Below are 57,671 nucleotides of genomic sequence, written 5' to 3'. Positions count from 1 at the left end.
CCGGATATCATCATTGTAGATTCTATCCAGACCCTGCACTCGGCACATATCGAATCCACGCCCGGCAGCGTCTCGCAAGTCAGGGAATGTACCGCCGAGCTCCTTCGGTTTGCAAAGGAGACAGACACCCCAGTTTTCCTGATTGGCCATATTACAAAGGACGGCGCGATTGCAGGACCGAAAATCCTGGAACATATGGTTGACACTGTACTTCAGTTTGAAGGTGACAGGCATCATGTTTATCGCATACTTCGTTCTGTAAAGAACAGGTTTGGCGCCGCAGCCGAACTCGGTATTTATGCCATGCATAGCGGAGGCCTCAGACAGGTTTCCAATCCTTCAGAGATTTTGTTGTCACAGCGTGATGAAGAGCTGAGCGGGATTGCGATTGCAGCCACATTAGAAGGCGCCAGACCAATGTTAATAGAAACGCAGGCCTTAGTCAGCGTTGCAGCTTATGGAACACCTCAGCGCTCGGCTACGGGCTTCGACACTAAAAGGATGAACATGCTGCTGGCTGTACTGGAAAAACGCTGTGGATTCAGGCTCAGCACACGAGACGTTTTCCTCAATCTCGCGGGGGGTATTAAAGTAGAAGACCCGGCAATTGATCTGGCTATTCTGGCAGCTATCATTTCTTCCCATGAAGATATCTCTATCTCTTCAAAGATCTGCTTCGCAGCTGAAGTTGGCCTTTCAGGAGAAATCAGAGCGGTTAATCGTATTGAACAAAGAATATCGGAAGCGGATAAATTAGGATTTGAGCGAATATTTGTATCAAATTATAACCTCAAAGGATTAGTGCTGGAAAAATACAACATCGAAGTAACCGGCGTCAGCAAAATTGAAGACGTATTCTCTATGCTATTTGGCTAAAAACAAAAAAAGCCTGTAAGCAGAAGCTTACAGGCTAAAATTCATTACGGTATTTTATTTAGACAAGTACATTGATTTGTCTTTGTATAACTTTTTGAAATAAGGGTCTTCCAGGTCTTTGATGAAACGGATCGACTCTCCTGTAGATTTCATCTCCGGACCAAGCTCTTTGGTTACTTCAGGGAATTTATCATAAGAGAACACAGGCTCTTTAATCGCATAACCTTCCAGTTTACGCTCGATAGTGAAGTCTTTTAGTTTATTCACGCCCAGCATGATCTTTGCAGCAATATTGATGTACGGAACATCATAAGCCTTAGCGATAAAAGGAACCGTTCTCGAAGCTCTTGGATTTGCTTCGATTACATATACCTTTTCATCCTTCACAGCAAACTGAATGTTTAGCAATCCCCTTACGTTTAAAGCTCTTGCGATTTTCTTAGAGTAAGTCTCCATATCGTTAATCACCTTCTCTGAAAGGCTGAAAGGAGGCAATACTGCGAATGAATCACCTGAGTGGATACCAGCAGGCTCAATGTGTTCCATCAGACCTACAATATGTACATCATCACCGTCGCTGATCGAGTCAGATTCAGTCTCTTCTGCCCTGTCAAGGAAATGGTCAATCAGCACCCTGTTACCCGGCAAATCGCCCAGCAACTTCACTACTGCTTTCTCCAGGTCTTCATCATTGATTACTATGCTCATACCCTGTCCGCCCAATACATAACTCGGACGAACCAGTACAGGATATCCTACTTCATTTGCAACAACAATTGCTTCTTCAGCATTCTCTGCAACACCATATTTAGGATAAGGAATTTCAAGTTCTTTCAGCAAGTCTGAGAAACGACCGCGATCTTCAGCGATATCCATATCATTGTAAGCAGTACCGATGATCTTAATTCCATTCTGCTCAAGTTTCTCAGCCATTTTCAAGGCGGTTTGTCCACCTAACTGTACGATCACCCCAACAGGGTTTTCCAATTCGATGATTTCACGTACATGCTCCCAGAATACAGGCTCAAAGTATAACTTATCCGCCATGTTAAAGTCGGTAGAAACCGTCTCAGGGTTACAGTTGATCATGATCGACTCAAATCCTGATTCTTTTGCTGCTAACAAACCGTGTACACAAGAATAATCAAATTCTATCCCCTGACCGATACGGTTAGGGCCAGAACCCAGTACAATCACCTTTTTCTTATCTGATGGAATAGATTCATTCTCATCTTCAAAAGTTGAGTAGTAGTACGGTGTTTGTGCAGCAAATTCCGCAGCACAGGTATCTACCATTTTATACACACGTCTGATCCCTAAAGATTTTCTGCGCTCATATACTTCATCCTCAGTTACGTTACCCAAAAGGTAAGAAATCTGAACATCAGAGAATCCTTTCTGTTTCAGGTTGAAGAAAAAGTCTTTTGGTATATTGGTTAATGAATAACGTTTCAGTTCAGTTTCAAGGAAAACAAGTTCCTGGATTTGTGAAAGGAACCATTTATCGATGCGGGTTACCTTACGGATAGACTCCAGTGGAACACCCATGCTCATCGCGTCCTTAATCAGGAACAGGCGGTTCCAGCTGGCGTGCTCCAGGCCATGCATAATTTCTTCAATGCTCCTGTTGTGTCTGCCATCAGCACCTAATCCGGCGCGTCCAACTTCAAGACTCTGACAAGCTTTTTGCAATGCCTCGATGAAAGTACGGCCAATTGCCATTACTTCACCTACAGCTTTCATCTGAAGGCCAAGTTCAGTATTGGCACCTTTGAACTTGTCAAAGTTCCATCTTGGTATTTTTACAATCACATAATCCAGCGTTGGCTCAAAGTAAGCCGAAGTAGTTTTAGTGATCTGATTTTCTATTTCATCCAGGTTATAGCCAATCGCCAGCTTAGCAGCAATTTTAGCAATCGGGTAACCTGTAGCTTTACTCGCAAGTGCTGAAGAGCGTGAAACCCTTGGGTTGATCTCGATAGCGATGATATCATCATTATCAGGATTTACAGAGAACTGTACGTTACACCCTCCGGCAAAATTACCGATGGCACGCATCATTTTGATCGCCTGGTTACGCATCTCCTGGTAACAGCTGTCAGACAATGTCATGGCAGGAGCTACAGTAATCGAATCTCCTGTATGGATACCCATTGGGTCAAAGTTCTCAATAGAACAGATGATGATCACATTATCGTTGCTATCCCTTAAAAGTTCAAGCTCATATTCTTTCCAGCCTAAAACAGCCTGCTCAACCAAAACCTCGTGTGTTGGAGAAGCTTCAAGTCCGCGTTTCAGCGCAGCATCAAATTCTTCTTTTTTATGAACAAAACCACCACCAGAACCTCCTAAAGTGTAAGAAGGACGAATTACCAGGGGATAACCTATTTCCTGGGCAGCCTCTTTTCCTTCCAGGAATGAGTTGGCAATTTTTGAAGGTGCCACACCTACACCAATATCTACCATTAACTGGCGGAAAGCTTCTCTATTCTCTGTTTTCTCGATGGCCGCAACGTCAACACCAATGATCTTCACACCGTACTTTTCCCAGATGCCATTTTCTTCAGCCTCTACACAAAGGTTCAATGCTGTCTGGCCACCCATAGTAGGCAATACTGCATCGATCTTACGTTCCTGCAGGATTTGCTCAATAGAGGCAATCGTTAAAGGTCTGAGATAAACATGGTCTGCAATAACCTTGTCAGTCATGATTGTTGCAGGATTGGAGTTGATAATTGAAACTTCAATTCCTTCTTCTTTTAAGGAGAGAGCGGCTTGAGATCCTGAGTAATCAAACTCACAGGCTTGGCCAATGATAATAGGTCCAGATCCGATGATCAATACTGAACGTATGGAGGTGTCTTTAGGCATAAGGCTTTAAAAAGTCTAAAGTATTGTAAGTAAAAATTGTGGTCTTTTGAGACCATGATAGCCGGCGAGATTGTTGTTGCTATGCTAAAGAATCCCGACTCTTCTGTCGGGATGCAAAGATACAGTTTTAGCTGACAAAAGTTCAGATTTTTTAAAAAATGGATAAATAAGCACTTTGGCTTAGAAAGCTTGTTCAGATCGCCGTCATTATTTTGAAAGTCGATACCCGGATTTGCTTTTATTCGTTAATATTGGGAACTAAAAATTCAAGTTTCATGAACAAAATGTTATTTGCAGCACTAGCTGCTATCATACTATTCGCCGGATGTGGTACCGTTCAGTCCATTATCAAATCCAGTTTCCCTTATACCACTACTCTTGTTGTTCCCGCTTCTTCAAAAAGCGACACTACCTTATCTGCCAGCAGCAATGCAGGAAGTTTTGACGAATCACTGGGTAATGTAAATGGTAATCAGTATATCCAGGATATAAAAATTGCTTCTGCCAGGCTCATCGCTACTAATCCCGGCAACCAGAGTATGGGCATGTTTAAATCGGTTAAGATCTTTATATCCAATGGGAGCAAAGATGAAGTCATGGTAGCGTCAAGAAACGATGTTTCCGAACATATCGGTTCTGACCTTGTACTAGACATCGACAATTCACGTTTTTTTGATAAGTACATCAAAGGTAACAGCCTTAAAATACGCATGGAATATGTGTTGAGGGATAGCCTGAAAACTGATGTAAGCGTGAGGACTTCGCTAAGCTTTAGCGCTTCACCACAACGCAAATAAAAGCATCCTCTGCAATTTATTGCACGAGGGTATTCTTCATAAATAGTTTGTTTGGTTTATTATCCGGTAGAGACGTTCATCTCTACTGGATTTTTTTTGAATAAATATTAATCAAAGGATAATTACATTTGGCACATGGTAGCATTCGCAGAGGCGGTAAAAGACAGCATTGTACAATTTCTAACGCAGACAGGCTGGCTGGAATGGTGCGGTGTCGTTTCAGGAATACTTTGTGTCTGGCTGGCGGCAAAGAACAACATCCTTAACTGGCCAATTGCCATCGTCAGTGTAATCATCTATATCTTCATCTTTTATGATAGCAAGCTCTATGCTGATATGGGCTTGCAGGTCTATTTTCTGCTGATGAATGTCTATGGCTGGTATTTCTGGAATAAAAACCGGAAGAGCACAGCAATACCGACACCTGTAAGCCAGATTACCCGGAAGGAGATACTGTTATCGGCCGCCGGTGTAATCGTTTTCACCTTTGTCCTGGGTTTCATCCTGAGGCAAAATACTGATGCTTCATTTCCCTTTATTGACAGTTTTTGCACCGCCTGCAGCTTGATTGCCCAGATATTCCTGGCCAGGAAAGTACTCCAAAACTGGCTCATATGGATTTTTGTCGATATCATCTATGTCGGTGTTTATGTATCCAAAGACCTTTATGCCACAGCTATCATGTACGCGCTATACATATATATTGCCTGGATGGGCTACAGACAATGGAAACACACTCTTAAAGAAACAGTATGATCAGAAAGATAGCTATTGTAGGTCCTGAAAGCACCGGAAAATCCACCATCACGAAGTTACTGGCAAAACACTATCAAACCCTCTGGGTGGCAGAATTTGCAAGGTATTACTGCGCCGCCCTTACCGGCCCATGTACAATGCAGGACGAAATTAATATGTTCCACGGGCAGGTGGCCCTTGAAGAATCTGTACTGGCTATGACAGAGAACGACTTCATCTTTTGCGATACTACCTTTTTAACCGTAAAAATCTGGAGTGACGAGATGCTGGGCGAAACTCCAGAGATTGTACTCGATGCACTCAGGGAACGAACCTACGATCTGTACCTCCTGCTCGACATCGATCTTCCCTGGGAAGAAGACCCTCTGCGCGATTTCCCACACATGCGTGAGCATTTCATGAATATCTGGTACAAGGAACTTCAGAACCTGGGTGCCAATTACGTATTAATTGGCGGCATCGAAGACCGGCTGCAGAATGCAATCGCCGCTGTTGACGCTTTTCTGGCCCAATAGTGGAATAGCGAAAAAAATTTATACATTTGCCGATATCAAAAGGGGTGCCTTGTTTTGTAAAAAACACAAAGACAGGCTGAGATCAAACCCATTATTTGATCAGATGACCATTCTTCTGCTCAAATATGCACCTGATCCGGGTAATGCCGGCGTAGGGATTGGAGTTATGTTTAATTATGCTGTATTGCCCCTCTGTACAGCAGGTTTTACTAAAATGCAATACATAAATTGAAAAAATTACTGACACTAGCAATAGCCGTATTGCTCATGCCTTTATTTACTAAAGCGCAGTTCACTCTTTCGGGATCAGTTTCTGAAAAAACAAATCAAAAGATTCTGCCTGGAGCAAACATCCTGCTCAAAGGCACCGGTAAAGCTGCAACAACTGATGCAACTGGTAAATATCAGCTTACAAACATCAAAGCAGGAAAATACATGCTTCTTGTTAGCTACATCGGCTATGAAACCCTCCAGAGGCAGATTGAGGTTGGCAGCGACCAGACATTAGATCTGAGTCTGGTACCTTCCGCATTCCTTGCTGATGAGGTCATTGTTATGGCTACGCGTGCAACGGAAAAATCCGGTACTACTTATAAGAACCTCAGTAAATCTGAAGTCACTGCAAATAATTTTGGCCAGGATCTACCATTTATCATTAACAACACTCCCGGAGTGGTAGTAACTTCAGATGCTGGTGCCGGCGTAGGATATACAGGAATCCGTATCCGTGGAAGTGATGCCACAAGGGTAAATGTTACTGTTAATGGCATTCCCATGAACGATTCCGAAAGTCAGGGAACATTTTGGGTAAACATGCCGGATTTTGCTTCCTCGGTAGAGAACATACAGATCCAGCGCGGTGTAGGAACCTCTACCAACGGTGCCGGTGCTTTCGGCGGAAGTTTAAATATCCAGACTTCAGCGCCAGAACTGTTGCCCTATGCAGAAGTAAACTCTACATACGGAACCTTCAATACGCTCAAGAATACTGTAAAACTTGGAACAGGACTGATTGATAATAAATTCAGTTTTGACGGACGCCTTTCACGTATCTCATCTGACGGATTTGTAGACCGCGGCGCCTCCCTTCTGAAATCATATTTCCTGTCGGGTGCCTATCATGGTAAAACTGACCTGCTGCGCATCAACGTGTTTTCAGGAACAGAGAAAACCTATCAGTCCTGGAACGGGGTACCGGAATCCAGACTCAGGGGAGACATACAGGGGATGAACGACTATATTGCCAGAAACGGGCTCAATGCAACCGATGCGGCAAACCTGCTCAACTCTGACAGCAGAAAATATAATTCATTCTTATACAAAGATCAGAACGATAATTATCAGCAGGATCATTACCAGTTGTTATACGCTAACCAACTTAGCGATCGCTTTTCGTTCAACGGTGCTTTACACTATACTCACGGAAAAGGGTACTTTGAGGAGTTTAAAAATGATCAGGAATTTTCGGCGTATGGATTGCCAAACCCTGTGATCAACGGTGCGCCCGTAGAAACTACAGACCTGGTTCGCAGAAGATGGCTGAACAACGATTTTTACGGAGCAACCTATGCGTTCAACTATAAAGCGGCTTCCAATCTGAACTTTACCCTTGGTGGTGCTTATAACGAATACCGTGGGCAGCACTATGGTCAGATCACCTGGTCGCAGGTATCGTCAACACTGAACAATTCCGATCATTATTATGATGGGGACGGTAACAAAAACGACTTTAATATCTTCGGAAAGATAGCCTACAATCCGGTTGAAAAACTGAGCTTATTTGCAGATCTTCAATATAGAAGAGTTAAATATGATATCACAGGGAATGACAATGATCTTTTGCCACTCAATGTTCATGACACACGGAATTTCTTCAACCCTAAAGTAGGAGCAACCTATTTTGTAGATCCCAAAAGCAATATTTATGCTTCCCTGAGCATCGCAAATAAAGAAGGGAACCGCGATGATTATGTAAATGCAAACGTAGGTACATTGCCACAGCCCGAACGTCTGTATGATGTTGAGGCTGGCTACAGGATCAAACACTCCGGTTTCAGTGCCGGGATTAACGTATATGCGATGTTCTACAAAGATCAGCTCGTAGTGACAGGAAAGCTTAGTGACGTGGGTGCCAGCATCCGTCAGAATGTCCCTGAAAGCTCCAGGCTCGGCGTAGAGTTTGATGGCTCTTACACTCTTAGCCGTTTCTTCCAGGTAAATGCCAATGCCGCATTCAGCAGGAACAAGATCAAAAACTTCTCGGAGTACATTTTCAACTATGATACTAATGTAGAGGAAGTAAATAATTACAGTAATCCTGATATTTCCTTCTCTCCTGATGCTGTAGTATTTGGTGAACTGGTATATAAACCGTTCAGTGGCTTCGCCGTAGCACTGCAGAGCAAGTATGTGAGCAAACAGTATATGGATAATACCCAGAATGAAAACAGAAAACTGAATGGTTATTGGGTTAATAATGCACGTTTCGGTTACGATTTCAGCTTTAAGGGAGTTAAGAATATGAACATTGGATTACTCGCAAATAACATCCTGAACAAAAAATTCGAGAGTAATGGTTACACTTATGGCTATTTAAGCGGAGGCAGCAGAACTGATGAAAATTTCTATTTCCCACAGGCAGGAACTAACTTTTTACTTTCCCTCAACGTTAAATTTTAATAAAGGCGTAGATTCGCAGGTATGAAACCTGCATAAGATTACATCTTACGAACAGTAACGAATAATCTTATGCAAGCTTCATAACCATTAAAAACAATTTTATTCTGATGAAAAAATTCATTGAAAAGTTTCAGTTTATCACACATGATATAGATCAGTTGACGCATATCGAGCAGGCGAGGATCGCCTGTGAAGCAGGAGCGAAATGGATCCAGTACCGCTGCCTGAGCAAAGATGATGAGGCACTTCTACAAGATATTCATGTCATTGCAGAAATATGTGATGACTGGGGTGCTACTTTGATTGTAACAAACCATATTCATCTAAACAGAAAAGCAGATATCCAGGGTTTTCATATAGAAGATATGGATGCTGACTTTATAGCCTTGCGTAAACAGCTCGGCGAAGATATCACTATAGGTGGATCTTCGAATACAGCCGAAGGTTTATTCCGACTTGCTGCTGAAGGCGTAGATTATGCTGGCTGTGGCCCTTTCAGCATTACTACTACCAAACCAAATAATTCTCCTTTACTGGGTCTCGAAGGCTACAAAAAAGTAGCAGCCCTGTTGAAGGAAAAAGAAATAGATCTGCCGGTACTGGCAGTGGGAGGTATTACCATCGATGATGTGGATGCCCTCATGGCTACTGGTATTTTTGGCATTGCCGCTTCATCGGCAATCAATCAGTCAGAAGATATGACCCTGGCATACCAGAGTTTTTACGACAAGATCATGTAGCAGTAATATTATACATAAATAGCATGTCTGTATAGCACGTGTTATTTATGTATAACCTACATTTGTCAAAAATTATTTACTCTTGGACAGCCCCAAATTTATTGACAAACAGGACCCTTATGCTGCCCTCAGGTACAGAGAATTCAGATCTTACCTTGGCATGCGTCTCTTCTTCACGTTCGCTTATCAGATGCAGGCCGTTATCATTGGCTTTCATATCTATCATTTGACTAAAGACCCCCTGGCCCTGGGTCTTATCGGGCTATGCGAGGCTATCCCCGCAATTAGTATTGCCCTTTATGGAGGATATGTGGCTGATAAATCTGAAAAACGAGGACTCCTCTTAAAAATCTTCAGCTGTGTTTTCCTCTGCTCTCTCGTCATGCTGGTGGCTACTTCCAGTCAGATGCATGCCTATGTTCCGGTGAGCTATATCGTACCTATCATGTATACGATGGTTTTTGGTATCGGAATGGCGCGCGGTTTCTTTGGTCCCGCTACCTTTTCGCTAATGGCAGAAATCATTCCCAAGGAATTGTATCCCAACTCTACTACCTGGAACAGCTCATCTTACATGTCGGCTTCCATTCTCGGTCCCGCTGCAGGGGGACTGATCTACGGTTTTTTTGGGATCACCACTACTTACCTGATCATTCTGGCATTTATCTTTATCGCCCTGGTTTGTATCTTCTTTCTGAAGTCACATCCCCCAAGGTTTATTCCTAAAGAAAACATCATAACCAGCCTCACAGCAGGTGTAAAGTTTGTATTTAAAAATAAAATGATGCTTGGCGCAATGAGCCTCGATCTGTTTTCCGTATTCTTTGGTGGTGCCGTTGCATTGTTGCCTGTATTTGCTAATGATATTCTGAAAGTTGGATCAGAAGGATTAGGTTTAATGCGTGCCTCAGCCTCGGCTGGAGCTGTGTTAACGATGCTGGCCATGACCAGGATTTCACCGATGAACAGACCCTGGAGAAACCTTCTTATTGCCGTTGTAGGTTTTGGTACAAGTATTATCTGCTACGGACTCTCTAAGAACTTCTATCTTACGCTTATCTTCTTATTCCTCGAAGGATCATTTGATAGTATCAGTGTAATCATCAGATCTACCATTATGCAGTTGCTCACTCCTGACGATATGCGGGGCCGGGTATCGGCTGTTAACAGCATGTTTATAGGTTCTTCCAATGAAATTGGTGCTTTTGAATCCGGGCTCACAGCTAAACTCATGCGCACAGTACCGGCGGTAGTATTTGGTGGATGCATGACCATACTCGTCGCTGGCATTACCTATTCGAAGACTAAAAGCCTGCTGGGCTTAAGCCTGCAGGAGATCAATGATCAGGATACAAAAACACAATAAGCGCTCAGTTACCTGAGCGCTACCCGTACCATATTAAACGAATAAGGCTGCATCACCAGGGAAAGCGTATTATTTTTAATCTTGATTTCCCCTTGCTTCGGACTCAGATTGATGGCATTATCAAAAGAATTAACTGCATTCAGGTTGGTATTCTCCATCACCGTCAGTTTCCCTTTAGCCGCCAGTTTCTTTGCCCCTTCAATCACCACGCTTCTGCTATGCGCGATAGCAGAAGTATTGACCACCTTGATAATCAGCTCCTTTGTTTTACTATCCAGTACCGCGGAGGCATAAATACCCTCCTGCCCGGCTACCACCTGCTGGTCAGCAAGAATACTCACTACGTCCGTACCTTTGTTCAACGAATATAGCTGCTGTACATAATAGTTTGGTGTTCCGTATACACGCAGGTTATCCACCCAGATCATATCCGGAGTCCACTGCCAGCCCTCTGCATGTGCAAATAGCGGGGCATAGGAAGCCATATGTACCACCTCTGCATTGCGCTCCAGGCCGGTCATAAAAGCGGCCTCTGCTATAGCACATTGCCAGTTGTTCTTATTGGTGGCCTTGGCAGTGCCTACACTTTGTGCCGCATATTCCCCGGCAAAAACCTTCGCGCCCTTTCTGTCATAGTTATCGTAACGCGTTGCATTTTTCAGGAACCACTCTGGTGTACGGTAATAGTGCTCGTCAATAACGTCTGCTTTCATCTTCCTGAGCGAAGTATTCAGCAAGTCGAAGCGCTCCCCCTCGGGATCTGTCCCTGAGCTGTTAATCAGTTTTATTTCAGGATGACGGCTTTTCATGGCTTTGGTAAATAGAGCCAGCCGCTCCAGGTATTGCGGACCCCAGTTTTCATTTCCTACACCCATCATCTTCAGATTGAACGGCGCCGGGTGTCCCATGTCTGCGCGCAGCTTGCCCCATTCGGTACTCACATCGCCATTGGCAAACTCAACCAGGTCCAGCGCATCCTGGATATACGGCTCCAGTTCATCCAATGGCACCAGTTCAGCACTATTAAACTGACAGGCCATACCACAGTTGAGGATGGGCAATGGTTCAGCACCAATATCCTCTGCCAGCTGGAAATATTCAAAAAATCCCAATCCGAAAGTTTGATAGTAGTCGGGCGCAGGCCGATGTGCAAATTCAGTATTCCAGCGGTTCACGATCAGCTTCCTGTTCGCGACTGGCCCTACCGTTTTTTTCCATTGGTAGCGTGTAGAAAGATCATATCCTTCAACAATACATCCTCCCGGGAAACGGATAAAACCAGGCTTCATATCCGCCAGCATCCGTACCATGTCACCACGCAGCCCGCCTTTTCTATTTTTCCAGGTATCTCCAGGAAACAGCGAGATGATATCAAGATCGATCTCACCACTGCCTTCAAACCAGAGCGTGAATTTTGCATTTTGCACCGTTTCTGATGCGTTAAACGTAACTGATTGCAGGGCCCATTGATTATCTGACCTCTCCGGATTTAGCAGGGCACTTCCCAGCACTTTGCCAGTGCTGTCAACCAATTCTGCATGTAGCTTCACTCCGGGAGCAGCCTGCCTGTAATACACCGAGAAATCGTACGACAAGCCTTTCTTCACACCGATACCCTTGAAACCTTCATTGGTCATACTCAGGTCGCCCTTCTGGATAGCTCTCGAGGTCACATGCAGATACCGGGGATTGTTGGAATCCTTTTCCTTCCTGTTCAACACCAGCAGGTCGCCCTCTTTTAACTTGTCGCCCTTTGTTTTCCATCCCATCAAGGGTTTATAGAATTCAAAAGAGCGGTTTTTGATCAATTCGGCATATATCCCGCCGTCTGCTCCCATATTGATATCTTCGAAAAACACCCCCCACATCTCCGGCTGTACCTTTGATATTACCTTATCCGGATTCACGGTAATATTTTTCTGTGCCTTTACACCTATGGTACTGAGCGCTAGTAAAGCAGAAATTAAGTATTTGCCCGACATATTATTGTGTTGCTTTTAATCCTTCAGTAGTCATGATAATCCGTTTCATTGTACCGTCAGCATTGTAATACAGCCTGTCTATACAAACCGAACGTCTGAAACTTCCGCCATCATTGGGGATAGAACCATTGTGGTAAATAAAATATGATTTGCCTTTAAAATCAATGATCGCCTGGTGGTTGGTATTTGAATTTCCTGCCACCTCATTCAGAATGCCCTTAAATTCCCAGGGGCCTGTGATTTTGCGGCTCATCGCATAGGCAATCTTTTCCGGAAACTGGTAGGCATACGACAGGTAGTACCAGCCTTTGCGCTTGTGTAACCATGGAGCTTCCGTAAAATTTGGAAGGCTAACCTTTTGGATAGGGCCATCCTGATCAACCATATTTTCTTTCAGCTTAATGTAGTAACATTGCGTATTGCCCCAGAAAAGGTAAGCCTGCCCGTCATCATCAATAAACACTGTAGGATCAATATCATCCCAGCTGATTTTAGTTTCCTCAGTAGTCATGTCGTTTGTAATAATTGCCGAGCCGCGGGCATCTTTAAAAGGCCCCAGCGGATTGTCAGCAACTGCCACACCTATGGCTTTACCTTTAATACTTCCATGTTCCACCGCTACGTACCAGTAAAATTTACCATTCCTCTCGATCGCCTGTGATGCCCAGGCATCCCCTTTTGCCCAGGCGAAGTCTTTAGCTTTTAATGGTGAGGGATGCCCCTTCCAGTCGGTCATGTTGTCCGAAGAATAGACCAGCCACTCGTGCATCATATAACGCTCCTGTTTCGCTGGAGCCTCATCATGACCTGCATATAAGTATACCTTGTCTTTATACACCATGGCTGATGGATCAGCCGTATACTTATCCGTGATAATAGGATTGCCCTGCACGACAGTGGCTTGCTGGGCTCGTACTCCTAAAGTCAAAGAGCTGAGCAATAAAAGTGCATACCCGCGCAGCATCCCAAAGAAAGATTTTGTGTTCATCATTTTAGTTTAATTCTAATACGGCCAGGGAGAATGGCGGAAGTTTAACTTTCAGCTTTCCGTCTTTTAGTGTTGCCCCTTTAAACACAGCGGGCTTGATAAAATCTGGATTTTCAAAAGTATTATGATCGTCTACCTTCGCCGACGCCAGAATTCTCCCTTTAACTAATTTGTAGGCTTTACCAGAAAGTACAATCTCTATCTCCTCAGCTTTATTCCGGTTGATATTCACCAGCGAAATATGCGTCAGTCCCTTCCCATCTTTCGAAGCAGAGACAGATACCGATGGCAGCTTCTCTTGTCCAAAAACATAATCGTCAGATTTCACTTCTACCGGAAGCAGCGTAGCGTCCTGGTGTACCTTATACATCTCCATTACATGGTACGTAGGGGAAAGCAGCATCTTTTCCTTACTGGTCAGGATAACCGCCTGCAATACGTTTACACATTGCGCCAGATTGGCGATCCTCACCCTGTCACTATGGTTATTAAAAATGTTCAGTGTTGCACCCGCAATCATTGCGTCCCGCATCGTGTTTTGCTGGTATAAGAATCCAGGATTTGTGCCCTCTTCCACATTCCACCATCCTCCCCATTCATCCACCACCAGCGCCACCTTTTTCTTAGGATCGTATTTATCCATGATCGCTGTATGTTTAACAATCAGCTCATCCATTCTCAGCGCCGTTTTCATCGTCTCAAAATACTGCTGCTCACTAAATCCCGTTGAGGGACCTTTTTTATCCCAGCTGGGGAATGAATAATGGTGCAGCGCAATGCCGTCCATCATCCTTAATGGTATTCCTTTCATGAGCGTTTCCGTCCAGTGGTAGTCATCAACATTCGCACCCGAAGCAATTTTGAATAAATCTTTTCCTTCCATAAAAGTAGAGTACCTGCGGTATTCGCCCACATAATACTCTGGCGTCATATTTCCTCCGCAACCCCAGGCTTCATTGCCTACGCCCCAGAATTTAACATTCCAGGGTTTGCTCTGTCCGTTTTTAACACGGAGATCAGACATTGGGCTCTTACCCTCAAAATTCACATATTGTACCCAGTCTGCAAGTTCCTGTACTGTTCCGCTACCTGTATTTCCTGCCAGATAGGGTTCTGTCCCTAACAAGTTGCACATATTGAGGAAATCATGCGTTCCGAAGCTATTGTCTTCCGTTACCCCTCCCCACATCGTGTTCACAATTGAAGGACGCTCTGATTTAGGTCCCACTCCGTCTTTCCAATGATACCTGTCGGCAAAACATCCCCCGGGCCATCTCAGATTTGGAATATTCAGATTTTTCAGAGCGGCAACAATATCATTTCTTACACCTGCCGTATTCGGTATGGAAGAACTGTCACCCACATAAAACCCATCATAAATACACCTCCCCAGATGCTCTGCAAAATGCCCATAGATATGTTTACTTATTTTACCTGAAGGTTGATCATCATGTAAAATAACCATGTTCTGCTGAGCAAAAGCACTGCTGAATGCACTGATCATCAATAATGACAAAATCATCAATTGGCGAACAGGTGGAAAATAATGATGGCGATCTTTCATAGCTGGAACTTTATATTTGGTTGTAATGCTAAATCGACAAAATCGATTATAAACCTAATGTAGGAATAATTATTTTAAATGTCATGTTAACATTTAAAATCACAGGGATTTTGATTAATGCTTGTCCTGATGAACAAAACCCCCGGCTTTGGGGATTGGCTGTAGCTGAATGATATCAGACTTTTGCCTTTACTAAATACCTAACCAAATGATAACTGTACCTTTTGTTGTAATCCTGATCGCAAGATTTTATACCGTGATGATTTCCGGAAAGAATGAAAAAGCGTTAAAACAAAAGGGAGGGAAAGAGTTTGGTGGCATCAATACCCTGATATTAATCAGTTGCCACTTTCTCTATTATGGCGCCTGTATCACCGAAGGTCTCAGTAAGGGCAGCTGGGGCAGAGATCTGATTTCATGGGCTGGATTATTAATATATGCCTTTTCAATCCTTGTGATTTACTATCTCATATACAAGCTCAGCTACATCTGGACCATTAAGCTGATTATTGCGCCAAAACATATTCATGTCATCAACAGGAGCTTTCTGTTTAAGTACTTCAGGCACCCGGGATATTATCTGGGCGATATCCTCGAGCTGACGGGTGCAGGCATGATCTTCCATGCCTGGTACGTAATGGCTATCGGTTTGCCCATTTATTTAATTCCACTCATCACCCGTATTATCCAGGAAGAGCGGATCATGAAATTCATCTTTGACGATTACCGGTAAGGAGGATTATCTTTCTCCTACCTGCTGGCGCCACATCGCATAATACAGACCTTTCTCAGCAAGAAGAGCCGCATGTTCACCCTGTTCGATAATTTGTCCTTTCTCCAGCACATAGATCCTGTCTGCGTGGCGGATTGTAGATAGCCTGTGCGCAATGAGAATAGTAATATGGTTCGTTAGTTCAGATACATCCCTGATTGTTGCTGTAATCTCTTCTTCAGTAATGGAGTCCAATGATGAGGTCGCCTCATCAAATACCAGGATATCCGGTCTGCGTAACAAGGCCCTTGCGATAGACAAACGCTGTTTCTCTCCGCCTGATACTTTCACACCACCTTCGCCAATTACTGTATCCAGTCCTTTGTCGGCACGTGCCAGCAGCGACTGACAAGCCGCCTGCTCCATTACCTTCAGGCATTCTTCATCTGTGGCACCGGGACGTACAAACTGCAGGTTTTCCCTGATTGTACCGGAAAACAACTGTGTATCCTGTGTCACAAAGCCGATCTTCTCTCTCAGCAGATCAAGATCTATTTCACGACTGCTGATATCATTATACAATACTTCGCCGATAACGGGCTGATATAAACCTACCAATAACTTTACCAGTGTTGTTTTACCAGATCCTGAAGGTCCTACAAAAGCAATTGTCTCCCCATCCTTTACCTTAAAACTGATCTCGTTCAGGGCATTGCTTTTACCCGTCAGGTGTCTGAAGCTCAAATCAGAAAATTCCAGTGAGGTAATCTTACTAAGCACCTTAGGATTCGCAGGTTTCTGATCAACCGGAGTATTCAGAATATTTTTAAAGTTCCCTAAAGATACTTCTGCCTCACGCCAGGAAAGGATCACATTTCCAAGCTCCTGTAATGGTCCAAACAGGAAAAATGAATAAAAGAGAAATGAAAAGTACTGCCCCGCCGAGATAGTGTTTTCAAAAATCAGGATCAGCAGTACCACTACCATGATGCTTCGCACAAGATTGACAGTTGTACCCTGTACAAAGCTCATGCTCCGTACATATTTTACCTTCTGCAGTTCCAGACCAAGAATTTTATAGGTGGTTTTATTGAGACGTTCAATTTCCTGATTCGCAAGCCCAAGACTCTTTACGAGCTCTATATTTCTCAACGACTCAGTAGTGGACCCTGCCAGAGAAGTCGTTTCCGTCACAATTTTACGTTGTATAGTTTTGATTTTTCTGCTCAGGAACCAGCTAACAAAGCTGATAATGGGAATAGCCGCAAAATAAATAAGGGTCACCTTATAACTCACTGCAACCGAATAAACGATCACAAAAACCATCCCGATCAGACTGACAAACAAAATACTGATGAAAGACGTGATAAACTTCTCACTGTCCAGCCTCACTTTCTGTAAAATCCCCAGCGTTTCACCACTACGCTGATCTTCAAAAACCTGATAAGGTAATTCCAGAGAGTGTTTTAATCCGTCAGCATACATCTGGGCACCTACTTTCTGTACAATGATGCTGGTGAAGTAATCCTGAAAGTTTTTCGCGATCCGGGATACCATTGCGGCACCCACACTCATTCCCACAAGACCTAAAACACCATAGATAAACTCACTGCGGTTCAGGACGTCTTTTTTCTCAATAAAACGGTCAACAATGCGTCCGGTAATATATGGATCAAGTAAGGAGAAGGCAATATTTATGGCTGCAAGTAAAAGTGCAAGACACACAACCCATTTATAATTCTTTAGATATTGTACTAATAAGTTCATGCAAGGATAAGTAGGCCGCAAAAATAAACAAAGGGAATATAGCTTTCGCTACATTCCCTTTTTATTGACTATTGTATTATATTTAATTTCGGTTAAACCGTCATCACATCTTTCTCTTTTGCTTCGGCGTGTTTGTCAACCTTCACGATATAAGCATCAGTAATTTTCTGTACTTCCGCTTCACCAGTTTTGATCTCATCATCAGAAACGCCTTCGCCTTTCAGTCTTTTGATTTTCTCATTGGCATCTTTACGGATATTGCGTACAGTGATACGGCCGCGTTCTGCTTCCTCTTTTACCTTTTTAACCAGGTCTTTTCTACGTTCCTCAGTCAGTGGAGGTACACCCAAACGGATCACCACACCATCATTCTGAGGGTTAATACCGATATTGGCTTCCATGATTGCACGTTCAATCGGCACAAGCATATTTTTTTCCCAGGGCTGTACAAGGATAGTACGCGCATCCGGAGTATTGATACTTGCTACATTAGCCAGAGGAGTAGCACTTCCATAATAGTCAACTGTAATTCCGTCCAGCATACCTGAGGAAGCTTTTCCTGCCCTTATTTTAGTCAATTCAGATTCACAATGCGCAATCGCTTTATCCATTGTTGCCTGAGCATCCTGTAATTGTTTTTTTATGAGGTCGTTCATAATTTACTGTTTATCAAAAATATATTTCTCTTTAATCTAGCCTTTAACCAGGGTACCTATTTCTTCGCCCTGAGCGATTTTCATGAAGTTACCGTGTTTGTTCATATCAAAGACAATGATTGGTAGTTCGTTTTCCTCACAAAGTGTAAAAGCTGTCATATCCATTACGTTCAGGCCTTTGGCATATACTTCTTTAAAAGAGATCTCCGAATAGCGTGTTGCTGTAGGATCTTTCTCCGGATCGGCAGTATAAATACCATCCACACGTGTACCTTTCAGTACAACATCTGCTTTGATTTCAATGGCACGAAGTGCAGCGGCAGAATCCGTAGTGAAGTAAGGGTTTCCTGTACCGGCACCAAAGATCACTACACGTCCTTTTTCAAGGTGGCGTACAGCTCTTCTACGGATAAATGGCTCACAAATCTGCTCCATTTTGATGGCAGTAAGCAACCTGGTTTTCAGGCCAACTTTCTCCAGCGCATCCTGTAAGGCCATACTGTTGATCACTGTGGCCAGCATACCCATATAATCTGCCTGGGCTCTGTCCATCCCCGATTTTTCTGCACTCAGACCCCTGAAAATATTACCGCCGCCAATAACAATTGCGATTTCCAGCCCCTGGGCATGAACAGCTTTGATGTCTTCAGCGTATTGTTTTACGCGTGCATTGTCTATACCGTATTGCTTATCGCCCATCAGCGATTCGCCGCTTAACTTAAGTAGGATCCTTTTGTACTTCATGACTCCAAAAATAACTATTTGTTTTAATTAATACTGATCAAATGTTCAACTCCTGCGACAAATACTTTTTGGAGAACAAATTCGTCCGACAGCAGCAATAAGCTGGCCGTTTTTCCGGTTGTAAGTTCTCCGAAAGAGTCATCTATTCCCAAAACCCTTGCAGGCTGTACCGAAGCCATGTCCAAAGCTGCATGCAATGGTATATGACAGTGATTTACACAGTTACTTACCGCATCGCGCAGCGTAATGTTAGAGCCTGAAATTGTCCCGTCCGGCATCACAAACCTGTCGCCGTTCAGCACATGCTGATAAGGGCCAACGTTGCAGGCCGTCACCGCATCGGTGATCAGGAACAACCTTTCCTTCATCATTTTATAACTCAGCTGTACCATGGCAAAATCCACGTGCGCACCATCAGCAATGATGCTGGCCATTGCAGTGGGATGATTTAATATCGCTGCAGGCAGGTTAGGATTACGGTGGTGGATAGCGGGCATCGCATTAAACAAATGCGTGGAGGTCGTAAACCCATCAGCAAATGCTTTATTTGCCTGTTCGTAATTTGCATCACTATGTCCCACAGAGAGGACTATCCCCTGGTCAAGCAGATAACGGATAACCTCTTCATCCTGAAGCTCAGGCGCCAGTGTCATCATTCTGACCACACCATCTGCATCATCAAGCAAGCTCTTCAGCTCCTCCAGCGTAGCTTTATGGACATACTTTTCAGGATGTGCCCCCAGCCTTTTGGGATTCAGGTATGGCCCCTCCAGATGGAGCCCCAAAAATCCTTTGGCCTCCGGGCGGTAAGCTTTAGCAGCTACAATAGCTGCTGCAAAGACATCCAGCGAGTTGGTAGCCAGGCAGGCCAGAAATCCTGTAGTACCCTTGCTGATGAGATGTTCATCCATCTGCTTTAACGTTTCTACTGTAGGATAGGCAGAAAACAGGTTGCCGCCGGAACCATAAATCTGTAAATCTATAAAACCCGGAGTAACATATGCTCCATGCGCATCTTCGATACGATAACCTTCCGGGATTTCCCCCTCCCTGATCTCTGTAATCAGGCCATCTGCAATTAACACCGCAGCATTGTTAACCAGTCTGCCTTCCTTAAAAAACTTACAATTTGTAATAGCTATCATTCCTGAATGAGTTTCGCTAAATATAAGGCAAAAAAAAAGTCCCTTAAAATAAGGGACTCTTTATAATTATCATTGAAGGAACTATGATCCTAATTGAACACGTTTAAATGCAGTAACAGTTAAACCGTTAGCAGTGTCATTTAAGAATTTACGAACGTCTTTAGAAGAATCCTTAACAAATTCCTGGTTTAATAAAGTACTGTCTTTGTAGAACTTGTTCAGTTTACCAGCAGCAATTTTTTCTACCATTTCTTCAGGTTTACCTTCTGCACGGATTTGCTCTTTAGCAATTTCCATTTCACGCTCAATCGTGTGTGTATCTACGTCAGCTTTATCTAAAGCTACCGGGTTCATTGCAGCAATTTGCATCGCAACGTCTTTACCAGCTTCATCAGCACCTGCAACAGTTTGGTTTAGGGCTACTAAAACGCCTAAACGGTAGTTACCGTGGATGTAAGGGATAACTTTCTCTCCAGAAACAGTTTCGAATTTAGAGATACCGATTTTCTCACCGATTTTACCAGTGTTTTCAACGATGATATCAGAAACTTTCTGACCATCAATTTCAAGAGATAAAAGTTCTTCTAATGTAGCAGGGTTTTTCTCAACTGCTAAATCAGTGAATTTAGTCGCTAAAGCGATGAAGTCAGCATTTTTAGCTACGAAATCAGTTTCGCAGTTTAATTCAACTACAACACCACGTGTTCCGTCAGCTGTAGCTTTTGCGATAACAACACCTTCGTTAGAATCACGATCCTGACGGCTCGCTGCAACTTTAGCACCTTTTTTACGTAAGTAATCAACCGCAGCTTCGAAATCGCCATTGGCCTCTATTAATGCTTTTTTGCAATCCATCATACCGGCACCGGTTTGTTGGCGTAATTTGTTTACATCTGCTGCAGAAATTTGTACTGACATGTTATGTTCTTTTTTAAGTTTTTATCTAAAAAATTATGGGTTGTACATTGTAAGTTGTTAGTAAGAACCTTCAACGCACAACATACAACCCAAAAATATATTATTTATGCTTCGCTTGTACCTTCTTCGGTTTCAGCATTTTCTTTTCTAGCTCTTCTTGCGCCAGGTGCAGCAGTTTCAGGAGCATCAGCAGCAGCTTTAGCAGCTACAGCTTCTTTTTCAGCTTCATCATCTTTCTCACGTTTACGCTCATCTAAACCTTCTTCAATTGCTTTGATGATTACATCAGTAATTAAAGAGATAGATTTAGTTGCATCATCATTCGCCGGGATAGGGAAATCGATGTTTGACGGATCAGAGTTTGTATCAACCATTGCAAATGTTGGAATGTTTAATTTCAACGCTTCGCTAACTGCGATATGCTCTTTTTTAACGTCAATTAAAAAGATTGCTGCTGGTAAACGGTTTAAATCCGCGATACCACCTAATAAGCTTTCCAATTTGATACGCTCACGCTGGATCATTAAACGCTCTTTCTTAGAAAGGATCGAATAAGTACCATCTTTAGTCATTTTATCGATGTTAGACATCTTTTTGATTGACTTGCGTACAGTTTGGAAGTTTGTTAACATACCACCTAACCAACGCTCAGTTACGAAAGGCATGTTTACTTTTTTTGCCTGATCAGCAACGATTTCTTTAGCTTGTTTCTTAGTAGCTACAAATAAGATCTTACGACCTGATTTTACGATTTGTTTGATCGCTGAAGCAGCTTCTTCAGTTTTAGTTAAAGTTTTATTTAAATCTATAATGTGAATCCCATTGCGTTCCATAAAAATATATGGTGCCATTTTCGGATTCCATTTGCGGGTAAGGTGACCAAAGTGTACACCTGCATCCAATAAGTCTTGATATGTTGTTCTTGCCATTGTCTTTGTCCTCCTTGAGATTAACGTTTACTGAATTGGAACTTTTTACGAGCTTTCTTACGTCCTGGTTTCTTACGTTCAACCATACGCATATCACGGGTCATTAACCCTTTAGCACGTAATGCCGGTTTTTTCTCAGCATCTAACTCGACAATAGCTTTAGCGATCGCTAAACGAACAGCTTCGGCCTGGCCTTTAACACCACCGCCTGCTACGTTTACCTGTACATCATACTGTCCAGCAAGTTCAGAAACTTCGAAACTCTGGTTAACAATATATTGTAATGGTAATGTAGGGAAATATACTTTGTAATCTTTACTGTTTACAGTAATAGTACCGTTGCCTTCTTTCATGTAGATTCGCGCAACAGCAGTTTTTCTTCTTCCTGAAGTATTAGTAACTGACATTTCTTTCTTCCTTTAATTAAAGTGTAATGGTTGTTGGTGATTGTGCTGCATGAGGATGCTCAGAACCTGCGTATACAAAAAGATTCGTGTATAATTTTGCACCTAATTTTGTTTTAGGTAACATACCACGAACAGCTTTCTCGATCACACGTGTAGGATGTTTCGCCAATAACTCCTTCGGAGAAATGAAACGCTGACCACCTGGATATCCAGTGTAAGAAGTATAAGTTTTGTCACTTAACTTGTTACCGGTCAACTTAATCTTGTCTGCATTGATAACGATCACATTATCGCCGCAGTCTACGTGTGGGGTATACTCAGGCTTGTTTTTACCACGGATGATCATTGCGATCTTCGATGACAAGCGCCCCAAAATCTCGCCTTGTGCATCAACAACAACCCACTGTTTGTTAACAGTTTTAGCATTGGCAGAGACAGTTTTGTAACTTAACGTATTCACTTGCTTGTATTTAATTTGTTAAACAATTATTTATTCCCCCTAAGATTTAGGGACTGCAAAGATAGATTAAAATATGTAACTATCAAACGGTTACTCATCTTTTTTTACTAATTTTTCTGTCCAGCTCAAAAACAGATGAAAAAGAAGAGCAAGCATCAGCAGCAGTCCCGAGCCAATCAGCAGCATACTGTTCCATGAATAGTACTCATATTCAATCACAATGATTAGCAGCAAAACTGCGCTGTAGCCCATATAAAGCGCAAACACTAGCGATAAAACAGCAAAAAAACCTTCTATTATTCCCCAGGCTCCACGTTCCTGCTCCTGGCTCCGCAGGATCAGCCACTGGTATACAATAGTCGACAACAAGCCCAGAATGATAGTAGGATTGCCGTTTTGCAGATAGACCAGAAAATAGCACACCGTGCCAATCAGATTCAGATAGGATAAAGTTCTCAGCATGTATATGTGGTAAAAACCAGCTTAGGCTTACCTTTTTCAAAGATCATTAAAAACTATTTTATGCGGGCATTGTTATTCGAGTATTATAGCGCAGGCTTTATTACCATTAAAAATAAAACTATATACTCATGAAACCTGCATGAGCTTACAAAGCTTAAAGCAACAAATAAGCTCATGCAAGCTTCATAACCATTAAAAACAAAATTATATACTCATGAAAAAAGAAACGAAAATTGTTGCAGGTATACTTGCAGGAGCTGCTCTTGGTGCCGCAGTAGCGTTAATCTTATCAACTGATAAAAGTGATGATGTAAAAGATAAAGTTTCAGACTGGTTCTGCGACCTGCTGGATGCTTCCAAAGATAAATTAGCTGATGTAGCTGATACTGTGAAAGACAAAATTGCACAGGTAAGACATTAATTAAAAACAGGTGATGCCAGGATCCGGCATCACCTCATTTCATCCCCGGATTATACCCCCCGCTGAGCCGGCAGCGCCATTGCTCCCATTCTAACTACACCCATATGAAAATCGCTTTTCATGGTGCTGCCCGTGCCGTAACTGGCAGCAAACACCTCATTACTCTTAAAGATAACACCCAAATATTACTAGACTGCGGCATGTTCCAGGGAATGGGAGAAGTCACTGATAAACTAAACGGCTATTTCGGCTTCAAACCCTCTGCCGTTACCTACATGATTCTTTCACATGCGCATATTGATCATTGTGGTCTGCTGCCCAGACTGGTAGCTGAAGGCTTTACCGGAACAATCTACAGCACGCCCGCCACGATGGATCTTGCGAGGATCTTAATGATGGACTCTGCAAAAATCCAGACGCAGGATGCAGAATATGCCAACAGGCAACTCTCCCGCGGTGAAGAAACCGAAGAACCACTGTATACAGAAGAAGATGTGATCAAAACACTGGGACAATTCAAAATCGTCAACTATAACGAGGATTTTGAGATCAGTCCCGAACTTAGCCTTCGTTTTACTGATGCCGGACATATCGTAGGCAGCGCGGCCGTACATCTCGCAATCAAAGAAGACGATGAAACAATCAGGCTTACCTTCAGTGGCGACGTAGGCCGTTATGGCGATCTGCTGCTCAAGAGCCCGCAGAAATTCCCGCAGGCAGACTATATCATCATGGAATCCACCTATGGAGATTCTCTGCACAAAGACCTGGAGCCTATAGAAAATATGCTGCTCGAAATCATTACCCAGACCTGCCTGGTAAAAAAGGGCAAACTGGTGATACCAGCCTTCAGCGTTGGCCGCACCCAGGAACTCTTATATGCACTAAACGGTCTCGAACTCAAAAACAAACTTCCTGATGTTCCCTTTTTTGTAGACAGCCCCTTATCTATTCAGGCTACAGAGGTTTTAAAGAACCACCCCGAAGTATATAACAACGGTGTAAAGGAAGTATTGAAAATCGATGAAGACCCTTTCGCTTTTAAAGGACTGAAATTTATAGAAAGCGTCGAAGAATCTAAAGCCCTCAATAACAATCCGCGTCCATGCGTGATTATTTCTGCATCGGGCATGGCCGAAGGAGGACGTGTCAGACACCATATCCGCAACACGGTCAGCAACCAGAAAAATACGATCCTGATGGTCGGCTATTGCTCTCCGGACTCTCTGGCGGGCAGACTGCTGGCAGGCGATAAAAGCATTTATCTTTTCAGGGAAAACCTCAACGTAGCTGCCGATATCAAATCGATCAGGTCAATGAGTGCCCATGGCGACTATGAAGACTTGCTGCATTTCCTGTCGTGTCAGGATCCTGCACTTGTGCAGCAGTTGTTCCTGGTACATGGAGAGTATGATGTACAGCAAAATTTTGCTCAGCGCCTCAAAGATCATGGATTTAAACATATAGCTATTCCTGAATACCGACAGGAATATGAATATAATAAAGAACCCGCATGGAGCTAATAGACGATTTTTTTGGACACCCAATACCTGAATGGATTCAGAATTTTATCCTGGCCGGCTCCGCTATTACCATTGGCCTGATCCTAAAATTCATTATCCTCAAAGCATTCAAATTCTTTTCCAGGTATTGGGCATCCTTTCAAATCAGGTCTATCATACGGCACCTCAGCTATCCTGCAGGCTTTTTTATTCCCCTGCTCCTGCTCAATATCTCCATGGGGTTTATGGTCATGAACACAGGACTAAGGGCCCAGCTGTCGCGGTTGCTTGAAATATCTCTTACCGTCTGCGTTGCAGTGATCCTGATCCGGATCATCAAAGTATTTGAGGATCATTTCTATCACAAGTACGACCTCAGCAAGGAAGACAATCTTAAAGAAAGAAAAATCAGGACACAACTGCAGTTTATCCGCAAGTTTGTGGTCTCCCTGATCGTACTGATTACTATCGCCCTTGTTCTGCTCAGCTTCGAAAGTATGCGCAAAATAGGTACAGGTCTCCTCACCGGGGTCGGCGTGGGTGGTATCATCATTGGTTTTGCCGCTCAGAAATCCTTGGGTAACCTCCTGGCGGGTTTTCAGATTGCCTTTACGCAACCTATCCGTATTGATGATGTGGTCATCGTAGAAGGAGAATGGGGACGTGTAGAAGAAATCACGCTTACCTATGTAGTGGTAAATATCTGGGACCAGCGGCGGCTGATTCTTCCGATTACATATTTTATCGAAAAACCTTTCCAAAACTGGACAAGGGTATCAGCACAACTGCTCGGAACCGTTTTCCTGTACCTTGATTATACTGTTCCCATCCCACCATTGAGGGAGGAATTAACGAGATTACTCACTGCCCATCCACTTTGGGATAAACGGGTAAACGTGGTACAGGTAACCGACAATAAAGAACTGAATATTGAAATTCGTTTCCTGATGAGCGCGAGAAATTCTTCGCAGGCTTTCGATTTGCGTTGCCACGTACGTGAGGAGATGATCGCCTTTATCAAAGCCAATTATCCTGACAGCTTCCCAAAAACAAGGCTGGAATTTAACGGTGAAGGTGCCAGGCAGGATAGTCCTCCTTTTATCCCTGAATAATATTTTCAATACCTTTAGCCCATGGATGTTTTTGGAAACGCTTTACAGGACCACTTTAACAATAACACTGCTGAGACCCTCTGGCTGCACAATTCTTATGATGAACCTGAAGAAATGCCGGTTGATATTTTCTTCCGCACCGAAGAAGAAATGCCTGATATAGAGCTTGAAGCGATGGACCTCTGCGAAGGCAGGGTACTGGATGTTGGTGGTGGTGCAGGTAGTCATGCCCTTATCCTGCAGGAAAGAGGATTCGATGTCGTAGCCATAGATCTTTCTCCATCAGCGGTGGAGATTATGCAGGAACGGGGAGTTCAACAGGCGGTAGTTGGAGATATTTTCAGTTACAGCGGAGAAAAGTTTGACACCTTGCTATTCCTGATGAACGGCATCGGCTTAACAGGAACTGTAGAGGGTTTCAAGACTTTCATCAATCATGCAAAAACGCTGTTGAACGAAGGCGGACAACTGTTATTTGACAGTTCTGACATCACCTATTTGTATGAGGATACTGAAAAGCCCACAGATAAATATTACGGCGAGGTTTCTTATCAGTATGAATATCAAGGCGAAAAAGGGGAGTGGTTTAACTGGATTTACATTGATCCGATACTCCTCAAGCAAATCGCCAGAGAATCCGGCTGGGAATGCCATCTCTTATTCGACGATGGTCAGGATCAGTATCTTGCCGAAATGCGGTTACCCCAATAATCACCCGCTGAGCTTTCTCATAATTGACAACATCATAAATTATTGATCGTTAAATAATTTATTGTTAAAAATTATATGAAAGCAAATAACATTCGTTTAAGCATACTAGAGCAGTCCCCTGTGAAAGTCGGGGGCACATTTACAGAAGCTATCCATGAAACGATAGCACTTGCACAAAAGGCAGATGAGCTGGGATATACCCGTTTCTGGGTGACAGAACATCATAACAGAATCGCCTTTGCCAGCTCAGTGCCCGAGATCCTCACAGCAGAGCTCGCATCAAAAACCAAAAACATACGTATCGGTTCCGGAGGGGTCATGCTGCCCAACCACAGCGCCCTGAAAGTAGCAGAAAACTTCCGTCTGCTCGAAATCCTTTATCCCGGCAGGATAGACCTGGGTGTAGGCCGCGCATCAGGAACAGACCCAAACACAGAGCTCATCCTTAACCCCTCCGGTAAACGCAGCGATGAAGATTTTGCATTGCAGCTGGAAGACCTTAGCCATTACCTTAACGACAAGCCCCTGAAAGGACGGCAGAAAGTAGAAACCTATGCTGTCCCGCAGTCGGATACCACTCCCCCCTTATGGCTGTTAACATCGGGAGGGCAAAGTGCCCTGACCGCCGCAAAGTTGGGTACCGGCCTTTCATTCGCTCATTTCATTCGCCCTGTTGGTGGTCAGGATGTAGTTGAAATCTATCGCAATACCTTCCATCCTTCAGCAGAACTTCCATACCCCGAAGTAAGTGTAGGTGTTTTCGTCTTTTGTTCCGAAGACCGGGAAAAACTATCGCGGTACCAGGCGATAATGGACTACCGTTTTCTGCAGCTGGTGACCGTTGGCGATCTCCCCGCAGTAAGTTACGAGGAGATTAAAGATCTTCAATATACCGCAGAAGAACAGGAAAAGATCATCTTCAACCGTCAGCGAATGATCTCCGGCACACCCGCTGAGATCAAGCCGCGCATTGAGCAGTTCCTCAATAGCTACCAGAGTACAGAACTCATGGTAAGTACGCTTGCCGAAACTTTTGAAGACCGCATGAGATCCTACGAACTCCTTGCAGATCTGTTTTTGAAATAATAGCCTAGCTTTTCTCTTCCCATATCAGCGCCAGGTTGATGATCGTTTCTACCGCCTTCTCCATGTCCTGCACCGAAGCCCATTCCTGCTTGCCATGGAAGGCGTGTTCACCTGCAAAGATATTTGGACAAGGCAAGCCCATCAGAGACAGCCTTGAGCCATCCGTTCCCCCGCGTATACTCTGTTTTTTCACCTGTATACCTGCGCGTTCAATCGCCAGCACACCGTATTCCAGTACCTGCGGATACTGATCCAGTACTTTTTTCATATTGCGGTATTGCTCCTTAATCCTTAGTTCATAGGTAGCATTCGGATAGTTTTCCATCACCTGCTGTACCAGAATCTCCAATGTACGACCATGCTCAGCCAGCAGCTCATCGTCAAAATCGCGTATAATAAAATGCGCTTCTGCCTGCTCCACTGTTCCCTGTACAGACACAGGATGCAAAAATCCTTCCTTCTGTTCCGTAGCTTCAGGGGTAAGCCTGTCCTTAGGTAAGGCACTAAGCACATCCCCCAGTATTTTGATGGCACTCTCCATTTTTCCCTTGGCAAAACCAGGGTGCGAGCTTACGCCATGAATAATCAGCGTGGCACCATCAGCAGAGAAAGTTTCATCTTCAATAGAACCACAGGTTTCGCCATCAACAGTATAGGCAAAATCAGCACCCAGTTTCTTCAGATCCGCTTTATCCACTCCCCTTCCAATTTCTTCATCAGGAGTAAACAGGATCCTGATCGTTCCATGTTTAAGCTCTGGATGTGCTACAAGAAAAGCTGCCGCTTCCATGATCTCTGCCAGTCCCGCTTTATTATCTGCTCCCAGCAGCGTTGTGCCACTCGCAGTAATGATATCATTTCCAATCTGATGCTTCAGATCAGGATGTTCAGCCATCTTCAGGATCACCGAAGGGTCGTCTGGCAATACCAGGTCCTGACCCTGATAGTTTTCATGAATGACCGGCTTCACCTCAAAGCCACTGCAGTCCGGAGAGGTATCCATATGAGAGCAAAAGCAGATCACGGGGACATTTTTATCAGAATTTGAAGGAATTGTAGCGTATACATAGCCATAATCATCCAGATGTGCATCAGCAATGCCCATTTCAAGCAGCTGTGCTACCAATACTTTTCCAAGGTTTTTCTGCTTTTCAGTAGAAGGGATACTGGCCGATGCCGGATCAGACTGAGTATCTATTTTTACATATTCAGTAAATCTATTTTGCAATGAATTACTGCTGTTAAGATATTTTAGCATATTTTTAAAAAAAAGTAAAGGTAATAAAGATCATGCTTTACAATTAAAAATCGGCACAACTTGAAAAGGATAATTATCACCATCTTATTCCTCACAACTGTACTTTCGTCCTTTGCACAGTCGAACTTCTACAAAATATCTGTCGGCGCCGGCTTTGGTGTTACCCAGTCATTCACCGAAGTGCAGAAACACGGTTTTGGCCTGGCGGGATATGGTACACTGGATTACCTTTTCACTCCATTTACTAGCCTTGGCCTTGAAGTTCAAAAAGGAGAGGTTAATGGTGGTGACTTCAGAAATAATCCCCTAAACCGGGAATTTGTCAATTCATACCAGTCTTTCGCTGTAAATGCTAAAGTATCACTCGGGCAAATACTGAACGACAACTACAATGGTGCTTCAGATGTATTCAAGGGCATATATCTCGGCGCCGGGGTCGGAGTTATCAAAAACAGTACGCTTTTTACTACCGGTCTGGATCCTAACGACAATAACTTTGCTACAGTAGATCATTTGGATTCAAAAGATGTCTTTTTCCCACTCAACCTGGGGATCAATGTACATTTCCCTGATCGCGAAGGCTTCTACAGGTATGTCATCAATTTCAATTACCAGGCTAATGTCACACTGGGCGAAGGTCTTGATGGCTATGACGACTCCAGGATAACTTTCCAAAGTGGTACCGTAGATATTTTCACCTTCTTCTCCCTCGGTGTAAAATACAACTTTGGTAAAGTCGGTTTATCCAGAAAGACCTTCAGAAAATATTAAATTTGTTCAATACTATTATACAGAGATACTCCTTTATGAAAGCCGCCATTTCGTTTTTAATACTTTTTCTATCTATGAAGTCATTTGCACAGCAGACGCCATATGAGCTTGGCAATAAAAACCAGACCGCTACCTATGATGAGGCTATCGCTTTCTATCAAAAACTTGCAAAATCCTCAGCGCAGGCAAAACTGCTTACTTATGGCAGCACAGATTTTGGGAAGCCCCTTCACCTCCTGGTATTATCAAAAGATAAAATATTTGATCCTGCAGAGATCCGGAAAAGTAACCGCAGGATTCTGCTCATCAATAATGGTATTCATCCCGGTGAACCTGAAGGTATAGACGCCTCCATGATGCTGGCGAGAGATCTGTTAAAAGATAATCTGCTGCCTGATAATGTGGTGATCTGCATTATCCCGGTGTATAATATCGATGGATCTTTTAACCGGGGCAACAGTTCCAGGGCCAACCAGAATGGTCCCGAGGCATTTGGATTCAGGGGAAACAGCAAAAATTATGACCTCAACAGGGATTTTATTAAAACGGACTCCAAAAATTCTGCTGCCTTCCAGTTGATTTTTAACACCTGGCAGCCGGAGATATTTGTGGACACACATACCAGTAATGGCGCTGATTACCAGTATACGATGACGCTCATACCTACCCAGAAAGATAAACTCAACACTATTCTTGCAGGATACCTGACTCAGACAATGGTGCCTTCGCTGTACACCGAAATGCAGCAAAAGGGTTTTGAACTCATTCCCTATATCAATTCCATAGAAGAAACTCCCGAGGCCGGCATTACCGGTTTTCTGGAAACTCCAAGATATTCTACAGGTTACGCGGCACTGCACAATACGATAGGCTTTATGCCAGAAACACATATGCTCAAGCCCTATGACAAAAGAGTAGAATCTACCTACCTGCTGTTGAAAAGCTATATCGGTATCGTGAAACGCGATGCAAAGCTGATTGGCGAAAATAAGCGCAAAGCCGATGAAGCTGTCTCAAAACAAAAGGATTTCCCGCTAACCTGGAAACTGAATGAAAAAGTATGGGATACGATAACCTTCAAAGGTTTCACTGCTAAACATAAACCCAGTGCGGTGAGCGGGGCTGACAGGCTGTATTACGACCGTAACGAACCTTATACCAAAGAGATCAAATACTGGAATAAGTTTGAGCCCGCTACGGTGGTGCAAAAACCCCTCGCTTATGTCATTCCTAAAGCCTGGGAGAAAGTGATCACGCTGCTGAAATTGAACGGTGTGAAAGTACAACAGCTGACTGCAGATACACAGCTTACGGTAGACTCTTACTACATAACCGATTATAAAACTGCCTCAAGACCTTTTGAAGGGCATTACCTGCATAATAGCGTAGAATTAAGCACCAAACAACAGCAACTCCAGTATTACGCCGGAGATTACCTGGTCTATGTCAACCAGGCACAGAACCGCTATATAGTAGAGACCCTGGAACCTCAGGCTACCGATTCTTTTTTCACGTGGAACTTTTTTGATTCCATCCTGGATCAGAAAGAACATTATTCCGCCTATGTTTTCGAAGACACTGCCACCAGTCTTCTAGAACAAGACCCGGCCTTGCGTAAACTGCTGGAAGAAGAAAAAGCAAAGAACCCTGCACTGTCCAAAAGCCCTGCCGCACAGCTGGACTTTGTCTACAAGTATTCAAAATATTACGAAAACACACATTTACGCTATCCAATCGCTAGATTGCAGCACGATATAAAAATCAATTTGAAATAAAATGATACAGTTTCTTCAGAATACCCCCGTTGCCTCAATTATATTCATATTCACACTGGTGACCAGCATATATGCATTTAACGATAACGGTCTTTATGGCAAGTTTATGCTGCACCCCTATAGTGTATACCGTAAACAAAATGTCTATACCTTAATTACAAGCGGACTGATCCATGGTAGCTGGATGCATTTGATTTTCAACATGTTTACCTTCTATGCTTTTGCCTTTACCCTTGAATCTACCATCGGCAGTCTGCGTTTCGGGGTGCTGTATTTTGTAGGTCTCATCCTGAGTGATATCCCTTCGGTCATCAAACATAAAAACGACTTCCACTACCATAGCCTCGGTGCTTCGGGAGCCATATCAGCAGTGCTGTTTAGTTATATTCTGTTTTATCCTTTGAGCACACTGATGATCTTCCCTCTGCCCATACCGATCTGGGCGGCGCTTTTTGGCATCTTATACCTGGTGTACAGTTATTACATGTCCAAAAGCTCAAGAGATAACATCAACCACGATGCCCATCTCTTTGGTGCGATCACAGGTATCATCATCACGATATTGCTGGTGCCGGGCATAGTGCCGCATTTTATTGCTGCTATTACCGGCCAGGGTTAATCAGTCTCCGGCAAAGAGGGTGGATTGAAGTAACTGGTGGGGTTATTCGGATCTTTTCTGATCTCCATCAGCAGGTTTCCCCAGGGTTTCCAGAAGTTTTCCAGCACCTGCGCATAGGTTTTGTGCTGCCATACATCAAACAGGGGTTTGTTCATGGTGCCTCTCAGAGGCATAGCATCAATATATACCGATCCTTCTACAGGCATAATCGTATATTCCGGTAAACGGTTAAACAGATAGGCCGAATAAAAAAACCTTGCGCTCAGCTCTTCAAACTGCTGCTCCGTCAAACGCTGTGAAGCCACCTGATCAAGAATCTGCTGGTGGTATTTTTTGTTGGTCCCATTGTCCTGCAGGCAGGCGATGATACCAAAATCCTTAAGTTTCAGCGAAAAGGTAAGGGTGTTGATCTCATCCCTGAAGCTGAAAGAAACATCTTCCTTTTCCATTGGAACAATAACGATAGACCATGGTATAAAGTCCTCAAACTCCACATTCTGGTAAATCCCCTGCAACATCGTATGCAGGTTCCCGAATTTGTGCATCAGTCCCTGCGACATGTTCAGTCCATCACTGCTCAGCTGCTGCTGCCCCACGGCGGCATGCATCTCTATATAAATCAGGCTATACAGAAATTTACCCATCCATTTGAACAGGTCGCCCTCCTCCAGCCTGGAAACAGCTTCATACCCAATGGCAAATGCTTCAGCAATTTTTTGTTCCAGAGGCTCAATAAAATGTGCCTGCACTTCTTCATTCACGGGAACCTTCAGGGAGTTGTAGGTTCTGATGGTCTCATCCAGCAACTGTATCTGCTCGTCACCGCTGTAATTAGCCATTTTCAGCAGCCATTCCGGCAGCACATTTGTCTGTATGATAGGCGTGTCGAAAGTATTACCACTTAAAAAGCAGTTGCGGTAATTAAAATCAAAGTTTTTAAACGGTTGATAGAGTGAGCTGACCATATAGCCGCAATATTAGGAATATTATTTATATTGAGCTTGAACCGGAGGAACAGGTGACAGAAAAGGGACAATACAACCTCAGATCATATCAATATGAAGCAGTATTTAAGTTCAGGTATAAGTATACATTACATCGGTCACTATACTGTTATTAATCGTATATTCCTTGCTGTTAACAGAGGCTTCACAGGCTATTGACAGGGTGTTGTCAGGCTCAAAAAGTCCATTTGAGCCTGTCAACACCCTGTCAATACCGGATCTACAGCCTTTTTATAACGAACCAAATACGAGCAGACCACGTATTTAAGCAATTTTAATACACCACAGATACTTAATTAAATATGCAGGCATCCCACATCGCGTATAACCTCGAGCTCAAACACCCTTTTGCCATCTCCCGTTTCTCCAGAACAAGTACGCCACTGCTCTTGCTAAAGCTTACATACGAAAATACGGATGGGTATGGGGAAGCTTCAATGGTGCCTTATCTGGGCGAAAGTTATGCTTCTGCGGAAAGCTTTCTGCAGAGGGTCGACTGGAATCGTTTTTCCTTTCCCTTTGATTTCCAGGAGATCATCAATTACCTGGATAGCCTGGAAAAAGGTCATCCCGCGATAAAAGCAGCAATAGAAATTGCGATCAACGATATCAATGGAAAGATTCTTGGGAAACCCTGCTATGAAATCTACGGCGCCGATCCTGCAAAGATGCCACTTACCTCCTACACGATAGGGATCGATAAACCGGAAATCATTAAAGAAAAGGTGGCCGATGCCGAAGGCTTCAAAGTGCTGAAGATAAAACTTGGTTCTGATGACGACCGGGCGCTGATTCAAACCATCAGGAGCCTGAGCAGCCTGCCGCTCTATGTGGATGCCAATCAGGGCTGGACAGACCGCAGGAAAGCGATTGAGCTGATCTACTGGCTGCACGATCAGGGTGTAGTGCTTATTGAACAGCCGATGGACAAACATGATCTTGAAGGAAATGCCTGGTTAACCGGGCGCAGCCCCATCCCTATCCTTGCAGACGAGGCCGCACAGCGACTGGCGGATATCGACGGACTCAGAGGCGCCTATCACGGGATCAATGTGAAACTGATGAAAAGCGGAGGTATGTTCGAAGCCCATCAGATGATTCTCAAAGCTAAATCTTATGGCATGAAAGTGCTGATAGGATGTATGAGTGAAACCTCTATTGCCACACAGGCAGGAATTGCTCTGGCCCCTTTGTGTAATTGGGCCGACCTCGACGGTCCTTTCCTCACAAAGAACAACCCCTTTGAAACACCAGAGATCGTCAACGGCAGGTATAAACTGGAAGACCTTCCAGGTTTGGGTCTGAAAGGTCTTCCGGCTAATTTGTTTGGTCTTTAGCAGCGTCGTTGATGCTCTTTTCTTTTTCCTGAATGGATGATCTCACATCTTTTACAATCTTGATCTTCAGGTACAGGAAAAATATCGTCGTCGCCACCAGCACACCTACAACAGGAAAATTATGTGCCTGGTATGCCCATTTTAGTGCAATCACAGATACCACAATTCCCAGCGTATAAAATACGTTTAATGCAATGTTCTTCTTCATTTCTAGTAAACAGGCATGCTTGGATCAAATTCCTGTCTCCATGCAAGGATTCCGCCTTTTAAATTATAAACATTATCAAACCCGCGTTGCTCTAACTGCATTACCGCAGCAGCACTGCGCTGTCCGCTTCTGCATTGCATAATTACAGGTTTATCTTTTGAAATTTTGTCGATCTCAATCAGCAGCCCGCCCAGGGGAATGTTTTCTCCCTCAAGGTTCGAAGTTTCATATTCGAAAGTTTCTCTTACATCAATCAGTTGAAAATCTTCCTTGTTGTCTATTTTTTCTTTTAGTTCTTGTACGGTAACTTCTTTCATAATCGTAGCTTTAATGGGTTTGTGTATCCCACGGTTGTCAAATATAAAGTTTATCAATAAATTAAATGACAAGCACAGGTTAAAATTTATTGTTGACCCGCCACCCTGTAACAACTTGGCAGACCGGGCGTTTAATAGTATTCTTTCTTAACTTTGTTTTATTATGGATGCACTCACCCGCTTTTTCTGGTTTTGTTCCGGCGTACATCAGCCTACCTTAGAAAAGCACCCTACCGAACATAACAAGTATGTAGGTATTGGAGCCACAATATTTTTTACCGGCGTCTTTGCCGCCCTTTCCGGAGGATATGCCATGTATTTCGTTTTCAAAGGCGATACCGCAGCCGTTTTATTCTCCATATTCTTCGGCTTGCTGTGGGGTCTCGCCATTTTTAATATGGACAGGTATATCGTGGCCAGTATCAATAAAAACTCGTCCTCAGGAAAACAGATCGCCCAGGCAACACCTCGAATTCTGCTGGCCATCATGATCGGCATGGTCATCTCCCGTCCGCTGGAGCTCAAGATCTTTGATAAAGAAATCAGGGAGCGCCTTAAGGTGAGTTACCTGAACAACCAGCGCTCAAAAATTGATACGCTCAATAAAGCTTTTACCAATAAATATACCATCGAGCTTGCCAAACTTAATGAATCCAAAGCACAGCGCGACTCGCTCGCCAGCGGCATCAAATCAGACCGTCAGAAGCTGAACTTTGAAGTTTTTGGTACCAAAACCGACGAAACATCCGGCGTGATGGGTTACGGCCCTTATGCAAAAAGAAAGGAAGAGGAGCTGAAGCAGAGGGAAAGAAACCTCGACTCGGTCAATGCTGATGTCAGTCGCATGGAAAACTTTGTTGCCGGCAGGAAACAGTTTGATGGCTTGCTTTCGGAAAGATTGTATACCGGAAAAGAGCTGGACAGCCTGGCAAACATCGCAGGTTTTGCCGACCGCAACTGGGCGCTGGGACAACTCAGCTTCAATACCAATGGCACACGCGACAATACCACAGCGCTGGCTGTTACTTTCATCGGCCTCCTGTTCATTTTCTTTGAGTGCCTGCCGGTATTTGTAAAGATGATGAGCTCCAGGGGCCCTTATGACAGGTCGGTAGAAAACCTGGAAAACAGCCAGAACCATACCTCAGTGAAAGACAGGGATTATGAAATTGAGGTAACTGACGGGGTTCACGACACGCGCGTGTCTGCAGAAACTGACAGGCAGAAAAGAAATTTGACTAACTAAAAACTATAGAATGAAACGGTTTTATTACCCATTGATCCTGCTCTTCATCGCAGGAACGGCAAATGCCCAGAACATCGACAAAATTATTACCAAAGACTACGTAGACAACCTGATCAAAACTCTCAGTAGTGACGATATGCAGGGCCGCGGAACATTTACTCCGGGAATTGACAAGGCAGCCACATTTATATCCTCAGAATTTAAAAAAATTGGTCTGCAACCACTTACAGGTGCAACGTCATACCGGCAAACGTTTTATAAATATCAGCTGAGTCCAAAAAACACTGATATCTCCATAGACGGAAAAGCTGTTGAGCCAGCAAACGTGCTTGTACTCGGAAATACCTCAGAAAGTATCGCCTTTAACCAGTCGAACAGTGATGGATGGGTTAAAATGGATACCAGCAAACTTTTTAAAGCACAGCTGCGTGCGATATTGAACAGCAAAAAACGTCAACTGGTACTGGTAGACCAAAAGTTTGCGGCCGACTTTAACCTGATGAAATCTTATTTTGCCAAAGGTGCTGCGCTGGATGAAAAAGACTTGAAGCAAGCCAACCCATCTGCCTCAGTGTTAGTACTGGCACCAGAAACAGCAATTAAAGAGTTTAATGTTTCACTCCTATACAACGTTGAAAAACTCCCGCTATTTAATGTGGCAGGAATGATCCCAGGCAAGTCAAAGAGCAAGGAATATGTGATTTTCTCTGGCCACTATGACCACCTGGGGATCATCAAGGCAGTAGATCAGGACAGTATTGCCAATGGTGCCGATGATGATGCTTCCGGTACTACAGCGATGATCGCTTTGGCCAAATATTACAAAAAGCAAAATAACAATGAACGTACACTGATCTTTGTAGCTTTTACAGCTGAAGAAATTGGCGGTTATGGTGCAAAATATTTCTCTGAACAGCTAAACCCTGATGAGGTGGTAGCCATGTTTAACATTGAGATGATCGGAAAAGAAAGCAAGTTTGGTAAAAATGCGGCCTTCATTACAGGTTATGAGAAGTCTGATTTCGGGAAGATCCTGCAAAAGAACCTTGCAGGAACATCATTTACTTTTCATCCGGACCCTTACACCGAGCAGAATCTGTTTTACAGAAGCGACAATGCCACACTGGCAGCATTAGGTGTTCCGGCCCATACGATCAGTACTGATCAGATAGACACTGACAAATTATACCATAGCGTGAAAGACGAATACAGTTCTCTGGATACAGAAAACATCTTATCTACAATACGAGCGATCGCACTGAGCGCAAGAAGCATTGTCAAAGGAACAGATACCCCGGTAAGGATTCCAAAACTGGTGAAGTAAGCCGCAGCTTACAGCGCTAACTCCAGAATATAATCATTCATAAAGAAACCGTTGCCAATCTCTATGTCAACGGTTTCTTTGATTTTAAACCCTGCCCGCTGATAAAACTCCAGGGCTTTGTTATATCGGTTTACATTTAAGATCAGCGATTTTGCTCCCAGGTCAAGTGCTTTATCCCTCACTTCGTTGATCAGCAACTTGCCAAGTCCTTTACCATGGGCTTCGGGCAGCACATACAACTTATGCAGCTTCACCGCCAGATGGCCATCCTCATCAACGCGCGACCAGGATGCAAAAGCCAGGTCCTTTCCGGCAGTTTCAGCGATGATGAAGTTATGCCCTTCTATCAGCTGCTGCCTCAATGCGGCAATCGAATAAAACTTGCCCAGCATATAATCCAGCTGCTCCTGCCCCAATAACTCCAGATAGGTAGGCCCATAGGTGATTGTTCCAATAGACTGGATAATATGCAGGTCGGCCTCTTTTGCTTTTCTCAGACTGATCATAACTGTTCGCTTAAAAACACATATTCCGTGGTGGTAAAAGTAAACTCGACAAAGCCGTCTTTCACCACCTCAAATTCGCGCTCGTCCTTTTGCATCAGGTTCGTGGCTTCAAAGTAGGATACTACATCAATCAGAAATAGGCTTCCTGCAGGTTTCCATATCTTAAACCCGGTTTTGATGGCATAAGACTTTTCAGTAGCACTGAACAGAACAATATTGATCTTCGGCAGATAATAATCCAGTGATGAGATCTTCTTTTCTACGTCAATGATGTTTACGGCAGAATACTTTTCTGAGATCAGGTAATTCAGCACAGTATTGTATTCGTCGCCGGGGCCCAGAATAGATTTCGTATTCTCCTGGCTTGTATAATCCTCAGGAGCATTTACAACCACGTCTACCTTCAGGCCAAGGCTGATCACTTTTTCATAAATGGCCCCATTCACAACTAGTGTAGGGCTCCATTCCAGGATCTGTCCCAGATACTCTTCATCAAAATTACCCAGGTTGTGAATATACAAAGCCGGTTCCTGTTTTTCTTTTACTATATGGTGCGATGACATGCCGCTAATATATCAATGATTGTCGGATTTGCTCTATTAGTATTTTGTTTTCATTGTATATCTCTCCATGGCCTCTACATAGTAATAATCTGCGTAGCTCAGCGGCACATCCACTTCAGATTTCTGCGGGAGGTGCCCTACACTATGCTGCAGCAGGAAACCTGCATTGGTCCCCGGCAAAGACTGGTATGGTGCTGCGGAAAGGCTTTTCAGCATTTGCTCAGCAGCACTGAAATATACTTTCGCCTCTTTTGCAGAAGCATACTGCGCCAGTTCAAAAAGCGCGGATGATATGATCGCTCCTGCAGAAGCATCCCGCAGCGCATCAGGAATATTCGGTGCATTGAAATCCCAATACGGAATCTTATCCGCCGGCAGATTAGGGTGATTCAGGATAAAGGAGGCGATATGACTGGCCTGGTCAAGATACTTCTGATCGCGGGTTTCGCGGTACATCAGGGTATATCCATACAGTCCCCAGGCCTGGCCCCTTGCCCATGCAGATTCATCGGCATAACCCTGCGCAGTCTGTTTCTTCTGTACTTTTCCCGTTTCGGGATTATAGTTGATCACATGGTAAGAGCTGTAATCGGTTCTGAAATGGTTTTTCATCGTCGTGTTCGCATGCGTTACCGCGATTTTGTAATAACTGGAATCACCCGTAGCCCGGGTTGCCCAGAACAGCAGCTCAAGGTTCATCATATTATCAATGATCACCAGAAATTCATTCTTCTGGCCGTTCCATGATTTGATACAGCCCACCTTTGGATCAAAACGTGTACATAAAGATTTGGCACTGTTGATCAGAATTTCCTGATAAGCTGGCTTGGGATCAAGTTTCAGGGCCGTACCAAAGCTGCAGTACATCATAAATCCCAGGTCATGTGTAGTTTTGTTATACTGCTCCTTTTCTAAAAGTGTCAGCATCCTATCGGCTTCTTTCAGTAATGCAGTATCTTTAGTTTTTGCATACAGCTCCAGTAATGTCCCCGGATAAAAACCGCTGCACCACCAGCCCGAATCACTCGTCACCAGCTTATTATTTTTTGCATCAAACGTTTTAGGAAAACGGCCCGGCTCAAGAGATTTCATCATTAGCTCATACTGTGAGGAACCCTTTTTGAAATTAGCTTCTATAGTTTTTAGCAATTGTGCGTTGGGCTTAAACTGCTGTCCCCGCGCAGCTATACTCAAGATGATCAGGACAATAACAGGGATAAACTTCATTTTTAGCATGTTGGTTATATTTGGTTTACGGAGCCGGAATGCCCGTTCTGCTCTATCAAGTATAAGAATATCTTATCATAATATGACAATTGTTTATAAAATAAATAATAACAGACTATCGTTATAGCTGAAATAACGCCTTAGACTTATTCTGACAGAAACAGCATTCAACTCATACACACTAGAAATCTGCTTATATGAAAAAACTATCCTTTTATATACTGGCTCTGCTTGTCGCTACATTCGTTATTGGCCAGTCGTTCAATTACAAAGTCAGCCCTGAAAAAACTTCCCGAACAACAACATCTTTCAGGTCTTTTCCATTAGGAGTATCCATGTGTGGCACATCGGTTTATCTCGACAAAGACTCTGCACTCAACATTCCTGCACTAAAGGGCTGGGGACATTACAAATGGGAGATCAGTTCTGTTTCTGACAGTGCCCGTTATTATTTTAACCAGGGTATAAGTTTGTATTATGCTTTCCATAACCTGGAAGCCATTGCATCATTTAGTAAAGCTACAAAACTAGACCCGGATTGTGCCATGGCCTGGTATGGTAAGGCACTGGCGATGGGCCCCACCATCAATTATGATCAGGATTATCTTGCCCCTTCAGCAGCATTGGAAGCCGCCAATAAAAGTCAGGAGCTTTCTGCCGGCTGCAATGCTTTAGAAAAAGACCTGATCGAAGCCATACAGCACCGTTATAGTGCAGATACCAGCATGAATGTTAAGCAGTTGCGGATCAACTATGCCGCTGCAATGGAAAAGGTCTATGAGAAGCATAAAAATGATGCAGACGCCATTACACTTTATGCCGATGCCGAACTGCTTTTACACCCATGGGATATGTATAACCACGATTTCAGTCCTAAGCCCTGGACACCTAAAATACAGTCACTCCTCGAACAGGCCATGAAGCTTTCTCCAGAACACCCGGGAGCAAACCACTTTTATATCCACACCATGGAAGGTTCTGCACACCCTGAAACTGCAATTAAGAGTGCCCACCTGCTGGACACCCTGATGCCTCAGGTAGCCCACATCACGCATATGCCTTCTCACATCTATATCCGTACTGGTGATTATTCCCGCGGAATCAAGGTCAATGACGATGCAGCTGCAGGATATAGCCTTTACAAGAAAGAATTTGCCCCCGTAACCAACAGTGAGTTTCTCTATGAGACCCACACCCTTCATTTAAAAAGCAGCTGTGCACAAATGGCAGGAAATTATGAAACCGCAATGGATGCAGCAGTAAAAGTAAGCAGGGAAGCGGCCGATAGTGGAGCTCCGGCACTTAAAACAGCACTTGGTAATTATATGCAGTATGTGTATTCAGCCCCTTTGTTAACCAATGTACGCTTTGGAAAATGGGATGAAATCATCAGCACCTCAAAACCAGAGTCCTTGTTGTTCGCAGATATACTGCAGCATTTTGCCAAAGGTATGGCCTACAGCCGCAAGCATCAGACCATCATGGCTAAAAATGAACTAAAGGCAGTAAGAGAAAAAATGAGCGCCAGAATACTCAAAGAGGATGCTGTTACCTATAGCACTGCATATGACATCTGCCGCGTTGCAGACCTGATTCTTGCCGGAGTGATTGATGAAGATCAAAAAGATTATACCGGGGCAATAGGAAAATTCCAGCAGGCAGTAATTGCCGAAGATCACTTGATCTACAGCGAGCCGAGAGCATGGACCCTTCCTGCAAGACAATTCCTGGGAGAGGTCTACATCAAAGCCAGACAGCATGGAAAAGCTATTAATATTTTCAATCAGGACCTGCAGATCAACCCGGATAATGGTTGGTCGCTTACCGGGCTAAGCATTGCTTATCAGTCACTACATAATATTCAGGCTTTAGCGCAAACAAAAATCAGATTGAAAACTGCCTGGAAAATCAGTGACACAGAAATCAATTCTGCAGTATTTTAATAAAACACACAACAATTTTATAATGGAATATTCAAAAAATTACACAGTAAAAGAAGAACATATCGATGTTCAGGGCATCATGGATGGCTTATACTATCCGTTTTATATGGAACATTGCAGACATGACTTCATCCGCGAACAGCTTGGGTTCGATTTTGAAGAACAGGCAAAAAACGGCGTATATATGGTTTTATCGCAATATAAAATCAACTTCCTGCGGTCTCTGAAAAAAGGCGATGAGTTCTCTGTCACCTGCAGTGTATTTACCGACAAAGACAACCTGCCACGGCTGCACTTTAAACAATCGATCATCCTCAACGGAAAGGTGATGACGAAAGCGATTTTTACAGGAACCTGCGTCCCTGCCAGTGGCGGACGCCCTTATCTGCCGGCAGACTTGCAGGATAAGTTTGCAGATGCACCAAAGCTGGATGTAGAAGTATAGTTTATTTGGTTCCGGCCTCGGCAAATACCCTCTGCTGGGCCATCAGGAAATTCTGTAACTCTTCCAGTTTGTCAGTATTGATGAGATCAACCCCACAGGCCAGCAGTTCGGCCCAAACGAGTTCGTTCTCGGGAGAGCCCCACAGCCTCACCTTCTTACCATATTGATGGGCGGCTGCTACATATGATGTCAGCCGCTCTTTTTCATGCCGGGGAATCTCCCCTGCACCTGCCCAACTGAGCATACGTGAATATTTACAGCTTGCCGTCTGGTATACGCCTTCTGAACTGATGTCATCTTCAACCTTCATCAGGTCTTCATCGATAAAAGCAATCCTGTTTGCCTGTGCCTTGATCAACGCATAAGGCTTATGCCCGGTAATCACCACTGTCACCTGGCGGCGGATCAGTTTACCATTTTCATAGCTCGAAAGGATGGATTTGTATTTCTGCAGCAGAGGTTCAAGTTCAGCATAGGTTTTATCTGCATCAGACTTGATGTCGATCATTAGTGTCAGTGGGGCTAAAACCCCGTGGATCTGCTTGTTTGTTCCTTTTACACCCTCCAGCAAGGGTTTCAGGTAGAGTTGTTCCAGCGTCTTTTTCTTTTTGAACACCGGCATCAGGTGAGCCACGATCAACTGACCCTTGCGCAGGTAGATATCGGCCTCAATATTCACATATCCTTTATCCAGCGCATCATACAGGGGCCGTCTATGCCAATAATCATTGTGGGCAAAACCATGCGCCAGTAAACTGTTTTGAGCCTGACAGGTACTCCCGGCAAAAACCAGTAAAACAAGTAGGAGTCTGAGGTAATAATTACAGGTCAGCAGGTGCATCGTAAATATAATTTACATGCGCAAGGTACAACTGCAATATTTACACAGCATTAACAGTCCGTAAAGGAATAACAGAGGGCTGCAGATAATTTAATGATATATTGATCTTATGGTAACCCCTTTGCAGAATTGGAAAATATTTCTTATTATATTTACCACATACGGATATTGAATGTACTGGTACGAAGATGAAGTGAAGCGGCTTGAAAAAGAGCGCTCAAAAAGAGGATACGATCCGGAGATCATATTTTATGGCAGCTCCACCATGCGGATGTGGGATAGCCTGCCTGCCGACTTTCCCAACACCAGGATTGCAAATCTTGGCTTTGGAGGTTCTACGCTCGCAGCTTGCGTGTGGTTTTTTAGTCGCGTGATGGTAGACTACCAACCGGATGCCTTGTTTATATATGCAGGGGATAATGATCTTGGCGATGGCAGACACCCTGAAGAGATACTCATATTTTTTCAGCAGCTGGTCGCACAGGTGGCCGCCCGTTTTGGCGATCTGCCTTGTTACTTTATCTCCCTCAAGCCAAGTCCCGCCCGCTGGCATATCGCAGAGCAGTTTAAGTATACCAACAATCTGATCGAAAGCGAGATTATCAAAACGAGTCAGAACTGGACCTTTATAGACATTTTTAAAAAGATGCTGGATAAATCCGGGCAGCCCATACCAGAGCTGTACATGGATGACGGACTGCACCTGAGTGCAAAAGGTTACGCTTTATGGAAGGAAATTGTTAATCCATTTTTAATTCCAGCGTAATATGTAAGCGTGATATTTCCCCATACAATTAAGCTTTCGAAATGAACAGAGAATATCACAAGTGGTTTAGCCCTGCGCTGCAGCGGGATATGGAGCTTTTAATTTTCGGCCACAGCGGCCGGGCAGTTCTGTTTTTCCCCACGCGTACAGCGAGGTTCTATGATTACGAAAACTGGGGTATTATCGCAGCAATGCAGCATCAGATTGACAATGGAGAAGTACAGCTTTTCTGTGTGGACAGCATTGATGCAGAAAGCTTCTACAACGCTCATATTCATCCGCACGACCGCATCTCCAGGCACCTGCAATATGAACAGTACCTGCTCACAGAGGTGATTCCAATGATGTACAGGAAAAACAACGGGGGTTATCTTGAGACTGCGGGCTGTAGCATGGGCGCTTACCATGCGATCAACCTCGCCTTAAAATACCCATCGCTCTTCAAAAAAGCTGTGGGCATCAGCGGCAGGTATGACCTCACCGAAAACCCGGGCGACTTTAAAGACCTGCTGGATGGTTTCCGTGATGAATCTGTATATTTCAATATGCCGGTGCAGTATCTTGCCAACCTGAATGATGAGGACTTGCTCACAGCGATCCGACAGCTGGAGATTGTACTGGCTATCGGCGAGATCGATCCATTCCTATACAGCAACAGGGACCTCAGTCAGCTGCTGTGGAATAAAAATATCCCCAACCAGCTGTATATATGGACAAGCAATGCTCACCGCCCCCACTACTGGAGAAAGATGGTGCCCCTTTACGTTTAATCTTACTCCCCCGAATCTGAGAAAGCAATCAGGACCGCACCGGCGATCATCACAGTCCCCCCAACAACAATCTGCCAGGTAACTTTTTCCTTCAGGAAGATGATGGATAATATAATTGCGATGACCAGCGACGACCTTTCCAGTGTTGCAACATAGGATGCTGGCCCCATGGAAAGTGCCTTGTAAGAAAACAATGTAGAGAGTGAAGTAAAGATTCCGGCCAGGATCAGTAATATCCAGGCTTTCGTATCAATCTGTTTCCAGTCGGCAAAGTTTCCCTGGTAGGCTACAACCGACCAGGTGATGGCCAGGATCAGGATAGCCTGTATTGCAAATGCCAGACTTGAGTCTACATTTTTCAGTCCTGCTTTAGTCAGTACAATCACGAGAGCCGCCGATACAGCAGCAAGAATAGCCCAAAATGCCCACATAGTTTCCTTATTTTTATAGGTAACACAGGAAACCCGAAATGGATTGTAACAATTAAAGCTTGGGAGCGCTATCCTTTTTGTTAAACACAGAGCCAATGATCACATCCCAAAGCGGTGAGCTTACTCCAAAACCTTTATCAGGGTCCTGATAGTGATGCAACATGTGGTGCTGTTTGATACGTTTGAAAAAGCCACTTTTGAAATTGAAATGGTGCATGGCATAATGCCCGATGTCATAGAAAAGATACCCCACCAGGAAGGTAGCAAAGAACATCCACAGGTATACGTCAGGAATAAGCCATTTAAACAGGAAAAAGAACAACAGTGCCAGCGGAATACTTAGGGATGGCGGCATCACCAGACGCATGCGGTCACTCGGGTAATCATGATGTACACCATGGATCACAAAATGCAGACGTGCGCCCCATTTACCGGGCAATTCAAAATGGAATACATAACGGTGCATCACATATTCTACCAGCGTCCAGATAAAGATTCCTGCTAGTGCCACCAGGGGGTATTGCCACAGCAGTAGATCAGTGTGAACAGACCTGTAGATACAATAGCCAATCACGGGTATGAAAATATATAGCGGAACGGTATAGTGAACTTTTGAAAATGCTTCCAAAAAATCGCTTTTAAACATCCGGACAGAATCCTGCGAGTTTGATACAAATTTTTTTTTGCTGCTTCCCATAACAATTATTATTTACTCAGGCAAAATTACGATGCAAAATGAAAACATCAATCATCTGCTGCACTCATCACTGAGATGAAGTTAAAAATTGATACAATAGTGACAGATTCTAATCTTATATTAGCAGAAACAACCCGGTAAAGCTTATGCCTGATTTTTATGAATCTTTTGTTCATCTGACCTTCATAGGTATCATTGCTTTATTCCCTGTAGTCAACCCTATCGGTTCTGCATTTATGGTTAGCCCTTTCTTTGAGCATTTAAACAGCGCCGAGAAAAGATCTGCCGTTACTACCATCACTTTGTATGCGTTTCTGGTCTGTACAGTATCTCTGTTCGCCGGTCAGTATATTCTGAGGTTATTTGGTATTTCAATTCCGGTTGTGCAGCTTGCCGGGGGCATCATGATCTGCAAAATGGGCTGGGAATTTCTATCTGCTGATCAGAAAAAATCAACTGCAGACGATCTTGTAGACGACCTGAATGTGTCGGCATACAAACATATCGTCAACAAACTATTCTATCCGATTACCTTTCCTGCAACTACGGGTGCGGGAACCATTTCTGTACTCTTTACCCTGAGTGCCCATGGCGCCGCCTTTGGGAGTCAGGCTTATTTTCTGAACACCGGAGCCATACTCGTGTCCATTATAGTCATATGTCTGATGATCTGGTTTTTTTACCTGAACACCAAAAACATGATCCATTACCTGGGTTCAAATGGTGAAAACATCGTCAACAGGATTTCTGCCTTCTTAATATTTTGTGTTGGCCTGCAAATTGGGGTAGCCGGGATAAAGTCCCTGTTCAAAATTTAAGCAGCAACATGAAAAGCACCTATAAGAACCTCCGGCTACTGCTGGGGGATCAGCTCAATATGCAGCATTCCTGGTTTCGCCTTCAAGATCCCTCAACGCTGTATGTGCTGATGGAAATACGTACAGAAACCGATTACGTCTGGCACCATATACAAAAAGCCTGTGCCTTTTTTGCGGCAATGGAGGCTTTCGCTGAAGAGCTCCGTCACAAAGGCCATGATACACTTTATATCAAATTAGATGATCCTGATAACCTGCAAAGCTTTTCTGCAAACTGTGACGCACTGATTAAAAAGTATCATATTGAAAGTTTTGACTATCAGCTGCCCGATGAATACAGGCTTGATGAGGAGCTGAAAGCGTATTGCGGTCAGCTAAAGATCGAAACTCATGTCCATGATTCGGAACATTTTTATACCAGCAGGGATGAATTGGGAACATTTTTTCATGGCAAAAAGGGACTGCTCATGGAGAACTTCTACCGCGAAATGCGCAAAAAACATCATGTGCTGATGGATGGCAAAGAGCCCACAGGAGGCCAATGGAATTTTGATGAGGACAACCGCAAAAAACTGCCTAAGAACCATCATCCCTATCCGCCCTTGTTGTTCAGCAATAATGTACAACCACAATACGACCGTATCAGAAAAGCTGAAATCGAGACCATCGGCAGTATCGATGATCCCGGAGACTTTTTCTGGCCGGTAAACAGAAAACAATCACTCAAACTGCTCAAATATTTTACGGAAAATTGTCTCCAGCTCTTTGGTACTTTTCAGGATGCCATGCATACAGATGAATGGTCAGTGTATCACTCGCGTCTCTCTTTTAGCATGAATACAAAGATGATCTCTCCACAGGAGGTGGTAAACGCTGCCGTTAAAGCCTGGGAGCAGGACAAGAAGGCCATTGCGATCAACCAGCTGGAGGGATTTATCAGGCAGATTTTAGGCTGGCGCGAATATATGCGCGGAATTTACTGGCTGAAGATGCCGGAATTTGAAACACTGAATTATTTCGGCCACCAAAGGAAGCTGCCCGGCTGGTACTGGACAGGCAAAACAAAGATGAACTGCCTGCAACACAGTATTGGGCAATCATTGAAATACGCATATGCACATCACATCCAGCGACTGATGATCACCGGTAATTTTGCTTTACTGGCCGGTATCAAACCAGACGATGTCGACTTCTGGTACCTGGGGATCTATATTGACGCTATACAATGGGTAGAAATTACCAATACCAGAGGGATGAGCCAGTTTGCAGACGGAGGGATCACGGGATCTAAGCCCTATACTGCAAGTGCCAACTATATCCATAAGCAAAGCAATTACTGTGAAAACTGCCATTACAAGCGCACAGAAAGAACGGGCGACGAATCCTGCCCCTTTAATAGCCTGTACTGGGATTTCCATGACCGCCACCGGGATAAGCTGAGCAAGAACATCAGGCTGTCAATGGTGTACAGACTTTGGGATAAAATGCCGCGCGCCGACCGTGAAGCGGTATTGCTGCGCGCGAACTATTGCCTGGAGCACCTGGAAGAATTGTAACTAGCTCCTGATCTCGCGGCGCATAAAAAGGAAATACGACAAGGCAAAACATCCTACAGTTGCCCCAATCATTCCGCTGATCTGTGGCCACACCACCATGACACTTTCTGTAAATGGCAGTGGGGAAGGGATTGCACCCGACATTTGCTCCATCGTCATTGGCCCAATGCTGCGCACTGATGGCATCAGCATCGTTGTTGTCGCATCCATATATAACTGGTTTGGCGCAATACGCAGGAAATCCATGATGATTTCGTTGTAGGTCAGGATTTGATCCGGAGAAAGTGCCGCAGGATCAGGCAAAACAGACCTGATCACCAGGTTCACTACGATCTGATAAAATACTGTAAAAAACAGCCACAGACCTATTCCACTGAGTGCAGAAGTAGCTGCAGCCCTGAAAATGATGGAAAGCACTATAGCCAGACTGAGCCAAAAGGCGACATAAAATATGCTCAGTGCTACAAAGCCCAGAATCCTGAGCAGCTCCTGCGGTTCCATTCTTACCCCCGTCAGCAGCAGTCCCCCGCCAATCATAGAAAGCGCCAATGCCAGGAATAACACACTTACCAAAACAAGTGCACTCCCAAACTTGGCCAGCAGCACATTGTCCCTGTATACAGGCTGTGCAAGCAACCGCGTAAGCGTACCGCTGTTCTGCTCTGCATTGATGGCATCAAAGCCAAGACTGATACCCAGCAGTGGGGCCAGAAAACTCAGAAAAACATGAAAGGGTGGAATAGAGTTATCTGTGGTAGTCAGCAATTTAAGGTACAGAAAAATATGGTCGGGATCACGGGTATTGTCTGTCGCAGATTTGATATTGCTGAGCGACACGTACATTGATGCTACAAAAGTCAGCACGATCAGCGTAATCAGAACAATAAAGCGCCAGCTGCGGATATGATCTGCCATTTCCTTTCTCATCATGATGCTGAAAGGACTGGCGGCAGATGGTTTGGAATTTAGATTTTTCATTTACCCTTGTTCTCCTTCAAAATATTTGTGATAAATTTCGTCGAGCCCATAATCTTTCTGATGTACGCTCAAAACGTCATAATTCTCCTTTACAAAAAACCTGACCAGCTCAGCTGTAAGATCCTGGCTGCTGGTAAATTCTACTTCTTTTCCACGGATACTCATCTTCCTGAGCCCATCCCAGTGCATGAGTTCGTTCTGTAAGGGCCAGGGGTTCGGTATGTGTTGCCGTACCTGTACTGAGGTTACATAGCCCTCATGTCCAAACAACTCCTTAGACAGGCTTTCAATATTTCCTTCTGCCAGTAGTTTCCCCTTTACGAAGATGCCCACTCTATCGCAGATCTGCTGAACGTGATGCAGGTGATGGGAAGATAGCAAGACTGTAATTCCATGTTCCCTGCTCAGCGACCTGATCAGGCTGAGGAAGTCTTTCACACCGCTGGGATCGATGCCCAGTGTAGGTTCATCCAATATGATCACCTCAGGTTTTTTAATCAGTACTTCTGCCAATCCCAATCGCTGCTTCATACCACGGGAGTATACCCCTGTTTTCTTGTCTTTCTCTGCTGCCAGGCCTACTGTATCCAGCATTTCCAGGGCTCGCTTTCTGCCTTCAGCATCAGCAAGACCATTCAGCCCGGCAATATACATCAGGTTTTCCATCGCAGTCATCTGATCATAAAACCCAAGACTGTCGGGCATGTAGCCTACAATTTTCTTTACAGGGATAGGATTGGCTGCCGACAAATACCCGCCCACATGTACAGTCCCTCCACTGGGTTCCGTGAGACCCAGCATCATCAGAATAGTGGTCGTTTTACCCGCACCATTCGGCCCCAGCAGTCCAAAGATTTCACCTTTGTGTATATTGAGATTCAAGCCCTCAACGGCCCTGAATGAACCATAAGACTTACTTAAATCTTTGATCTGAATAATAGGATCTTCCATTTGCAGAATTTTTAAGATGCCTATCTTCTACCGTACTTGCGAATGAGATAGTATACCAGACCAATGGATACCAGGATCACCAGAATGCCTATCCAGCCGGAAAGCAAAGAGGTCTTCACAATCATTCTGAAAACTGCGGCTGAGTTCCCATTGGCGTTCGCCGCGGTAAAAGTAGCGGCATAATCACCTGCAATGGTTTTGTCGGGCACCTTTAGCCTGGCCTTCAGGTCCTGGCTTTTGCCGGGCTCCAGCCTGGCGATCTTCGGAGGCTCAAATGTCACTTCCCAGTTGGAAGGTAACTGTGAAGACAGATCGATATCATTTAAGGGAAGTGTCCCCGAGTTTTTTACGACCAGCTGGATATCGAGGTGACTCCCTGAACTGAGTTCCTCACTCAGCCTGCCGGTGGGTGTAGTCAGTGTTAATCCATAAGAGCCTTTCACCACAGCCTCCAGCTCCAGGACCAGCGTGTCGTTAGCTGAGGTGGCTTTTACCGGTATTTTATATTTGCCCGGATCAGCAGTTGCCGAAGCGTTAATTTCGACAGCGATATCCTGTGTTTTTCCCGCATCCATTGCCAGCGACGTAACCTGACTGCCATCCACTTTAAAGCTGATTATCCAGCCCGCCGGCAGTGCAGCTTTCAATTCAGTAATCTTTGACCTGGCATCGCCATTATGCAGGGTGACATTGTAGCGAAATACTTCATTCGTGGCAGCCTCAATGTTCATCAGCCTGGCTTTAAAACTGGAACTTCCTTTTGCAGGGGGCGACTGTGCTTTGAGGGTTACACCTGTAGCTAACAGACATAAAAAGAGGACGATAAACCTGCGCAGCGCGCTAAAACGATTGTTTTGTAGTTTTGTTAACATAATCCAACAACTAGAATAAATAGTTCCAAAAAATGTAATTTCTATTTGGTTTTAAAGAGTAGGCAAATCAAAAAAACAAAAGTTTTTTCTCAAAAAACTTTAACATTTTTTAACACTTTTTGGGGTATGCTTAAGCAAAAAGCGCCGGAGCAGCATTCCCAAAAAGAGTACAAAAAGACATTAGGCTGGTTAACATAATTATGCCTGAATAGAGAATTTTTCCAATATGTTTATTAACTTCAAAAACTATCTCTAACTATTCTAAAACACTGATGAAGTTCATTATACCCGCTATAATCTATTTTCTAATGCCTTGCTATGCTTTTTGTAACTATCAGCAGGACAGCTTACTGGAAGTATTAAAGAAGGAGGTACTGAAAATCAAAGAATATGATAAAGGGAAAATACAAAAGATAGAAAAACTAAGAACACAACTTCGCCATACATCTCCCAAAGATCTCGAGAAACAATATTCACTTTGTGATCAGCTCTACTGGGAATATAAAGATTATCTTTTTGACTCGGCCCACGTTTATACTAAAAGGCTCATTAACATCGCCCGGAGCCTTAATCATGTACCAAGGCAATATGAAAGCCAGATCAAATTAGGCTCTATACAGGTTTCATGCGGCATGTTTAAAGAAGCTTTTGATGGCATTGATCAGATGGATATCAAACTGATGCCTGATAGTGTAAAATTCCGCTACTATCAATTGAAAAGCCGGGCCTTCATACGTCTGTCCATGTACAATACCAACAAATTTTATTCTCCTGTACATCAGTCAGAATCAATGGTTGCACTGATCTGTGCGGTACAGCTTGCGCCGCCAAACTCTTTCGAAAGGCTTGCTCTGACAGCATCCTTGTATAATAACATGAACAAGGATCAGGAGGCCGCAGCATGCTACCGGAAACTGCTGGAAAACACATCCATCACTGAGCACCAGAGAGCAATTGCAGCACATAACCTGAGTAATCTCAGTGAGGGGGCAGAAAAACAAAGTTTAATCACCAAAGCTGCGATCTATGACATCCGGACCGCTACTAAAGAAACGCTCGCCCTATTCAGATTGGCAGAGATTCTGTTTAGGGATGGAAATATTGAAGACGCAGAATTTCTGCTGAAAGAAGCTTCAGAGCAGGCCTTGTTTTATGGCAACAAACTGCATAACGATGAAATCGTAACGGTGATGAGAGAGCTGGAGGCAGAAAAACTAATCCGTCTGGAAAGCAGTAAAAATCATACCCTGACTGTTCTCATTGTTATTCTGGCTTTTGGAATTACCGCTACAGGCATCACCTTTTTTGTCGTTTACAGGAAGCTGCAGGATGTGAAACGCAGGGAACAATTTGTGAACGAACAAAATCGCCAGCTGGATCACCTCAACAAAAAACTCTCTGAAGATGCAATCATTAAAGAGGAATATATCGGTTACTTTTTCCAGGTAGTAACAGGATATATCCAGAAGCTGGAGAAGATCAAAAGATCTTCAGAGCGCATGATCAGACTGGAAAGCTATAAAGAGCTTTCGGTGATTGCGAAAGATATAGATATTAAAAAAGAACGGACTTCACTGTTTCATACGTTTGATAATATCTTCCTTAAACTCTTCCCCAATTTTATCAGTTCCTTTAATTCCCTGCTTAAAGAAGAAGATCAGATTGTACCCAAGAAAAATGAAGTGCTCAATACAAGTCTCCGCATTTTTGCCCTCGTCAGACTGGGAATAAAGGACAGTCAGACCATCGCAAATATTCTCGAAAATACAATCAGTACCATCTATACATACAAGTTTCGGATTAAATCCAAAGCCATAGTTCAGAGTGATGAATTTGATAAGATGATCATGGAAATCAAATTTAATGACCAGGAAAAAGAGATGGCCGATCTGTAACGCTTTTAGCCCTTTTTACAGGGGTAACTTCCTGCTCAAACCTTCAGACCTGAAGCAATAAAGCCTTGAAAAGTTTCGATTTTTCAAGGCTTTATTGCTTATAATACATTGATATACAATATTTTAATCAAATACCGATTTCGATTTTTTAATCTGCAGGTGTTCAGCATACTAATCTGACCTTAACTATGTTCAACTTTGTGAACAAGGGTGTTTTCTCCCCATTACCTACCACCAACTATTTACTCTAACCATCATAAAACTTTCCATGAACAGATATTCGACATGAGCTAAAAAAGCATGCTTCCTGATAGTAGCTATCGGCAAGTAAACCGATTTAGTATCGGTTACAGATTAATATTCTTCTCTAACACTAATAATGATCTAACCAATCACATATGAAAATTATTCTACCCAAATTTACGGGCTTATCTGTAGTTGTTATGCTAAGTGCACCAGTGATGGTACTGGGAGCAGGCGGAGCAAAAGGGCTTCCTGCCGGTGCGCTGACAACTTTAGAAATTGCCAACTTTCAGGACATCATTACCGGTAAGGTAGTAGATGAGAAAGGTCTCCCATTACCGGGAGTAACTGTAAAAAACACGACAACTGGTAAATCAGTTCTCAGTGATTCAAATGGTGCATATCGTATCGAAGCATCTGCAAGTCATACCCTCAATTTCAGCTTTATTGGCTTTACTTCTGTATCTCAGAGTGCAGGGGTAGCCAACCGTACGATCAGGATGATTTCATCAAATAATAACCTGAGCGAAGTTACCGTCGTAAGTGTTGGTTACGGAACAAGAAATTCTAAAGAAGTATCCTCTGCAACAGCCCACGTAGGTCCTGAAGAGTTCAGATCCACGGGTGCACGTAACCCTATGGATCTGATACAGGGTAAAGTGGCAGGTCTGCAAGTTACCCGAAGCGGTACAAACCCTAACTCGGGCGTAAGTGTGCAGCTCCGTGGTGCCGTGAGTGTAACCGGGAGTGCTAATCCACTTTATGTAATTGATGGTATTCCGGGAGGTAACCTGGACCTTCTTCAACAGGATGACATCGAATCTATCGATGTTTTAAAGGATGGTTCCGGTGCGGCAATTTATGGTTCAACAGCCAATGCCGGTGTAATTATCGTGACTACCAAAAAAGGGAAAAAAGGAGAACCACAATTCAATTATTCGTCATACATCAGAAAAGAAGTGCTGAATCAGCGTTTACGCTTTCTCACACCAGATGAATTCCGTGGAAGAATTGCTTCAGGTGATATCAAACAGCAGGACTTTGGAAGCTCTACAGACTTCTATGCCGGACTGATCAACAAAGGTAATTTCTCACAGAACCACAGTCTTTCATTATCAGGCGGAGGTGACAAAACTACATATAGAGCCGGGATCAACTACCGTAATCTGGATGGTATTGCCGAACAGAATGGGCGCAAAGATTATACGATGCGTTTGAGTATAGGACAAACGGGCTTTAACGATCGCTTAAAAATGGCTGTGAACCTCGCTACTAATGTGAACAATGCAAATTTATTAGGCGGTGAGGGTTTTGAGAGTGAACTGACTAAAAATCCTACACTTTCAAACTTTAACCCTGATGGAAGCTATCGTTTCGATCTAACCAGCAGAAATGAACTTGCGCGTCTCAATCAGGAGACTAATTACAGGAAACAGCAAACGAGTTCCGGAGATGTAAAGGCAGATTTTACCATAATTGATGGACTTACCCTCTCTGCTTTTGCTTCAGCACTACGAGATAACCGTGTTGATGGGCAGTATGCCTTGAAAGCCAGCGAGAACTCTATGGAGGATACAAGCTTTCCCGGTGGTGGTTATGCACGAAGAGCTACTTTCCTATCACAGGATTATGCTTTTGAACCTACCATTCAGTATAATAAAATTATTGCCGAGAAACACAACTTCACCATCTTGGGTGGTTACAGTTACAGGTATCATATAGAAGAAGGTTTTAATGCCTCAAACAGGGGCTTTATCAATGATTTGTTCCGTGAAGATAACCTCGCACAGGGATCTGCCCTTGGCGTAGGTAAGGCAATTATGGAGAGCAATAAAAATGATAATACACTGGTGGCACTATTCGGAAGGCTAAACTATTCATTCAACAGTAAATATATTGCCACGGTGATTTTGCGCAGAGAAGGATCATCACGCTTCGGTAATAACAACAAATTTGGGTATTTTCCAGCAGCATCCGTTGCCTGGTTGATGTCTGAAGAACAGTTTATCAAAGACCTGAGCTTTGTCAACAGCTTAAAATTAAGAGTGGGATATGGTGAAACAGGTAATAGTGGGTTCGCAAACAATGCTTCACGTGTAACATTGGGCGGTGGTGGCCGTTATATTTATCCGGATGGTCAGTACCTGGAAACATATGGACCGACCCGAAATCCAAATCCAAACCTCAGATTTGAAAGAAAACGTGAAACCAATATTGGAGTTGATTTTACACTCTTCAGTAACAAACTTTCAGGATCAGTGGACCTATTCAAGCGTACGGTGAAAGACTTACTGGACACCTATACTTCTCCACAGCCGCCATTTGTACAAAGTACACTGTATACCAATGTTGGACAGATCTCTTCTAAAGGTATTGAACTTGCATTGAGTTATGCCGCAATAAAACGTCCTGATTTCAGCTGGGATATAACAGCGACTGCCAGCACCCTGCAGAATAAACTGGATAGTTACTCAAATGACGAATATAAAGTGCTCTACAAAACATTTGGACCAATACGTGGTGCGGGTGATCTAGGGGATTCTTATACCACCTATGAAGGCGGTAAAATTGGTGAATTCTGGGGCAAGCGTTTTGCTGGTTTTACACCGGATGGTAAATGGTTATTCTATAACCGCAATGGAGAGGCTGTTTCAAATGCACAGATCAATAACTCCAAGGACCGTAACCTGACCGATCTTGCTCCGATTGGTAACGCCATTCCAAAATATTATGCATCCCTGGGTAACAACTTCAGGTATAAAAACCTTACCATGAAGGTATTCCTGAGAGGTAAGTTTGACTATGACATCCTGAATGCCACAGCGCTTACATACGCCAACAAAACATGGAGCGGCAATCTTCTGGAAAGTACCTTCAACAAATACAGCCAGATCAATGATACTTACATGTATTCCGATTACTACCTGGAAAGCGGCACATTCGTAAAACTGGATGAGGTTACTTTTGGATATGATTTCAAAATCAAAAACAAGTATATCAACAGATTATCTGTTTATGTAACCGGACAAAACCTGGCTACCATCACTGGCTACAGCGGCAGTGATCCGGATTATATTGAGGATAACGGTCTGGGTGCAGACCCTAACAATACCGGCCGGGTGCTGGGTATTGATAGCCGCAGCTCTTACCCTGCCACCAGATCATATGTATTTGGCGTAAACATTGGATTTTAATTTAAGAGAGATGAAGAAAAGATATATCACCTACATAGGAATGTTTATCGTAATGCTAAGTTCAGCTTGCAAAAAGCAGCTTGAAGAAAATGCTTATGATCAATTGATTGCAGATAATTTTTACAACAACAAAACTGAAGTTTTATCGGCCGTTTTAAGGCCATACACTCACGCTAATGCCTGGGTAACACCGTCAGGACAAGATGGATGGTGGAGACCGGCAGAGCTTTCTGCAGATCAGCTTGCATGGCCAACAAAAGGACGCCATGGTGAGGACGGAGGTAAATGGAAGAGGTTACACTACCACACCTGGACGGTAGACGAAGGCGGATTAAACAATGCCTGGCGTTTAATGTACACGGGTGTCGGGTTTTGTAATGACCCGATTGAAAACATTGAAAAAAGAAGTTTAACACAAATGGGTCTTACCCAGGCAGAGAAGGATGCATTTGTAGCGGAACTTAAATTACTCCGTGCATTTCATTACCTGAAGCTGATGGATCTTTTCGGAAATATTCCTGTGGTAACGCAGGTGGGTATTCCGGCAAGACCTGAAACGATGGCGCGAAAAGATGTCTTCAACTTCATTGAAAAAGAGATCAAAGAAAACATCGACAAAGCACCAAAACTTTCCAAAGCGCAGCTCGGACGTATGTCGCAGGCAAGTGCCTATGCCATGTTAACGGAGCTTTACCTGAATGCAGAAATATGGACAGGTACAGCACGCTGGGATGACTGTATCGCTGCTGCCGACCAGTTAATTAACGGTGCAGGCGGAGCGCAAAATGGAAATATGGCCCTGGACCTGAACATCACAGACCAGTATAAAACTACCAATGACTTGTCAAAGGAAGTGATCTTTTCAATCGCCTACAACTTTAGCGTTGCCAACTTCCAGCCTTCATGGACAGGAGAATTCTACCACTTCAAACAGCAGGAAATCTACGGTG

At 43.7% G+C, this 57,671-nt stretch carries 54 protein-coding genes and 1 riboswitch (2 of these 55 running past the window's edge); of the genes, 28 read left to right on the top strand and 26 right to left on the bottom strand.

Going from position 1 to position 57,671, the window contains the following annotated elements; translation table 11 throughout:
• Window positions 1-876: the 3' portion of a DNA repair protein RadA gene (gene radA / locus OQY15_RS05975; RefSeq protein WP_265788950.1), read on the top strand. 501 nt of this gene lie to the left of the window's left edge; the window shows 876 of its 1,377 coding nt (coding positions 502-1,377); its start codon lies off the left edge, out of view; it ends in the stop codon at window positions 874-876.
• 54 nt (window positions 877-930) lie between these two features.
• On the opposite strand, the gene carB is transcribed toward radA, so the two are convergent.
• Entirely contained in the window at window positions 931-3,747 is a 2,817-nt protein-coding gene (gene carB, locus OQY15_RS05970) for a carbamoyl-phosphate synthase large subunit (RefSeq protein WP_265788948.1), read from the bottom strand.
• A gap of 275 nt (window positions 3,748-4,022) precedes the next feature.
• On the opposite strand from carB, the gene OQY15_RS05965 reads away from it, so the two are divergent.
• The 6 genes from OQY15_RS05965 (at window position 4,023) to OQY15_RS05940 (ending at window position 10,600) form a co-directional block, all read left to right on the top strand.
• A complete protein-coding gene (locus OQY15_RS05965) occupies window positions 4,023-4,544 on the top strand; it encodes a hypothetical protein (RefSeq protein ID WP_265788946.1) in 522 nt (173 codons plus the stop codon).
• Between the two features lie 135 nt (window positions 4,545-4,679).
• Window positions 4,680-5,300, top strand: coding sequence for a nicotinamide riboside transporter PnuC (gene pnuC, locus OQY15_RS05960; protein WP_265788944.1), 621 nt, complete (start codon window positions 4,680-4,682; stop codon window positions 5,298-5,300).
• A complete protein-coding gene (locus OQY15_RS05955) occupies window positions 5,297-5,815 on the top strand; it encodes an ATP-binding protein (protein ID WP_265788942.1) in 519 nt (172 codons plus the stop codon). Before pnuC ends, OQY15_RS05955 begins: the two co-directional genes overlap by 4 nt.
• Window positions 5,816-5,845: 30 nt before the next feature.
• Window positions 5,846-5,990: riboswitch (TPP riboswitch) on the top strand.
• 92 nt (window positions 5,991-6,082) lie between these two features.
• Window positions 6,083-8,494 carry a TonB-dependent receptor gene (locus tag OQY15_RS05950; RefSeq protein WP_265788940.1) on the top strand — a complete coding sequence of 804 codons (2,412 nt, stop codon included), beginning with the start codon at window positions 6,083-6,085 and terminating at the stop codon, window positions 8,492-8,494.
• 107 nt (window positions 8,495-8,601) lie between these two features.
• Window positions 8,602-9,234, top strand: coding sequence for a thiamine phosphate synthase (locus OQY15_RS05945; RefSeq protein ID WP_265788938.1), 633 nt, complete (start codon window positions 8,602-8,604; stop codon window positions 9,232-9,234).
• Between the two features lie 82 nt (window positions 9,235-9,316).
• Window positions 9,317-10,600: an MFS transporter gene (locus OQY15_RS05940; RefSeq protein ID WP_265788936.1), complete on the top strand. Its 1,284-nt coding sequence runs from the start codon at window positions 9,317-9,319 to the stop codon at window positions 10,598-10,600.
• An 8-nt stretch (window positions 10,601-10,608) separates the two neighbouring features.
• Here OQY15_RS05940 and OQY15_RS05935 read toward each other — a convergent pair whose 3' ends face one another.
• From OQY15_RS05935 to OQY15_RS05925, 3 genes are read right to left on the bottom strand one after another with little or no spacing between them, the layout of a single operon-like run.
• Complete coding sequence (locus OQY15_RS05935; protein ID WP_265788934.1) at window positions 10,609-12,582, bottom strand: alpha-L-arabinofuranosidase C-terminal domain-containing protein; 1,974 nt, start codon at window positions 12,580-12,582, stop codon at window positions 10,609-10,611.
• Between the two features lies 1 nt (window position 12,583).
• Complete coding sequence (locus tag OQY15_RS05930) at window positions 12,584-13,573, bottom strand: glycoside hydrolase family 43 protein (RefSeq protein ID WP_265788932.1); 990 nt, start codon at window positions 13,571-13,573, stop codon at window positions 12,584-12,586.
• 1 nt (window position 13,574) lies between these two features.
• Complete coding sequence (locus OQY15_RS05925; RefSeq protein WP_265788929.1) at window positions 13,575-15,092, bottom strand: alpha-L-arabinofuranosidase C-terminal domain-containing protein; 1,518 nt, start codon at window positions 15,090-15,092, stop codon at window positions 13,575-13,577.
• 250 nt (window positions 15,093-15,342) lie between these two features.
• Here OQY15_RS05925 and OQY15_RS05920 point away from each other — a divergent pair, with 250 nt between their 5' ends.
• A complete protein-coding gene (locus OQY15_RS05920) occupies window positions 15,343-15,867 on the top strand; it encodes an isoprenylcysteine carboxylmethyltransferase family protein (RefSeq protein WP_265788927.1) in 525 nt (174 codons plus the stop codon).
• A 6-nt stretch (window positions 15,868-15,873) separates the two neighbouring features.
• Here the strand turns inward: OQY15_RS05920 and OQY15_RS05915 are convergent, their stop codons facing one another.
• The 9 genes from OQY15_RS05915 to OQY15_RS05875 all read right to left on the bottom strand — a co-directional run bounded on the left by OQY15_RS05915 (window position 15,874) and on the right by OQY15_RS05875 (window position 23,334).
• The gene (locus OQY15_RS05915; RefSeq protein WP_265788925.1) at window positions 15,874-17,613 is read right to left on the bottom strand and encodes an ABC transporter ATP-binding protein; all 1,740 of its coding nucleotides are present in this window, start codon (window positions 17,611-17,613) and stop codon (window positions 15,874-15,876) included.
• A 92-nt stretch (window positions 17,614-17,705) separates the two neighbouring features.
• Complete coding sequence (gene frr, locus OQY15_RS05910; protein ID WP_265788923.1) at window positions 17,706-18,269, bottom strand: ribosome recycling factor; 564 nt, start codon at window positions 18,267-18,269, stop codon at window positions 17,706-17,708.
• Window positions 18,270-18,305: 36 nt separating this feature from the next.
• On the bottom strand, window positions 18,306-19,013 hold the full coding sequence (gene pyrH, locus OQY15_RS05905; RefSeq protein WP_265788921.1) for a UMP kinase: 708 nt from the start codon (window positions 19,011-19,013) through the stop codon (window positions 18,306-18,308).
• A gap of 23 nt (window positions 19,014-19,036) precedes the next feature.
• Window positions 19,037-20,158, bottom strand: coding sequence for an N-acetylglucosamine-6-phosphate deacetylase (gene nagA, locus OQY15_RS05900; protein ID WP_265788919.1), 1,122 nt, complete (start codon window positions 20,156-20,158; stop codon window positions 19,037-19,039).
• 81 nt (window positions 20,159-20,239) lie between these two features.
• Window positions 20,240-21,076 carry a translation elongation factor Ts gene (gene tsf, locus OQY15_RS05895; RefSeq protein WP_265788917.1) on the bottom strand — a complete coding sequence of 279 codons (837 nt, stop codon included), beginning with the start codon at window positions 21,074-21,076 and terminating at the stop codon, window positions 20,240-20,242.
• Window positions 21,077-21,180: 104 nt separating this feature from the next.
• Window positions 21,181-22,005 carry a 30S ribosomal protein S2 gene (rpsB, locus tag OQY15_RS05890; protein ID WP_090555612.1) on the bottom strand — a complete coding sequence of 275 codons (825 nt, stop codon included), beginning with the start codon at window positions 22,003-22,005 and terminating at the stop codon, window positions 21,181-21,183.
• 20 nt (window positions 22,006-22,025) lie between these two features.
• On the bottom strand, window positions 22,026-22,412 hold the full coding sequence (gene rpsI, locus OQY15_RS05885) for a 30S ribosomal protein S9 (protein ID WP_265788913.1): 387 nt from the start codon (window positions 22,410-22,412) through the stop codon (window positions 22,026-22,028).
• A 16-nt stretch (window positions 22,413-22,428) separates the two neighbouring features.
• A complete protein-coding gene (gene rplM / locus OQY15_RS05880) occupies window positions 22,429-22,872 on the bottom strand; it encodes a 50S ribosomal protein L13 (RefSeq protein WP_265788911.1) in 444 nt (147 codons plus the stop codon).
• A 90-nt stretch (window positions 22,873-22,962) separates the two neighbouring features.
• Window positions 22,963-23,334, bottom strand: coding sequence for a hypothetical protein (locus OQY15_RS05875; protein ID WP_265788909.1), 372 nt, complete (start codon window positions 23,332-23,334; stop codon window positions 22,963-22,965).
• Window positions 23,335-23,548: 214 nt separating this feature from the next.
• Here OQY15_RS05875 and OQY15_RS05870 point away from each other — a divergent pair, with 214 nt between their 5' ends.
• The 5 genes from OQY15_RS05870 to OQY15_RS05850 all read left to right on the top strand — a co-directional run bounded on the left by OQY15_RS05870 (window position 23,549) and on the right by OQY15_RS05850 (window position 28,166).
• Complete coding sequence (locus tag OQY15_RS05870) at window positions 23,549-23,755, top strand: YtxH domain-containing protein (protein ID WP_265788907.1); 207 nt, start codon at window positions 23,549-23,551, stop codon at window positions 23,753-23,755.
• Window positions 23,756-23,859: 104 nt separating this feature from the next.
• On the top strand, window positions 23,860-25,278 hold the full coding sequence (locus OQY15_RS05865; RefSeq protein ID WP_265788905.1) for an MBL fold metallo-hydrolase: 1,419 nt from the start codon (window positions 23,860-23,862) through the stop codon (window positions 25,276-25,278).
• Window positions 25,269-26,369, top strand: a complete 1,101-nt coding sequence (locus tag OQY15_RS05860; protein ID WP_265788903.1) for a mechanosensitive ion channel domain-containing protein — start codon at window positions 25,269-25,271, stop codon at window positions 26,367-26,369. Before OQY15_RS05865 ends, OQY15_RS05860 begins: the two co-directional genes overlap by 10 nt.
• A 21-nt stretch (window positions 26,370-26,390) precedes the next feature.
• Window positions 26,391-27,080, top strand: coding sequence for a class I SAM-dependent methyltransferase (locus tag OQY15_RS05855; protein WP_265788901.1), 690 nt, complete (start codon window positions 26,391-26,393; stop codon window positions 27,078-27,080).
• Window positions 27,081-27,155: 75 nt separating this feature from the next.
• On the top strand, window positions 27,156-28,166 hold the full coding sequence (locus OQY15_RS05850) for an LLM class flavin-dependent oxidoreductase (RefSeq protein ID WP_265788899.1): 1,011 nt from the start codon (window positions 27,156-27,158) through the stop codon (window positions 28,164-28,166).
• A gap of 4 nt (window positions 28,167-28,170) precedes the next feature.
• Here the strand turns inward: OQY15_RS05850 and pepT are convergent, their stop codons facing one another.
• On the bottom strand, window positions 28,171-29,424 hold the full coding sequence (pepT, locus tag OQY15_RS05845; RefSeq protein WP_265788897.1) for a peptidase T: 1,254 nt from the start codon (window positions 29,422-29,424) through the stop codon (window positions 28,171-28,173).
• Window positions 29,425-29,484: 60 nt separating this feature from the next.
• Between pepT and OQY15_RS05840 the strand changes: the two genes are divergently transcribed.
• The 3 genes from OQY15_RS05840 (at window position 29,485) to OQY15_RS05830 (ending at window position 32,589) form a co-directional block, all read left to right on the top strand.
• Window positions 29,485-30,195: a hypothetical protein gene (locus tag OQY15_RS05840; protein ID WP_265788895.1), complete on the top strand. Its 711-nt coding sequence runs from the start codon at window positions 29,485-29,487 to the stop codon at window positions 30,193-30,195.
• Between the two features lie 74 nt (window positions 30,196-30,269).
• A complete protein-coding gene (locus OQY15_RS05835) occupies window positions 30,270-31,970 on the top strand; it encodes a M14 family metallopeptidase (RefSeq protein ID WP_265788893.1) in 1,701 nt (566 codons plus the stop codon).
• Window position 31,971: 1 nt separating this feature from the next.
• The gene (locus OQY15_RS05830) at window positions 31,972-32,589 is read left to right on the top strand and encodes a rhomboid family intramembrane serine protease (protein ID WP_265788891.1); all 618 of its coding nucleotides are present in this window, start codon (window positions 31,972-31,974) and stop codon (window positions 32,587-32,589) included.
• Here the strand turns inward: OQY15_RS05830 and OQY15_RS05825 are convergent.
• Window positions 32,586-33,554, bottom strand: coding sequence for a hypothetical protein (locus OQY15_RS05825; protein WP_265788889.1), 969 nt, complete (start codon window positions 33,552-33,554; stop codon window positions 32,586-32,588). The genes OQY15_RS05830 and OQY15_RS05825 overlap by 4 nt on opposite strands.
• Window positions 33,555-33,895: 341 nt before the next feature.
• Here OQY15_RS05825 and OQY15_RS05820 point away from each other — a divergent pair, with 341 nt between their 5' ends.
• Window positions 33,896-34,930, top strand: coding sequence for a dipeptide epimerase (locus OQY15_RS05820; protein ID WP_265788887.1), 1,035 nt, complete (start codon window positions 33,896-33,898; stop codon window positions 34,928-34,930).
• Here OQY15_RS05820 and OQY15_RS05815 read toward each other — a convergent pair.
• Window positions 34,911-35,138, bottom strand: a complete 228-nt coding sequence (locus OQY15_RS05815; protein ID WP_265788885.1) for a DUF6358 family protein — start codon at window positions 35,136-35,138, stop codon at window positions 34,911-34,913. The genes OQY15_RS05820 and OQY15_RS05815 overlap by 20 nt on opposite strands.
• Window positions 35,139-35,140: 2 nt before the next feature.
• Entirely contained in the window at window positions 35,141-35,455 is a 315-nt protein-coding gene (locus tag OQY15_RS05810; RefSeq protein ID WP_265788883.1) for a rhodanese-like domain-containing protein, read from the bottom strand.
• 163 nt (window positions 35,456-35,618) lie between these two features.
• On the opposite strand from OQY15_RS05810, the gene OQY15_RS05805 reads away from it, so the two are divergent.
• Entirely contained in the window at window positions 35,619-36,701 is a 1,083-nt protein-coding gene (locus tag OQY15_RS05805; protein ID WP_265788881.1) for a DUF4407 domain-containing protein, read from the top strand.
• 10 nt (window positions 36,702-36,711) lie between these two features.
• Window positions 36,712-38,025, top strand: coding sequence for a M20/M25/M40 family metallo-hydrolase (locus tag OQY15_RS05800; RefSeq protein WP_265788879.1), 1,314 nt, complete (start codon window positions 36,712-36,714; stop codon window positions 38,023-38,025).
• A gap of 8 nt (window positions 38,026-38,033) precedes the next feature.
• Here OQY15_RS05800 and OQY15_RS05795 read toward each other — a convergent pair whose 3' ends face one another.
• The 3 genes from OQY15_RS05795 to OQY15_RS05785 are packed head-to-tail and all read right to left on the bottom strand — an operon-like array spanning window position 38,034 to window position 40,321.
• Window positions 38,034-38,531: a GNAT family N-acetyltransferase gene (locus OQY15_RS05795; protein WP_265788877.1), complete on the bottom strand. Its 498-nt coding sequence runs from the start codon at window positions 38,529-38,531 to the stop codon at window positions 38,034-38,036.
• Entirely contained in the window at window positions 38,528-39,094 is a 567-nt protein-coding gene (locus tag OQY15_RS05790) for a thiamine pyrophosphokinase (RefSeq protein ID WP_265788875.1), read from the bottom strand. The genes OQY15_RS05795 and OQY15_RS05790 overlap by 4 nt, the downstream gene beginning before the upstream one ends.
• A gap of 36 nt (window positions 39,095-39,130) precedes the next feature.
• Window positions 39,131-40,321: a glycoside hydrolase family 88 protein gene (locus OQY15_RS05785; RefSeq protein WP_265788873.1), complete on the bottom strand. Its 1,191-nt coding sequence runs from the start codon at window positions 40,319-40,321 to the stop codon at window positions 39,131-39,133.
• A gap of 197 nt (window positions 40,322-40,518) precedes the next feature.
• Here OQY15_RS05785 and OQY15_RS05780 point away from each other — a divergent pair, with 197 nt between their 5' ends.
• Window positions 40,519-42,264 (top strand): hypothetical protein, encoded by a 1,746-nt coding sequence (locus tag OQY15_RS05780; RefSeq protein ID WP_265788871.1) that lies wholly within the window; start codon window positions 40,519-40,521, stop codon window positions 42,262-42,264.
• Between the two features lie 22 nt (window positions 42,265-42,286).
• Window positions 42,287-42,709: a thioesterase family protein gene (locus OQY15_RS05775; RefSeq protein ID WP_265788868.1), complete on the top strand. Its 423-nt coding sequence runs from the start codon at window positions 42,287-42,289 to the stop codon at window positions 42,707-42,709.
• A 1-nt stretch (window position 42,710) separates the two neighbouring features.
• On the opposite strand, the gene OQY15_RS05770 is transcribed toward OQY15_RS05775, so the two are convergent.
• Window positions 42,711-43,550, bottom strand: a complete 840-nt coding sequence (locus OQY15_RS05770; RefSeq protein WP_265788866.1) for a phosphatidylinositol-specific phospholipase C/glycerophosphodiester phosphodiesterase family protein — start codon at window positions 43,548-43,550, stop codon at window positions 42,711-42,713.
• 172 nt (window positions 43,551-43,722) lie between these two features.
• On the opposite strand from OQY15_RS05770, the gene OQY15_RS05765 reads away from it, so the two are divergent.
• Together OQY15_RS05765 and OQY15_RS05760 are read left to right on the top strand one after the other, a co-directional pair.
• Complete coding sequence (locus tag OQY15_RS05765; RefSeq protein WP_265788864.1) at window positions 43,723-44,316, top strand: GDSL-type esterase/lipase family protein; 594 nt, start codon at window positions 43,723-43,725, stop codon at window positions 44,314-44,316.
• A gap of 41 nt (window positions 44,317-44,357) precedes the next feature.
• Window positions 44,358-45,086: an alpha/beta hydrolase-fold protein gene (locus OQY15_RS05760; protein WP_265788862.1), complete on the top strand. Its 729-nt coding sequence runs from the start codon at window positions 44,358-44,360 to the stop codon at window positions 45,084-45,086.
• A 2-nt stretch (window positions 45,087-45,088) separates the two neighbouring features.
• Here the strand turns inward: OQY15_RS05760 and OQY15_RS05755 are convergent, their stop codons facing one another.
• Both OQY15_RS05755 and OQY15_RS05750 read right to left on the bottom strand, forming a co-directional pair.
• Window positions 45,089-45,517: an EamA family transporter gene (locus tag OQY15_RS05755; protein WP_265788860.1), complete on the bottom strand. Its 429-nt coding sequence runs from the start codon at window positions 45,515-45,517 to the stop codon at window positions 45,089-45,091.
• A 52-nt stretch (window positions 45,518-45,569) separates the two neighbouring features.
• Entirely contained in the window at window positions 45,570-46,145 is a 576-nt protein-coding gene (locus tag OQY15_RS05750; RefSeq protein WP_265788858.1) for a sterol desaturase family protein, read from the bottom strand.
• A gap of 215 nt (window positions 46,146-46,360) precedes the next feature.
• On the opposite strand from OQY15_RS05750, the gene OQY15_RS05745 reads away from it, so the two are divergent.
• Both OQY15_RS05745 and OQY15_RS05740 read left to right on the top strand, forming a co-directional pair.
• Window positions 46,361-47,032 (top strand): MarC family protein, encoded by a 672-nt coding sequence (locus OQY15_RS05745; protein WP_265788856.1) that lies wholly within the window; start codon window positions 46,361-46,363, stop codon window positions 47,030-47,032.
• Between the two features lie 8 nt (window positions 47,033-47,040).
• Window positions 47,041-48,588, top strand: coding sequence for a cryptochrome/photolyase family protein (locus OQY15_RS05740; protein WP_265788854.1), 1,548 nt, complete (start codon window positions 47,041-47,043; stop codon window positions 48,586-48,588).
• Here the strand turns inward: OQY15_RS05740 and OQY15_RS05735 are convergent, their stop codons facing one another.
• Genes OQY15_RS05735 through OQY15_RS05725 form a run of 3 tightly spaced genes read right to left on the bottom strand, consistent with a single transcriptional unit; the run spans window position 48,589 to window position 51,389 of the window.
• Entirely contained in the window at window positions 48,589-49,566 is a 978-nt protein-coding gene (locus tag OQY15_RS05735; RefSeq protein WP_265788852.1) for an ABC transporter permease subunit, read from the bottom strand.
• Window positions 49,567-50,517, bottom strand: coding sequence for an ABC transporter ATP-binding protein (locus OQY15_RS05730; RefSeq protein WP_265788850.1), 951 nt, complete (start codon window positions 50,515-50,517; stop codon window positions 49,567-49,569).
• A 20-nt stretch (window positions 50,518-50,537) separates the two neighbouring features.
• On the bottom strand, window positions 50,538-51,389 hold the full coding sequence (locus OQY15_RS05725; protein ID WP_265788848.1) for an NEW3 domain-containing protein: 852 nt from the start codon (window positions 51,387-51,389) through the stop codon (window positions 50,538-50,540).
• Window positions 51,390-51,697: 308 nt separating this feature from the next.
• On the opposite strand from OQY15_RS05725, the gene OQY15_RS05720 reads away from it, so the two are divergent.
• From OQY15_RS05720 to OQY15_RS05710, 3 genes are all read left to right on the top strand, one after another.
• A complete protein-coding gene (locus tag OQY15_RS05720; protein WP_265788846.1) occupies window positions 51,698-53,284 on the top strand; it encodes a DUF6377 domain-containing protein in 1,587 nt (528 codons plus the stop codon).
• A 398-nt stretch (window positions 53,285-53,682) separates the two neighbouring features.
• The gene (locus tag OQY15_RS05715) at window positions 53,683-56,721 is read left to right on the top strand and encodes a SusC/RagA family TonB-linked outer membrane protein (protein ID WP_265788843.1); all 3,039 of its coding nucleotides are present in this window, start codon (window positions 53,683-53,685) and stop codon (window positions 56,719-56,721) included.
• Window positions 56,722-56,731: 10 nt separating this feature from the next.
• Window positions 56,732-57,671, top strand: partial view of a RagB/SusD family nutrient uptake outer membrane protein gene (locus OQY15_RS05710; RefSeq protein ID WP_265788841.1) — the 5' portion only. It continues 695 nt past the right edge of the window; 940 of the gene's 1,635 nt are visible here — the first part of the coding sequence; it begins with the start codon at window positions 56,732-56,734; the stop codon falls past the right edge of the window.

The sequence above is a fragment of the Pedobacter sp. MC2016-15 genome (assembly GCF_026239695.1).
GTDB lineage: Bacteria > Bacteroidota > Bacteroidia > Sphingobacteriales > Sphingobacteriaceae > Pedobacter.
Note: the sequence above shows the minus strand (reverse complement) of the source record. Positions and strands in the feature narration are given on the sequence as shown.

Bases quoted from the DNA above. Each gene is read 5' to 3' on its own strand.
- OQY15_RS05715 (WP_265788843.1), top strand. From the start codon at position 53,683: ATGAAAATTATTCTACCCAAATTTACGGGCTTATCTGTAGTTGTTATG.
- OQY15_RS05835 (WP_265788893.1), top strand. From the start codon at position 30,270: ATGAAGTCATTTGCACAGCAGACGCCATATGAGCTTGGCAATAAAAAC.
- OQY15_RS05785 (WP_265788873.1), bottom strand. From the start codon at position 40,321: ATGAAGTTTATCCCTGTTATTGTCCTGATCATCTTGAGTATAGCTGCG.
- pnuC (WP_265788944.1), top strand. From the start codon at position 4,680: ATGGTAGCATTCGCAGAGGCGGTAAAAGACAGCATTGTACAATTTCTA.
- frr (WP_265788923.1), bottom strand. From the start codon at position 18,269: ATGAACGACCTCATAAAAAAACAATTACAGGATGCTCAGGCAACAATG.
- OQY15_RS05820 (WP_265788887.1), top strand. From the start codon at position 33,896: ATGCAGGCATCCCACATCGCGTATAACCTCGAGCTCAAACACCCTTTT.
- OQY15_RS05930 (WP_265788932.1), bottom strand. From the start codon at position 13,573: ATGATGAACACAAAATCTTTCTTTGGGATGCTGCGCGGGTATGCACTT.
- OQY15_RS05925 (WP_265788929.1), bottom strand. From the start codon at position 15,092: ATGATTTTGTCATTATTGATGATCAGTGCATTCAGCAGTGCTTTTGCT.
- OQY15_RS05740 (WP_265788854.1), top strand. From the start codon at position 47,041: ATGAAAAGCACCTATAAGAACCTCCGGCTACTGCTGGGGGATCAGCTC.
- OQY15_RS05725 (WP_265788848.1), bottom strand. From the start codon at position 51,389: ATGTTAACAAAACTACAAAACAATCGTTTTAGCGCGCTGCGCAGGTTT.
- nagA (WP_265788919.1), bottom strand. From the start codon at position 20,158: ATGATAGCTATTACAAATTGTAAGTTTTTTAAGGAAGGCAGACTGGTT.
- OQY15_RS05945 (WP_265788938.1), top strand. From the start codon at position 8,602: ATGAAAAAATTCATTGAAAAGTTTCAGTTTATCACACATGATATAGAT.
- OQY15_RS05780 (WP_265788871.1), top strand. From the start codon at position 40,519: ATGAAAAAACTATCCTTTTATATACTGGCTCTGCTTGTCGCTACATTC.
- OQY15_RS05865 (WP_265788905.1), top strand. From the start codon at position 23,860: ATGAAAATCGCTTTTCATGGTGCTGCCCGTGCCGTAACTGGCAGCAAA.
- OQY15_RS05790 (WP_265788875.1), bottom strand. From the start codon at position 39,094: ATGTCATCGCACCATATAGTAAAAGAAAAACAGGAACCGGCTTTGTAT.
- OQY15_RS05775 (WP_265788868.1), top strand. From the start codon at position 42,287: ATGGAATATTCAAAAAATTACACAGTAAAAGAAGAACATATCGATGTT.
- OQY15_RS05965 (WP_265788946.1), top strand. From the start codon at position 4,023: ATGAACAAAATGTTATTTGCAGCACTAGCTGCTATCATACTATTCGCC.
- OQY15_RS05765 (WP_265788864.1), top strand. From the start codon at position 43,723: ATGTACTGGTACGAAGATGAAGTGAAGCGGCTTGAAAAAGAGCGCTCA.
- OQY15_RS05830 (WP_265788891.1), top strand. From the start codon at position 31,972: ATGATACAGTTTCTTCAGAATACCCCCGTTGCCTCAATTATATTCATA.
- OQY15_RS05720 (WP_265788846.1), top strand. From the start codon at position 51,698: ATGCCTTGCTATGCTTTTTGTAACTATCAGCAGGACAGCTTACTGGAA.
- OQY15_RS05800 (WP_265788879.1), top strand. From the start codon at position 36,712: ATGAAACGGTTTTATTACCCATTGATCCTGCTCTTCATCGCAGGAACG.
- carB (WP_265788948.1), bottom strand. From the start codon at position 3,747: ATGCCTAAAGACACCTCCATACGTTCAGTATTGATCATCGGATCTGGA.
- OQY15_RS05855 (WP_265788901.1), top strand. From the start codon at position 26,391: ATGGATGTTTTTGGAAACGCTTTACAGGACCACTTTAACAATAACACT.
- rpsB (WP_090555612.1), bottom strand. From the start codon at position 22,005: ATGGCAAGAACAACATATCAAGACTTATTGGATGCAGGTGTACACTTT.
- OQY15_RS05860 (WP_265788903.1), top strand. From the start codon at position 25,269: ATGGAGCTAATAGACGATTTTTTTGGACACCCAATACCTGAATGGATT.
- pyrH (WP_265788921.1), bottom strand. From the start codon at position 19,013: ATGAAGTACAAAAGGATCCTACTTAAGTTAAGCGGCGAATCGCTGATG.
- OQY15_RS05825 (WP_265788889.1), bottom strand. From the start codon at position 33,554: ATGGTCAGCTCACTCTATCAACCGTTTAAAAACTTTGATTTTAATTAC.
- OQY15_RS05770 (WP_265788866.1), bottom strand. From the start codon at position 43,550: ATGCACCTGCTGACCTGTAATTATTACCTCAGACTCCTACTTGTTTTA.
- OQY15_RS05955 (WP_265788942.1), top strand. From the start codon at position 5,297: ATGATCAGAAAGATAGCTATTGTAGGTCCTGAAAGCACCGGAAAATCC.
- OQY15_RS05760 (WP_265788862.1), top strand. From the start codon at position 44,358: ATGAACAGAGAATATCACAAGTGGTTTAGCCCTGCGCTGCAGCGGGAT.
- rpsI (WP_265788913.1), bottom strand. From the start codon at position 22,412: ATGTCAGTTACTAATACTTCAGGAAGAAGAAAAACTGCTGTTGCGCGA.
- OQY15_RS05735 (WP_265788852.1), bottom strand. From the start codon at position 49,566: ATGAAAAATCTAAATTCCAAACCATCTGCCGCCAGTCCTTTCAGCATC.
- tsf (WP_265788917.1), bottom strand. From the start codon at position 21,076: ATGTCAGTACAAATTTCTGCAGCAGATGTAAACAAATTACGCCAACAA.
- OQY15_RS05755 (WP_265788860.1), bottom strand. From the start codon at position 45,517: ATGTGGGCATTTTGGGCTATTCTTGCTGCTGTATCGGCGGCTCTCGTG.
- OQY15_RS05815 (WP_265788885.1), bottom strand. From the start codon at position 35,138: ATGAAGAAGAACATTGCATTAAACGTATTTTATACGCTGGGAATTGTG.
- OQY15_RS05920 (WP_265788927.1), top strand. From the start codon at position 15,343: ATGATAACTGTACCTTTTGTTGTAATCCTGATCGCAAGATTTTATACC.
- OQY15_RS05915 (WP_265788925.1), bottom strand. From the start codon at position 17,613: ATGAACTTATTAGTACAATATCTAAAGAATTATAAATGGGTTGTGTGT.
- OQY15_RS05950 (WP_265788940.1), top strand. From the start codon at position 6,083: ATGCCTTTATTTACTAAAGCGCAGTTCACTCTTTCGGGATCAGTTTCT.
- OQY15_RS05850 (WP_265788899.1), top strand. From the start codon at position 27,156: ATGAAAGCAAATAACATTCGTTTAAGCATACTAGAGCAGTCCCCTGTG.
- OQY15_RS05795 (WP_265788877.1), bottom strand. From the start codon at position 38,531: ATGATCAGTCTGAGAAAAGCAAAAGAGGCCGACCTGCATATTATCCAG.
- OQY15_RS05745 (WP_265788856.1), top strand. From the start codon at position 46,361: ATGCCTGATTTTTATGAATCTTTTGTTCATCTGACCTTCATAGGTATC.
- OQY15_RS05935 (WP_265788934.1), bottom strand. From the start codon at position 12,582: ATGTCGGGCAAATACTTAATTTCTGCTTTACTAGCGCTCAGTACCATA.
- OQY15_RS05810 (WP_265788883.1), bottom strand. From the start codon at position 35,455: ATGAAAGAAGTTACCGTACAAGAACTAAAAGAAAAAATAGACAACAAG.
- OQY15_RS05870 (WP_265788907.1), top strand. From the start codon at position 23,549: ATGAAAAAAGAAACGAAAATTGTTGCAGGTATACTTGCAGGAGCTGCT.
- OQY15_RS05875 (WP_265788909.1), bottom strand. From the start codon at position 23,334: ATGCTGAGAACTTTATCCTATCTGAATCTGATTGGCACGGTGTGCTAT.
- OQY15_RS05805 (WP_265788881.1), top strand. From the start codon at position 35,619: ATGGATGCACTCACCCGCTTTTTCTGGTTTTGTTCCGGCGTACATCAG.
- pepT (WP_265788897.1), bottom strand. From the start codon at position 29,424: ATGCTAAAATATCTTAACAGCAGTAATTCATTGCAAAATAGATTTACT.
- OQY15_RS05730 (WP_265788850.1), bottom strand. From the start codon at position 50,517: ATGGAAGATCCTATTATTCAGATCAAAGATTTAAGTAAGTCTTATGGT.